This window comes from Nocardiopsis alba DSM 43377 (assembly GCF_000341225.1).
In the GTDB taxonomy this organism is placed as follows: Bacteria; Actinomycetota; Actinomycetes; order Streptosporangiales; family Streptosporangiaceae; genus Nocardiopsis; species Nocardiopsis alba.
In genome coordinates, this window is the sequence record NZ_ANAC01000019.1 from 1 (window position 1) to 57671 (window position 57671).

Consider the following 57671-nt stretch of genomic DNA (forward strand, 5'->3'; position numbering starts at 1 on the left):
ACGCCGACCCCGAGGCGGAGCAGCCCTGGATCGCCACCGAGTTCATCGACGGTCCCACCCTTCAACAGGCGGTCACCGAGGACGGACCCCGCACCGGAGCGGACCTTCAGCGTCTGGCGGTGTCGTCGGCGACGGCGTTGGCGGCGATCCACGCGGCGGGCGTGGTGCACCGTGATCTGAAGCCGGACAACATCATGTTGGCGCCGGACGGGCCCCGGGTGATCGATTTCGGGATCGCCCGAGCGGTGGAGTCCACCTCCGTCACCGCGAGCGGGATCGTCGGAACGGTCGGCTACATGGCTCCGGAACAGTTGGAGGGTATGCGGATCGGAGCCCCGGTCGACGTGTTCTCCTGGGCCGCCGTGATGGTCTTCGCGGCGACCGGGCGGGAGGCCTTCCCCGGCCCCACCCAGGCCTCCCGGATCACCCGGATCCTGTCCGGGGAACCGGACACCGGCGACCTGTCCGGGTCACTCCTGGAGACGATCCTGGCCTGCCTGAGCAAGAATCCCAAGGCACGACCGCAGGCCCGGGACCTGCTCGGACACCTGGTCGCGGGCTCGGTGCCGAGCGGTGTCGCGCCCACGAAGACGGAGGGGGCGCCCCGGCCGGACCCGACCCTGTCCTATACCCGGATGGAGCGGCCCGACCCGGTGGCCGGGCCGGAGGCGGCGCATATGTCCCCGCCTCCCCCGTCCGGAGGACACCGGACCCCGCCGCCCAGGGAGGAACGGTCGACCCCGCGGCCCCCGCATGGGGAGGGAAGGGCCGATTCGGGGGCGTGGGGAGCCTCGAGCGGCCCTCGGGGCGGGGTGCCGCCCTACCATTTCGGCGGGACCCGCTTTGTCGGTATCGAGGAGCTGGCGGCGGCCTTCCAGGGGAACTGGGGCGAGGCCCTGCGGGTCTTCGCCGACCCCGAGGAGTTCGCGGCCCTGGGCTCCTGGGTGATGCACGACCTGGGCGACACCAGGGTCGACCGGGCCCTGTTCCGCCGTGAGGTACGCGACGTCAACCTCGCCCTGGCCACCTTCATCGCCGAGGCGGCCCCGGAGCTGCCGCCGAGGTTCCGCGGTCACGACGCCTCGATCAAGGGGCTGGCGGCGCTCTTCCACGATCCGACACCCCTGGTCAGCGGGGCCCCTCGGGCCAACGAACTGATCATGACGGCCCGGCCACAGGTCCTGTTCCAAATGTCCCGGCACGGGGGAGGGGACTCCGCCCACCTCGCCTCGTTGGCACGTGACGTCGAACGCGCGGAACGCGCGGGACTGGACTTTCAACGGGAACTCATCGAGAACCTGGACGGTTGGCGGGATGTTCCGGCCCGGGTCGATCCGGCGTTGGCCCTGGTGTTCCTCCTACGTCCCGAGACCGTGCTCGCCCCCGATCCCGGGGCCGGGGCCGGCCCCGAGACCGGAGCGTGGATCCGGGCTCTGTGGTCACGTGTGGAGGCGACCTCCGGCGCGGACCGCGCCGGAAGCGCCGCCGCCGTCTACGGTGTGCTGGGGGTCATCGTCTCCATGACCGGACAACGCCGTGAACTGCTCAGGGAACTCGAGGCGCGCAAGGGGGAGCAGCGACACCTGGTGGAGCGTGACACCTGGCGATCCAGGCACGACACGGCTCTGCTGTGCCTGCCCCTCCTGGCGATCGCCTCGTGTGGTGTCGGCGCTGGTGCGGCGGCCGGGCCGAGCCCGGGGCTCGGAGGGTTCCTCTTGACGGTCGCGGCCCTCGCGGGCTTCGCGTTCATGGTCCTGCTGGTCGTCCGCATGGCCGAGGACGGCCGTGTCCGGAGCGCTGAACGGCGCAGGTCGAACGTGTTGCCCACGGTGTTGCGCCACACCGGGCAGGCTTTGCGAAGGATGGATCAGGACCTGGAGAGGGCGCGCCGGATCTGCTCCCGGCCGCACACCGGGGCCTGATCCGAACGCGAGGAGCCCCCCCCGGACCTCTTCCGGAAGGGGGCTCGTTCGTGCGGCGGCCGGTCCCTAGTAGGTGTAGGGGGTGCCCGGGCCGAGGGGGATGCCCAGCCCCCACCAGAGGAAGAAGAACAGCGACCAGCTCACGAACACCGTGATGCTGATCGGCAGGGTCAGCGAGATCATCGTGCCGACCCCGGCGTCCTTGCGGTACTTCTGAAGCAGCCCGAGGACCAGGATGAAGTAGGCGCTCATCGGGCTGATGATGTTGGTCGCCGAGTCGGCGATCCGGTAGAGCGCCTGGGTGGTCTCGGGGCTGACGCCCATGAGCATGAACATCGGGATGAACACCGGGGCGATGAGGGCCCACTGGGCCGAGCCGCTGGTGATGAAGATGTTCAGGGTGGTGGCCAGCAGCAGGAAGCCGATGAAGAACAGCACCGGGTGCACGCCGAGGGAGTCGAGCATGTCGGCTCCGGAGACGGCGATCACGTCGGCCATCCCCGACCAGGAGAAGTAGGCGATGAACTGGGCCGCGGCGAAGAACAGCACCAGGACGGGGGCCAGCTCCCGGACCCCGACGGCCATGGCGGGCGGCACCGAGGCCATGGTGGGGATCGTGCCGACGGTACGTCCGTAGACCATGCCGACGATGAGGAAACCGACCGCCAGGACCACGGCCACGCCGGTCAGCATCGGGGAGCTGAGGAGGCCGCCGTCCTCACCGCGCAGCGGCGACGACGGGGGGAGCACGATCGCGGCCAGGGCGCCGAGGTAGAGCACGAGCGCGAGGCCGGCGCGGCGCATGCCCTTGCGCTCCTCGTCGGTGAGGAGCATGGAGCCGAGGTCGCCGGTCTCGCCGTCGCCGTCCTCCTGGACCTTGTCGGTGAGCTTCACCAGGACCAGCTCGGTGAGCAGGGTGATGACGACCGCGAGGAAGAGGGCCGAGACGAACGTGAAGAAGAAGTTCGACAGCGGGTTGACCACGTAGCCGGGGTCGATGATCTGGGCCGCGCTCGTACTGATGCCCGACATCAGGGCGTCGGTGAGCGTGATGGTCAGCGCGGCGTTGTATCCGGCGCTGACCGAGCCGAAGCCGACGACGAGGCCGAGGACGGGGCTGCGTCCCACCGCCTTGAAGACCATGGCGGCCAAGGGGATGAACACCACGTAGGCGGCGTCGGAGGCGACGCTGGCGCTGATGCCGGTGAGCACGACGGCGAAGGTCAGCAGCTTCTTGGGTACCCGGGTGACGCTGCCGCGCAGCGCCGCGGTGACCAGGCCGCTCTGTTCGGCGACCGAGACGCCGATCATGACCGAGACGATCAGCGGCAGTGGTGGGAAGGCCGCGAAGTTGGCGACGGCGTCGCCGACGATGAAGTGCAGGCCCTCGGGGCTCAGCAGGCTGCGGACCGCGATGGTCGAGCCGTCGGCCGGTGAGACGACCGAGACGTTCAGGGCGGCGAGCAGGGCGCTGGCCAGGACGACCAGGCCCGCCATGATGACGAAGAGCCAGAACGGATGGGGCAGCCTGTTGCCGACGCGTTCGATGGCGGAGAGGACGCCGAGGGTCAGTCGCATCCTGCGGGTGGGGGTCTTGGGAGACCCGTTCTGTGTTGTGGTCAACGGTCTTCCTAAGAAGGCCAGAGGCCTTGTGGTTCACGGGAACGGGCTCGGGCGGGACACGCGCGAGGGAACCCGACAAGTGGCCTGTGTGTGGTCAAATGTCTCGAAACGCATTTGTGGTGCAGGTGACAGTGAACCATGACCGGGTCAATGGTGTGACCATAGCGGGGGAGGCTCTTCGGGGTATCCCTTCCCACGTCAGCGGTTGAGAACCACCAGATCCGCCCGGTCGCGCGGCGGATCGACCGCGTAGACGTCCTCCTCCTGCCTCGCCCACATTCCTCGGTAGGGCGCGTAGAGATCGGAGTCCTCACGGGCGGCCAGCCGGCGCTCGCGTTCGGACGTGGGGGCCTCCACCCACAGCAGGACGTCCACCAGGTCGCCCACGACACCGGTTCCCGACCCGCAGCCCTCCACCACGAGGGTGCCGCCCCCGGCCACCTCCTCGGGAGGCCCCGGGATCGGGGGACCGAACCCGCCCCGTTCCCAGTCGTAACGCCGCCACACCACCGGGCGTCCCTCCGCCAAGGGCAGCAGGATCCACTCCCGGAGCAGCTCCGAGGCCCGGGACAGCCCCGCCCACCCCGGATAGAGGTCCTCCATGGTCAGCACTGCGGCGGGCTCTCCCCGGGCGACCAGAGCGGCGCGCAACCGCTCGGCGACCGTGCTCTTGCCCGAGCCGGAACGGCCCTCCACGGCCACGATCCGGACCGAGCCCTCCCGGCGGGGCGCTCCGGTCACGAGGTCGGCCGTCCATACGGCCCAGCCGTCCCGATCGGTGCTCACCTTCTCCATGCCCGAAGCCTAGGGAACATCATGGGCCCGGGGTGCCGGTGTGAACCGTGTCGCTTTTCGCGGACGACGTCCGTGTGCGCGTCGAGGACACCCTCCGGTCGGGACCGTGTTCCCTCGGGTTCGTTCCCCGTTCTCCGCCCGGCGGGGTTCGGGAAGCGCCTGCGGCGCCTTCCACCTGCGAGAACACCGCGTAGGGCCGCCCTCGACCTCCGTAACCGGGAGACGGGCGGAGCGCCACGAGGTCCCGGGTCCTTGGTCCCGGCCACCGTAGAGGCGAGAGTCCCGAGGTCAGGGGCGGAATCCGCGCCTCAGAGGGCGCTGCTAGCTTCGCCCCGTAAAGCCACCGGCCGACACGGGGACGTCGTACACGATCACGACGACCTCCGGTCGGTCATGCCCGGAACCCGCGGGCCGGGCACATGAGGCCGCGGCTCGACGGGGTGGGGGTACTAAGGAGAGAGATGCGCAGGATCCTCGTCGTCGGAGCCGGACAGTCCGGACTCCAGCTGGCCATCGGCCTGCTCGCGGAGGACTACGACGTCACCCTGGTCGACCCGAGGGGGCCGGAGGAGACCGAGACGGGACGGGTGATGTCCACCCAGTGCCTCTTCGGCCCGGCCCTACGCCGTGAACGCCGCCACGGTCTGTCCTTCTGGGACGACCGGGCCCCCGCCATCACCGGTGTGGGGGTCCGGGTGGCCCGCCCCGACGGCGACCCCGAACCCGAGGTCGACTGGGTGGGCCGCCTGGAGGAGCCGGCGCAGTCGGTGGACCAGCGACTGAAGCTGGCCGCCTGGCTGAGGGTGTTCGTCCAGGGCGGAGGCCGCTTCCTCCGCCACCGGGTGTCCGTGGAGGACCTCGCGACGGTGGGGTGGGACTACGAGCTGGTCGTGGTCGCGGCGGGACGGGGCGAGCTCGCGCGGATCTTCCCCCGGGACGAGCGACGTTCCCCCTTCCGGGCGCCGCAGCGCTCCCTGTCCCTGGCCTACGTCACCGGCGCCGAGGCCCATCCGGTCGGCGGGGTCCTGTCCCGGACCGCCGTGCCGGGCGCGGGGGAGGTGTTCTCCCTGCCCACCCTCTCCCTGGTCGGCCCCTGTCAGGCGGTGATGGTGGAGGCGGTGCCGGGCGGCCCGCTCGACCGGATCCCGGGCGCGGGGGCGAGCGGAGAGGAGATCCTGGCGGGGATCCTGGACGTCCTGCGCCACCACGCCCCTTGGGAGTACGAGCGCTTCGCCGAGGCCCGCCCGGCCGATTCCGGGGCGACCCTGTCCGGTGGCTACGCGCCGACGGTGCGCGAACCCGTCGCCCACCTGCGAGGAGGGAACGTCGTCCTGGGCATGGCCGACTCCGTGGTCGCCAACGACCCCATCACCGCGCAGGGGGCGAACATGGCGTCGCTGTGCGCCGAGGTCTACCGGCGCGCCATCGTCGACCACGGTCGGCGCCCCTTCGATGAGACGTTCATGCGCTCGGCCTTCGCCGCCTACTGGCACCACGCCCGTCAGGTCACGGCGTGGAGCCGGGTGATGCTGTCCGGTCCGCCCCATGTGTGGGAGCTGTACCGACTGGCCGAGCGGCACCGGCCCACGGCCGACCGGTTCGCCGACTCCTTCAGCGATCCGGGCGGGCTCATCGACTGGTTCCTGCACCCCGAGCGGGCGATGGAGTACGTGGATTCGGTGCGGTGCGCGACCGGTTCGTCCCACCTTCCTATCTCCTGATCCCGATCGGGTAGGGCGGGATATAGCCTCGCCTCCTCATGTTCGCTGATCTCCTCACACCCACCGACCATGCCCTGTTCGGTCAGATCGACCCTTGGGTCTTCCTGCTCGTCGCGGCGGTCGCGGTCCTGGCCGGGGCCGCCGTCCAGAGCATGGTCGGTCTCGGCCTCGGCCTCGTGGCCGCGCCGGTCATCTCCTTCCTCGATCCCACGCTCATGCCGGGGTCCCTGCTCATCACCGTCATCGTCCTGCCGGTGCTCACCCTCGTACAGGACCGGAGTCACATCGACTGGCGCGGTCTGGTCTGGGGGCTGCCGGCCCGGGTCCCGGGCACCGTCCTGGCCGTCTGGGTCGTGGCCGTGCTCGAACCCCGCATGCTGGCCGGGTTCGTCGGGGTCATGGTGCTGCTCGCCGTGATCCTGACCGTGTGGGCCTTCAAGGTGCGCGTCACCCCGGTCTCCCTGGTCACGGCCGGGCTCGTCTCGGGGTTCGCGGGCACGGCGACCTCGGTGGGCGGCCCGCCGATGGCGCTGGTCTACCAGAACGAGCCGCCCGAAAGGGTACGCGCCACCCTGGCGGCCTTCTTCCTGTGCGGCGGGCTGATCTCGCTCGTCGCGTTGGGGGCGGGCGGTCAGATCGACACCCGCACCGTCGCCGCGGGGATCGTCGCGATCCCCTTCGTGGGCCTGGGCTTCTTCCTCGGTAACCGGGTCCGGCGTTGGGTGGATCCGGCCCGCCTGCGGATCGGTCTGTTGACGGTGGTGACCCTCTCCGCGCTCGGTCTCCTCGCGCAGGCCGTGTTCGGCTAGGAGACGGCCCGGTGCCGGCCGCTCGTGTGGTGCGAAGCCTCACAGCGCGATATCGGGGCCGGTAGGGGAGGGTTCGTCCCGCTCTGGTCCATCCCATCGGTAACGGTGACGGCAAAAGAGAGTAATCTACGCCGAAACCGGTGGGTGGACGGGAACGTTCGTGGTACTTCGACCGGGGGACACGGGCGCCTTCCTTCGGATACCGTCGGGGCCTCGGCCTCGGGGGTTCCATGTGGGACCCGTGGACGAAGGCCCATAAACTCGGGTATGTATACCTGCCGGTGGCCAAGTGCGGCCCATGTCAGAGGCCGTTCACGGCAAACGTAAGCGGACACGCGGGACGAGGGGACTGACGAGACAGTGACACTGTTCGAGTCGATACACAATCCGGAAGCTCTCAAAAGGCTTTCGGCCGACCGGCTCCCTGTGCTGGCCCGGGAGATCAGGGAGTTCCTGATCGAGTCCTGCGCGCAGACCGGCGGACACCTGGGCCCCAGTCTCGGCGTGGTCGAACTGACCATCGCCCTGCACCGGGTCTTCGACTCCCCCAAGGACCCGATCCTCTTCGACACCGGTCACCAGGCCTACGCGCACAAGGTCCTCACCGGCCGTCACGACTTCACCGACCTGAAGTCCGAGGGCGGTCTGTCCGGATACCCCTCCCGTGCCGAGTCCGAGCACGACTTCATCGAGAACTCCCACGCCTCGACCGCCCTGTCCTACGCCGACGGCATGGCCAAGGCCAACGAGGTCCAGGGCCGCACCGACCGGACCGTGGTGGCCGTCATCGGCGACGGCGCCCTCACCGGCGGCATGGCCTGGGAGGCCCTCAACAACATCGCCGAGAAGAAGAACCGGCGTCTGGTCATCGTCGTCAACGACAACGGCCGCTCCTACTCGCCCACCAAGGGCGGTCTCGCCGACCACCTGGCCTCGCTCCGGATGAACCCCGGCTACGAGCAGGCCCTGGACCTGGCCAAGACCACCCTCAACCGCACCCCCGTGGTCGGCCAGCCCCTCTATGAGGCCCTGCACGGCCTCAAGAAGGGCATCAAGGACACCATCCAGCCGCAGATCATGTTCGAGGACCTGGGGCTGAAGTACCTGGGCCCGATCGACGGCCACGACGAGCAGGCGCTGGAGAAGGCGCTGCGCCGGGCCCGCGACTTCGGCGGCCCCGCGATCGTCCACGTCATCACCCAGAAGGGCAAGGGCTACGCCCCGGCCGAGAACCACGACGAGGACCAGTTCCACGCCCCCGGTCCCTTCGACGTCGACACGGGTAAGGCCAAGCCCGGCCCCAAGGTCGAGAAGTGGACCTCCGTCTTCGCCGACACGATGGTCGAGCTGGGCGGCGAGCGCGAGGACATCGTCGGCATCACCGCCGCGATGCTCCATCCCACGGGTCTGAACAAGTTCGCCGAGGTCTACCCGGAACGGACCTTCGACGTCGGTATCGCCGAGCAGCACGCCGCCACCGCCGCCACCGGTATGGCGATGAACGGCCTGCACCCGGTGGTCGCCGTCTACGCGACCTTCCTCAACCGCTGCTTCGACCAGGTGCTCATGGACGCGGCCCTGCACAAGCAGGGCGTCACCTTCTGTCTGGACCGCGCCGGTGTCACCGGTAACGACGGCGCCAGCCACAACGGCATGTGGGACCTGTCCATCCTCCAGGTCGTTCCCGGTCTGCGTCTGGCCGCCCCGCGCGACGCCGCCCGACTGCGCTCCCTGCTGCGGGAGGCCGTGGCGGTCGAGGACGCCCCCACCGTCGTGCGCTACCCCAAGGGCGCCGTCGCCGAGGAACTGCCCGAGATCGGTCGGGTCGGCACCATGGACCTGCTGCGTCGGCCCGCCGACGGCGGCCTGTCCAAGGACCTGCTGATCGTGGGCGTGGGCACCATGGCCCAGGTCGCCTGTGAGGTGGCCGACCGGATGGCCGACCAGGGCATCGGCGTCACCGTCATCGACCCGCGCTGGGTCAAGCCCCTGGACGAGGCCCTCGTGGCCGAGGCCGCCGAGCACTCGGTGGTCGCCGTGGTGGAGGACAACGGCCGGACCGGCGCGGTCGGCGACGCGGTCTCCCGTCTGCTGCGCGACCACGAGGTCGACGTGCCCGTGCGCACCTTCGGCATCGAGCAGGAGTTCCTGGACCACGCCAAGCGCGACCGGATCCTCCAGCGGCAGGGTCTGACCCCGCAGGAGTTGTCGCGCCGGCTCACCGAGACGGTCTCCCGTCGCGGCGAGGGCACCCGGACCACGCGGGAACTGGCCGACGAGACGGCCTGACCACGCTTTTCACGGCGGCACCGGAGTGTTCCTCCGGTGCTGCCAGAATGGTCGTATGACCTCTCCCGAACCCGAGCAGCAGCGACCGGACCGGACCGACACGGAGGAGGCCTCCCCGCTCCGGGTGGCCGTCATCGGCTCCGGTCCGGCCGGGGTCTACACCGCCGACGCCCTGACCCGGCAGCGTCGGGTACCGGTCCGGATCGACGTCCTGGACCGGCTCTACACCCCCTATGGACTGGTGCGCCACGGCGTGGCCCCCGATCACACCAAGATCAAGGGCGTCGCCCGGGCGTTGCGCCGGATCCTCGAACATCCCGACGTGGACTTCGTCGGCGGGGTCGAGTTCGGCACCGACCTGACCCGTGCCGACCTGGCCCGTTCCCACCACGCCGTGGTCTACGCGACCGGGGCCTCCGTCGACCGTCGTATGGGCGTGCCCGGCGAGGACCTGGCCGGCAGCGTGGCCGCGACCGACTTCGTCAACTGGTACTGCGGACACCCCGACAGCGCGGTGGAGCGGTTCGTGCTGGACGCGGAGGAGGTCGCCGTGGTCGGCGCGGGCAACGTCGCCCTCGACGTCGCCCGCATCCTGGTCAAGACCGCAGACGAGCTCCGCCACACCGACATCCCCCAGCCCGTCCTGGACGTGCTGGCCCGGAGTCGGGTGCGCACCGTCCACGTTCTGGCCCGTCGCGGCCCTCTCCAGGCCAAGTTCACCGCGCCGGAGCTGCGCGATCTGCTGGAGCTCCCCGGCGTGGACGTGGTGGTCCGTCCCGAACAGGTCGACATCGACCCGGCGCGGGTCGGCACCGGCGACCCGGCCACGCGCTCGGTCTCGCGCGCCGCGCGGACCAACCTCAAACTGCTGCGCGAGTGCGCCGAACGTACGCCGGAGGGCAGGCCCCGCCGGGTCGAGTTCCATTTCTGGTCCCGCCCGGAGGAGGTCCTCGGCGAGGACCGGGTGAGCGGCCTGCGGGTGGAGCGCACCCGTCTGGACGACCAGGGCCGGCTGGAGGGCACCGGGGAGCACACCGTGCTGGACGTCGGAATGGTGCTGCGCTCGGTCGGCTACGCCGGCGTCCCCCTGAGCGGGGTCCCCTTCGACGAGAACGGTCGTACGGTCCCGCAGCGGGACGGTCGGGTCCTGGACGAGCATGGAGACGCCGTCCCGGGGGACTACGTCGCGGGATGGATCAAGCGTGGTGCGACGGGGGTGATCGGCACCAACAAGTCCGACGCCGCGGGGACGGTGCGCTCGCTGCTCTCCGACGCCGACGCGTTGCGTTCGGCCCTGCCCGAGCCGGTCGAGTTGACCGAGGTCCTGGCCGACCGGGGCCTGACCGTGGGGGACTACGAGGGCTGGTTGCGCATCGACGAGGCCGAGGGACGCCTGGCCGCCGAACTGGAGCGCGGCGAACGCGTCAAGCTGGGCGGTTGGGAGGCCCACCGCAGGGCGCTCGGCGAGGACTGAGCCCCGCTCAGGCGACCCGTTCCACGGGGGCGTCGTAGGTGTTGCACCCGGCCACGGTCGTGCCCTCCCAACCGGCCCGCAACCAGTGGTCGCGGTTGGCGGCGCTCCCGTGGGTGTCCAGGTCGCCTCCCTCGTTGAAGTGGCGGTTGACCACGTCCAGCGCGTCACCGTCGGGGTCGGTCAGGCCGCGCAGTCCGACCCCGGCCATGCACTCGGCCTGGAGTTCGGTGCGGCGCAGGGTCTCCAACTCGTCGGCCTGGCTCCCGGCGGTCCGACGCAGCTCGTGGGAGACGTTCAGGATGCCGGTGGCGTGCTGGACGTGGTGGGCGTACTCGTGGCCCATCAGGGCGAGCCACACGATCTCCTGTTCGTCCTCGGGAACGAACTCCGACACCTCGCGCACGTTGGGCAGGACGACGGTGATCAGCCCCCGGTCGCTCTCGTAGTAGGCCAGGGTGAAGGCGTCCTCGGTGTCGGTGTCCAAGGCCTCCTCGGTCACCGTGATCTCGGGCAGGTCGGGGAACAGTCGCAGTTCGTCCATCACCGGGATCCACAGCTCGTTCAGGCAGGTCCCCGCCTCGGAGGCGAAGGCCTCCCAGGACGCGTCGGAGTCGACGTCCAGAGGAGGGAGAGCGCAGTCGACGGGCGGGGGCATGGCGACGCCGTAGAGAGGATGGTCGACCAGGTCGACGTCGACCCGGTTCGGGCGCGCGCGCAGGTCGTCGTTCCTGACCGTGGCCACGTCCACCCCGTTCGGCGTGTCGGGCTGTCGAGGGGCCACGACCACGATCGACACCCCGGCGACGAGTGAGACGACCGCGACCACGGCGGCCACGCACGACAGGAACAGGATCGTTCCGCTCTGGTCCCGTTGGGCGGGAAGGCCGTACCAGGCCCGCGGAGGGGGGCCTCCGCCCGGCGGCCCCGTCCAGGGCGCGGGGGCGTGATGGGGGTGGGGGTACGTGGCGTACGGTCCGGTCGGGTATCCGGACCCGGGGGCAGGGGTGGCGCCCGCTCCGTGGAACGGGGGAGGGAAGGCCGGAGGAGGACCCGCCGGCGGGGGGCCCGCGGGGGCGACCGCGCGTGGGTCGACCGGAGTCCCTCGATGGGGCCCGTACGTCCCTGGAACGGCCGTGGCGGGGTCGGTGGGCGCCCATGTGGCCTCGGGGGTGGGTGTGTCTCCCTGGGCGCGAGAGATCGCCGGAGAGGGCGGGGCGGGGTGGTCGCCGTGCCGGTCCGGGCCGGGAAGGGGGCCCTGGGCGGCCGTGTCACCGGTTCGGTCGTCCACAGTGCCGTCCTCGTCGTCGCTCCAACAGGGATAGGGCATGTCGGTTTCGTACCCACGAATCCGGCGAGTGCCGCTTATCCCCAGTATGGGGTCAACCGGCCGTGCGAGTGCTCGTCCCCTCGCCCTCCTCCACCGGCCGGTAGCGCACACCCAGGCCCGTCATCATGTTCTGAAGCTCGGACTCGAAGAGCGGTTCCATGTCGCGCATCACGAAGTCGAGGTGTTGGAAGACCTCCATGCACACCACGCCGTAGACGCGGACCCAGCAGGTGGTCAACACCAGGGCGGCCCCCACGGGGACGTCGTGGACGGCCAGACCCACGGTGTCGGCGAAACTGTTCAACTCCACGCGCAGATCGGGGTCGATCTCCTCCTCCGCGGGGAAGGGGATGTCCTTCTCCTGGAGGAGGCGCTCGAACAGGGCGAAGAAGGTGGAGCCGAACCGGCTGCCCGCCTCCAACGCCGGGGTGATGTCGGCGTCGGGGTCCAGACGCGAGCGCGGGCCGAACATGACGGAGAACTCCGCCGGGTGGGCGATCGCCCACGCGCGCAGGGCCCGCAACGCCCGGTGCAGCCGCAGTTCGGTGTCCTGGGGCGGGGCTGAGGCGTCGGCGGAGGCGACGGCCTCGGCGAGCTCGTCGAACATGTCGGCGGTGATGGCCACCAGGAGGGCGTCGATCCCCGAGACGTAGCGGTACAGGCCCGGGGCGGTCATGCCCATCTCGCGCGCGACCGCGCGCAGGGAGACGCCGGCGACCCCGTGCTCCACGAGGTGTCGGCGGGCGATCCCCTTGATCTCGCCGAGTGTGGCCTCCCTCACTCGCTCGCGACGGCTGGGCGCGCCCGCTGTCTTCGGGTCGCTGGTGACCGGCGGTTTCGTCATCTTCAGAGGTACATCCCGTCTCGACTCCGTGGCGTCGGCACTGTTCGGTGCCCGCCGACGACATTGACAGCGTAATGGGCGCACGCTTTAGTGAACACCGTTAACCAACATGATGGATGTTCGCTCGAAGGGGCGTGTATGTCGACGAACACGGGGTTCTTCGGCCGGCTGGGACTCGGCGCGCACCGGGGGAGACGGTGGATCCTGGCCCTGACGGTCCTGTTCACGGTCTTCTCCCTGGTGTGGGGGCTCGGCGTCTTCAAGGACGTGGGACAGAGCGGTTTCGAGGATCCGGGCTCGGAGTCCTCACGGGCCATGGACGTCCTCCAAGAGGAGCTCGGCCACACCGACATCGACGTCATCGCCGTCTTCCGCAGCGACGAGATGAAGGTGGACAACCCCACCTTCGCCCAGGCGGTCCGACGCGTCGTCGACGCCCTCCCCGAGGACTCCGTGGCCGACCGCGACCTCTACCTCGACGAGGACCTGGAGGAGATCGAGCGCGGCATCCTCGTCTCCGAGGACATGCACGCCACCTACGTCCCGATCACCCTTAGTGGACGGACCCACGACGAGCGCCTCGAGCAGTTCGACGAGGTCGCCGAGGTCCTGGAGTCCGGCCCCCTCGAAACCCACCTGGGCGGCTCCATCGCGGTCGAACACGAGCTGTCCGAGACGGCGGAGAGCGACATCGTCCGCGCCGAACTCGTCACCCTGCCCCTCCTGCTCTTCCTCCTCGTCCTGATCTTCGGCGGCCTGGTCGCCGGCCTGATCCCCCTCGCCGTCGGCGGGCTGGCCATCCTGGGCTCCCTCACGGTCCTGCGCCTGCTCACCCAGGTCACCGAGGTCTCCGTCTTCGCCATCAACGTGGCCACCCTCCTGGGGCTGGGACTGGCCATCGACTACGGCCTGTTCATGGTCAGCCGTTTCCGCGAGGAGCTGAACAAGGGGCGCGCGATCGCCGACGCGGTGCGGCGCACCGTGGACACCGCCGGGCGGACCGTCGCCTTCTCCGGGATCACCGTCGGCATCGCCTTCGCCGGCCTGCTCTTCTTCCCTCAGCCCATCCTGAAGTCCATCGGCTGGGGCGGGATCGCCGTCGTCGTCTTCGACCTCATCGCCGCCCTGGTCTTCCTGCCCGCGCTGATGTCGGTGGTCGGCCATCGGATCGACCGGTTCAGGCTGCCACTGCCGCGCCGCACCGTCACCGGGATCGTCGACGAGAACGCCGGGGCCTGGGCCCGCCTGGCCCGCGCCGTCATGCGAGGACCGGCCGTCTCCCTGGTGGCGGTCGCCTGCGTGCTGGTGGCCTTCGGGGCCGGACTCACCGCGACCAACCTGGGCTCCACCGATCAGCGCTACCTCCCCGTCGACGCTCCGGCCCGGATCGGCACCGAGGCTCTGGGGGAGGACTTCCCCGCCGGAGAGGTCGGCCGGCTGCACGTGGCCGTCGTCGGCGACCCCGACGAGGCGGCGCTGGAGGAGTACGTCGAACGCCTGGACGCGCTGCCCGGCACCGTGCGCTCCGGCCTGGAGCGCACGGGCGAGGACATCGCCCACGTGGAGGTGGTCTACCAGGGAGCCACCGACGATCCCGAGGTCCAGGAACTCGTGCGCGACGTGCGCGCCGAACCGGGGCCGGAGGGGGCGGAGGAGACCCTCGTGGGCGGTGTGGCCGCGATGCAGTGGGACAACCTGGACGCCATCGTCGACAACGCCCCCAAGACCGTCGCGTTCATCGTCGGCTCCACGCTGGCGCTGCTCTTCCTCGCCTTCGGCTCTCTCGTCCTGCCGATCAAGGCGGTGCTCATGGGCGCGCTGTCCCTGAGCGCCTCCCTGGGCGTGGTGGTGTGGGGCTTCCAGGAGGGGCACTTCTCCGCCCTGCTGGGCTTCGAGGCGGTCGGCACCATCGACCCCACCTACCTGGTCCTCATCACGATCGTCTCCTTCGGGCTGGCCATGGACTACGAACTGTTCCTGCTCAGCCGGGTGCGCGAGGAGTACCTGCGCAGCGGGGACAACACGAGGTCGGTGGCCCTGGGATTGCAGCGCACCGGGCGGATCATCACCAGCGCCGCGCTCCTGCTGGGCGTGGTGCTCCTGGCGATGGGGACCTCGGGTCTGCTCTTCCTGAAGATCATCGGCGTGGGTCTGGCGATCGCGGTCCTGGTGGACGCCACCCTGGTCCGGGCGGTGATGGTCCCCGCCACGATGAGGCTCCTGGGTGACTGGAACTGGTGGCTGCCCCGTCCACTGCGATGGCTGCACGACCGGATCGGTATCTCCGAGGGCGGGGACGACGAGCCCTCCGACGCGCTTCCGGAACGGGAACGTGAGCGCGAGCGGATGACCTCGGGGGTGTGACCTCCCGCCCTCGCCGAACGACGACGGGCCCGCTCTCCCGGAGAGAGCGGGCCCGTCGCGTGTGTCCCTCGGAAGGCTAGAAGGCCTTCGGGTCGCCTTCGTGGAACGGCTTGCCGTTCACGGCGGTGGAGACGCCGACCTTGTCCAGGTACGGGGTGATGCCACCGGTGTGGAAGGGCCAGCCCGCGCCGGTGATCAGGCACAGGTCGATGTCGGCGGCCTCGGCCACGACACCCTCCTCCAGCATCAAGTGGATCTCCTTGGCCAGCGCGCGCAGGGCGCGGTCCAGGATGGCGCTCTCCTCGGAGGGGGAGTCCCCGCCCGCGAGCAGCGCCTTCACCTCGGGGTCGATCGACAGGTCCGGCGCGAAGATCGCCGTCTTGCCGGCGTCGACCACGGCCTTCAGCTGCGGCGAGACCGCGAAACGCTCGGGGAACGCCTCGTTCAGGGTCTCGGCGACGTGCAGACCGACGGCCGGACCGACCAGCTGGAGCAGCATGAGCGGCGACATCGGCAGACCCAGCGGAGCGACCGCGCGGTCGGCCACCTCGGGCTCGGTGCCCTCGGCCACGGCGCCCAGGACCTCGCCCATGAACAGGGTGAGCAGGCGGTTGACCACGAACGCCGGGGCGTCCTTGCACAGGACCGACGTCTTCTTCAGCTTCTTGGAGACGGCGAAGGCCGTGGCCAGGGAGGCGTCGTCGGTCTTGTCCCCGCGGATGATCTCCAGCAGGGGCAGGACGGCGACCGGGTTGAAGAAGTGGAAGCCCACGACCCGCTCGGGGTGGCGAAGCCCCGAGGCCATCTCGGTGATGGACAGCGAGGAGGTGTTGGTGGCCAGGATCGCCTCGGGGGAGACCACGGCCTCCACCTCGGCGAAGACCTGCTTCTTGATGTCCATCCGCTCGAAGACGGCCTCGATGACGAAGTCGGCGTCCGAGAAGGCGTCCTTGGTCAGCGAGCCGGTGACCAGGGCCTTGAGGTGGTTGGCCTTGTCCTGGTTGACGCGCCCCTTCTTCAGGAGCTTGTCGACCTCTCCGTGGACGTAGGCCACGCCCTTGTCCAGCCGCTCCTGGTCCAGGTCGGTCATGACGACCGGGACGTCGAGGCGACGGGCGAACAGCAGGGCGAGCTGGCCGGCCATCAGACCGGCGCCGACGACGCCGACCTTGGTGACCTTGCGGGCCAGGGACTTGTCCGGGGCGCCGGCGGGACGCTTGGCGCGCTTCTGGACCAGGTCGAAGGCGTAGAGACCGGCCTTGAGCTCGGGGCTCATGATCAGGTCGGCCAGCGCCTCGTCCTCGGCGGCGAAGCCCTCGTCACGGCTGCGGTTCTTGGCCTCGGCGACCAGTTCGACGGCGCGGGCCGGGGCCGGGGCGGCGCCGTGCAGCTTGCCCTCGACGACGAACCGGGCCATGTTGACCGCGTTGTCCCAGGCCTCGCCCTTGTCGACCTCGGGGCGCTCGACCGTGACGTCGCCCTTGAGGACCTTGGCGGCCCAGCGCAGCGACTCCTCGACGAAGTCGGCGGGGTCGAAGATCGCGTCGGCGATCCCCATCTCGAAGACCTGCGGACCCTTGATCATCTTGTTCTGGGCCAGCGGGTTGTCGACGATGAGCTTGAGCGCCTTCTCCGCGCCGATCAGGTTCGGCAGGAGGTAGGTGCCGCCCCAGCCGGGGACCAGACCCAGGAACGCCTCGGGCAGGGCGAAGGCCGGGACGCCGGAGGAGATGGTGCGGTAGGTGCAGTGCAGCGCCACCTCGACGCCGCCGCCCATGGCGGCACCGTTGACCAGGGCGAAGGTCGGCACGTCCAGCTCGCCGAGCTTGCGGAACGTGTCGTGGCCCAGCTTGCCGATGGCCTCGGCCTGCTCGTGGGTCCGAATCGCGGGGACACCGGTGAGGTCGGCGCCGACGGCGAAGATGAACGGCTTGCCGGTGACGGCCACGGCCACGATGTCGGTGCGCGCCTTGGCCGCCTCGATCGCGGCGTCCAGGCTCAGTAGGCCGCCGGGGCCGAAGGTGTTCGGCTTGGTGTGGTCGTGCCCGTTGTCCAGGGTGATCAGGACGGCGGTGCCCGCACCGTAGGGGAGCTCGACGTCACGGGAGATCGCGTTGGTGACGACCTCGTCCTTGAAGAGCTCTCGGGCCTGCTCGATGGCGGTGCTCACTTGCCCCCCTCGTAGTTCGTGTTCTCCCACAGGATGGTCCCGCCCATGCCCAGGCCCACGCACATGGTGGTGATGCCGTAACGGACGTCGGGGCGCTCGGCGAACTGACGCGCGAGCTGCATCATCAGGCGGCCGCCGGAGGAGGCCAGCGGGTGGCCGATCGCGATGGCGCCGCCCCACGGGTTGACCCGGGCGTCGTCGTCGGCGATGCCGAAGTGCTCCAGGAAGGCCAGCACCTGGACGGCGAAGGCCTCGTTGATCTCGATGAGACCGATGTCGTCCATGCCGATGCCCTGGCGGGCGAGGAGCTTCTCGGTGGCCGGGACCGGGCCCACACCCATGACCTCGGGCTCGACACCGGTGAAGGAGAAGTCGACCAGGCGCATCTTGGCGTCCAGGCCCAGCTCCTCGGCGACCTCCTCGGCCATGAGCAGGGTGCCGGTGGCGCCGTCGTTGAGGCCCGCGGCGTTACCGGGCGTCACGTTGCCGTGCGCGCGGAACGGGGTCTTGAGGCCGGCGAGCGACTCCATGGTGGTGCCGGGGCGCGGCGGCTCGTCCTGGGTGGCCAGGCCGAAGCCCTTCTCCGCGGAGCGGACCAGGGTCTCCACCAGGTCGGGCTGGATCTTGCCGTCGGCGTAGGCCTTGGCGACCTTCTCCTGGCTGCGCACCGCGTAGGCGTCGGCGCGCTCCTTGGTGATGGTCGGGTACCGGTCGTGCAGGTTCTCGGCGGTGTTGCCCATGACCAGCGCGGACGGGTCGACCAGCTTCTCGGAGATGATCCGGGGGTTGGGGTCGACGCCCTCGCCCATGGGGTGGCGGCCCATGTGCTCGACGCCACCGGCGATCACGACGTCGTAGGCACCGAAGGAGATGCCCGCGCCCGCGGTGGTCGCGGCGGTGAGCGCGCCGGCGCACATGCGGTCGATGGAGTAACCGGGGACGCTGCGCGGCAGCCCGGCGAGGATCGCGGCGGTGCGCCCGAGGGTCAGGCCCTGGTCGCCGATCTGGGTGGTGGCGGCGATGGCGACCTCGTCGACACGCTCCGGGGGCAGGCCCGGGTTGCGGCGCATCAGTTCGCGGATGACGCGGACGATCAGGTCGTCGGCGCGGGTCTCGGCGTAGAGGCCCTTGCCTGACTTGCCGAACGGGGTGCGGACCCCATCGACAAACACGACATCGCGGGCAGTTCGCGACACGATGGCCCCTCCTTCTCCAAGCGTTGGGTGGACTGTATGCGTCCATGCTACTCGCCAGTAACAAATAGTGCGAGCGGCGGGGCCGAACACATCGAAAGAAGCCGGAAGGGCTCCGCGGTGGCGGTCGCGGACACGATCCCCGCAGAGGGGATTCCCCTCAGGAGACGAGGAAACCCGTCACGAAACGGGCGAGATTGTCGCGCAGCCGCTCCACCCGTTCTTCGCGGGTGATGGTCTCCGCCGGCTGGATCAGGGGAGAGGTCCGCAGACCTCGGACGTAGAGAGGGCAGGCCAGGTCCTCGCAGACGTACAGACCGACCGAGTCCCCCTTGCGGCCCGCCGCCCCGCGCTTGGGCGCGTTGAACAGGCGGACGCCGCCGGAGGGGTGGACGGTCAGGCAGAGCGAGCAGGCCATGGTCCTGAAGAAGCCGCCCCCGCGCCCTCCGGAGGACAGGCGCAGGGCGATACCGACCAGACCCTCCTCGGAGTCGGTCACGAGGTAGGCGTGCTCCTGGGCCCGCGGGTCCCGCCACCCGAGGAACTCCATCTCCTCCCAGGGCAGCGGGGGAGCCTCTTGGGGGAGGTTCATCCTCCGGGTCTCACCCTTGGAACAGTTGACGAAGGAGGAGCGCATCTCTTCCGCGGTCGCCTCGCGCACGGTGTGTCCGTCCCTTTCGACGATGTGGTGTGGAGACGACGGTGGGCCGGGACCCGAACGGGTCCCGGCCCACCGTCGTGTGTTCCGTTCTACAGCAGGGCGTCGGCCTCGCGGTGCCGCCCGGCCGCGTTGTAGGCGCCGGCCAGGTCGCGGCGCAGTCGCAGGGTCAGCCGTCGCACCTCGGGGTCGCCGGAGGAGTTCAGCGCGACCCGGTAGGCCTCGCGCAGCACCTCCACGGCCTCGTCGGCCCGTCCGGCCTGCGTGTGGGCCCGGCCCAGACGGTGGTGCACCGTCAGGGTGTCCAGGTGTCCCTTGCCCAGTCGGCGACGACGGGCCGCGAGCACCATGCGGAGCTGGGACCCGGCCTCCTCGTAGCGCCCGGTCATGCTCAGCGCGGCGCTCAGCCCCAGGCGCAGGTCCTCTCGGCGCTCGGTCGAGGCCACGTCCTCGATCGCCCGCTCGTAGTGGGCGATGGCCGCGTCCACACGACCACTGCGCCGGTAGCAGACGGCCAGACGCGTCCGGGCCTCGACGGTGTCCTCGTCGGCCGGGCCGAACTGGCTCTCCCGCTGGCCGAGCAGGGTCTCCCACTGGCCGGCGGCGTCCGCGGGACGACCGGCGTCCTCGAAGGCCCAGGCCAGGTTCTCCCGGATGATCTCGGTCCTGGGGTGGTCGTCACCGTAGACCGCCACCGCCTCGCCCAGGGCCAGCTCGAACTGCTGCACGGCCGACTGGCGACGCCCCATCTGCGCGTACTTGGTCGCGAGGTTGTTGCGCGCGGTGATGGTGTCCGGGTGCTCGGTGCCCAGACGCTCGACCAGGGATTGGAGAGTGCGCTCCAGGGCGGCCGCGCGCATGCCCGCCGTGGGCACACGCGAGCCGGAGGACCCGGTGCCGGGCCGTGCGCCCTCGGACAGGGCGGCGGGGACCGTGGCGGGGACGCTCGCCACGGGTGCCGACACCTGCTCGGGGATGGGCGCGGACGGTTCCTCGACATGGTCCATGTGAGTGGGCAAGGCGGTCTTGGGCGACTCGACCTCGGCGGAACGCGTCAACCCGGTCCCGCGTAGCAGCGCACGCCAGAACGACAAGCAGACTCACCACATTTCCCTGATCACGTACCGGGGCCTTGTGAGCCCACGGTTCGGTACACACCCGTCGTAGAGATAACGAGCCCCTGACGATCCGGGGCACGTTTCTATAACTTAATCGGACAGCGGGCTATGGAACAGGCGTGAACCGCCCCTGAATGCCGGTGACTTCGATCACGTTTGGATTCAAAGTGTGAGAAAGGGGTAAAGGTCACCCCTCTTCGGGCACCCGCAAGGCCTTCGTCAGCGGTTCCGCCGTCAACCCGACCTGCCAGTTCCGGGCCCCTCGGGACCGCAGGAAGGCGCCCACCGAGTCCGGATCGACGGTCTCGGGAGGCGTCCAGGCCAACCTTCTGACGGTGTCGGGGAGCAGAAGGTTCTCGGTCGGCATCGTGATCTCCTCCGCGATCCGCGCCACCGTCGACTTGGCCGCGTCCAGCCGCCGTGCGGCCTCCGGCGCGCGGTCGGCCCAACGGTTCACCGGCGGAGGACCGTCGCCCGGAGCGTTGGGGCGCGGCAGCTCCGACTGGGCCATGTCCCGGGCCCGATCGATCGCCTTCAGCCACGTGGCCGGATAGCGTCGCGCCAGCTTGATGCCGAACTGGCGGATCCGGTTCAGCTCATTGGCGTCGCGCGGCATGGTCGTCGCCGCCTCCACGATCGCCGCGTCGGGCAGGACCCTGCCGGGAGAGGTGTCCCGCTCCCGCGCGATGCGATCGCGTTCGTACCAGAGCTCGCGCACGGCGGCCAGGGAACGCTGCTTACGCACCTTGTGGATCCCCGAGGTGCGTCGCCACGGATCGGCGCGCGGCTCTTTGGGCGGGGCCGCCAGGATCGCGGCGAACTCCTCACGGGCCCACTCCAGCTTGCCCGCCTCCTCCAGCTCCGCCTCCAGACGGTCCCGGAGTTCGATGAGGATCTCCACGTCCAACGCCGCGTAGCGCAGCCAGTCCTCCGGCAACGGCCGCTGGGACCAGTCCACGGCCGAGTGCTCCTTGGCCAGACGGATGTCCAACAACCGCTCCACCATGAAGCCCAGTCCGACCCGCTGATAGCCCAGCAGGCGTCCGGCCAGCTCGGTATCGAAGAGCCGACCGGGACGCAGGTTGACCTCGGCCAGACAGGGCAGGTCCTGGTGCGCGGCGTGCAGCACCACCTCGGCCTCGCCGATGGCGGCGTCGACCCCGCTCAGATCGGGACAGGCGATCGGATCGATCAGGGCCGAACCGGAACCCTCCCGACGCAGTTGCACCAGGTAGGCGCGCTGGCCGTACCGGTACCCCGACGCGCGCTCGGCGTCCACGGCGACGGGGCCGGTGCCCGCGCCCAGGGCCGCGATCACACCCGCCAGAGTGCCGGGGTCGGAGGTGACCTCGGGAAGACCCTCGCGTGGTTCCCGCAGTAGAGGTGCCCTCTCCGAGTCGTCATGGTCGGGTTCGCGGGAGTCTGTCTTGGAGTTCAACGCGTTCGCCACACCACTACGGTATGCGCTGTGGCCACCCGACGCGGTGGGCGGCCCGTCCTCGACGCTCATGGAAGCGCGCGCCCACCGCCTTCCGACCCCGGTCCGGGGTCAGGGACGTGAGCGCTGCCGGGCTATGTCGGTGACGTCCCGGGGCGGCAGCCCCGACGCCGACGCCAACAGGGCCAGCCAGGCGTTCACGTGACCGGACAGGTCCTCGGACTCCGGCGTCCACGAGGCGCGCATCTCGACCTCGGTGGTGGCGCCCTCGTGGGCCTTGGTGCCGAACCCCTCGGTGGTGGCCCGGGTGACCGTGCCGCTCAGGGTGTGGTGGGCGGCCCCGTTGGCCTCCAGGGCGTCGGTGAGCCAGCTCCAGGCGACCGGCCCCAGCAGCGGGTCGGTCGCTATCTCCGATTCCAGCTCGGAGTTGGCCTGACAGACGACCCGGAAGGGGCCGGGCCAGTCACGGGTGCCCTCGGGGTCGTACAGGACGATCAGTCGCCCCCAGGCGACCTCCTCGCCCTGGACGACGACCTCGGCCGACACGGCGGCGGTGTGGGGGGCCAGCCGTTGGGGCGCGGGGATCTCCCCGACGGTGATCTCGGGGCGCAGCAGGGGGGAGCGGAGGGCCTCGACCGCTCGCCGGAACGTCTCTTGTGCGTTCTCGGCGCTACCGACATCGGGCATGGTGGAAACGTCAGCCTTCATTTTGTGGTGATCACGTCCTGGCGGGGGTCGTTCGAACGTGGTCCGCCGATGATGTGATGGTGGGCACGGGTTCGACCGTGGCACGAGTCACCGGTGCCGGGGCGCAGATCCCCCGGCGTGTCGGGGTTTTGTGATGTTCTTGGAACCGCCGGAGCGTCAACCACCCCGGTTCGCACCCGAACGTCCCCCGGGCCGGGAGGCCTTCCTCGGTGATCCGAGTGAGAGCACCGCGACGGGCATGGCACGATCAAGGTGTGACGCTTCAAGACTCTCCATTCCTTCGCGCCTGCCGGCGTCTTCCCGTGTCCCACACCCCGGTGTGGTTCATGCGCCAGGCCGGGCGTTCCCTGCCCGAGTACCGACGGGTCCGCGCCGACGTGCCGATGCTCGAAGCGTGCGCGCGCCCCGACATGATCACCGAGATCACGATGCAGCCGGTCCGCCGGTACGACGTCGACGCCGCGATCTTCTTCAGCGACATCGTCGTTCCGCTGAAGGCCATCGGTATCGACCTCGACATCAAGCCGGGGGTCGGCCCGGTGGTCGAGGAGCCGATCCGCGACGCCTCCGACATCAAGCGTCTGCGCGATCTCGAACCCGACGACGTTCCCTACGTCACCGAGGCGGTCGGTCGGCTGGTGGAGGAACTCGGCGACAAGCCGCTGATCGGCTTCGCCGGCGCCCCCTTCACCCTGGCCTCCTACCTCATCGAGGGCGGTCCGTCGAAGAACCACGAGCACACCAAGGCGCTCATGTACGGCGAGCCCGAGCTCTGGGACGAGCTCATGCGCCGTCTGGCCTCCATCACCCTCGGGTTCCTGAAGACCCAGATCGCGGCCGGTGCCAGTGCGATCCAGCTCTTCGACTCCTGGGTCGGCGCGCTGAGCGCCGAGGACTACCGCGCCTCGGTGCTGCCCTACACCTCGTGGATCTTCGGCCAGCTGGCCGACCACGAGGTCCCGCGCATCCACTTCGGCGTGGGGACCGGTGAACTGCTGGGTCTGCTCGGCGAGGCCGGCGCCGACGTGGTCGGCGTGGACTGGCGGGTGCCGCTGGACAAGGCCGCGCAGCGGGTGCAGCCGGGCATCGCCCTCCAGGGCAACCTGGACCCGGCGACCCTGTTCGCCCCCTGGGAGGTCGTCGCCGACCGCACCCGCGACATCCTGTCCCGGGGCCGCGCCGCCGAGGGCCACATCTTCAACCTGGGCCACGGGGTGCTGCCCACCACCGACCCGACCATGCTGGAGCGCCTCACCGCGTTCGTGCACGAGGAGACCGCCGTCTGACCGACGGCCCTCCTCCGCCTCCTCGGCGCCCGCCCCTCGAAGGGGCCGGGCGCCGAGGCGCGTCTCACCCGCGTTCGGCGGTCTCTCCGGTCGTGTCCTCGGGGCCCTCGGTGTCGCGGTCCTCTCGGCCCGGGGTGGTCTCGGCCGAGACCGGTTCCGAGGAGGCGCCCTTCCTCGCCCGTCGGCGGAAGGGGGACCCGGAGCGTCCACGTGCGGCCGGGCGAGCGCCCGCCTCCTCACCGGAAGGGGTGGCCGCGCGACGGCGACGCCACCACCACAGCGGGCCGGCCCCGATCAGGGCTCCCGCCAGTGCGAACGGCAGCAGCCAGCCGGCGGCCACGGCCAGGCCTCCGGCGACCCCGACCAAGGCGCGCCAACCGCGCTCCAGACCGCCCAGGAAGCCGATCGACTCGCCCGAGGGCCGCTCCTCCAGGTAGGTGGCGGGCGGGCGCAGCGACAGGTGCACCGTCGAGTAGGCGGTCTGGTTCCGCAACGCCTCCAGGCGGGCCTGGAAGGCCTCCAACGACTCCTGACGATCCTGGATCTCGCGCTCGACCCGGAGTAGGTCGTCGACGTCCTCGGCCTTCTCCAGATGTCCTCTCAGGGTCTCCAGGGCGGCCTCGGAGGAGGCGACGCGGCTCTCGACGTCGGCCACCTCCTCGGTGACGTCCTCCACCGATCGTTCGAGGTCGGAGCGGTCGCCCAAGGCGGCCAGCCCTTCGAGGGCCTCCTCGTAGCCGTCGACGGGGACGCGCAGGGTCAGTTCACCTTCGGGGGGTTCTCCGTTCGGGGTGGAGACGCGCTCCGAGGCGACGTGACCGTCGGCCTCCACCGTCAGCTCCTTGGCCAGCTCGGCGGCCTCGGAGACGTCCTCCACACGGACGGTCATGTACGCGGTGTGGACGAGGGCGCGCTCGTCGACCTCGATGTCGGTGCCGATCGGGTCGGCGGCCTCGTCCGCCTCGGCGCCCTCCCCGTCGTAGGAGTCGAGGGCGGCCCGTTCGGGGGAACCGGCGGAGCCGTCGGCGGGCGCGGAGGCGTCCATCTCCAGGGTGGAGGCCCCGCACGAGGTCAGGAGGAGGGCGGTCAGCCCTCCGGCGATCAGGGATCCGACGGCACGGGCCGTCCGAGAGGGTGGTGAAGTGTCCATGCGCCTTGGACGCGGCCGCTCTCGAACGGGTTCGGCCCCTTCGATAACACCGGCGCAACGGGTCGAAGGCACACATGGGGGCCGGCCCTTCGCCCCTCGTCACGGGCCGGAGGTCCTCTCAGTGGACGCCGGAGCACTGTGACCGCCGACATCTGGGAAGCTGGTGACATGCCTGAAGCACCGCATGTCGTCGTGGTCGGGGGCGGGGTCTCCGGACTCACCGCCGCACACCGTCTCAACGCCCGGGGGATCACCACCACCGTGCTGGAGGCCGCCGACGTTCCGGGGGGCAAGCTGCGCGCCTCGCCGGTGGCCGGGGTGCCGGTCGACGCCGGGGCCGAGGCGGTGCTCGCCCGCAGGCCCGAGGCCGTGGACCTGTTCTCCGAACTCGGTCTGGACGACAGGGTCGTGCACCCCGGACCCGGCTCGGCCGCCATCTACAGCCGTGGCCGGATCCGCTCCCTGCCCAAGGGGCAGCTCATGGGCGTGCCCGGCGATCTGAGGGCCCTGGCCCGGAGCGGGGTGCTCTCGCCCGCGGGCACCCTGCGCGCCGCCCTGGACCTGGTCTGGCCCGGTACCCCGGTGCGCTCGGACGTGCCGGTGGCCTCCTACGTGGGGATCCGGATGGGCCGGCAGGTCGTGGACCGACTCGTCGAGCCCCTGTTGGGCGGTGTCTACGCCGGCCGAGCCGACGAACTCTCCCTCGACTCGGCCCTGCCCCAGATCGCCCCCATGGCGCGGAGCGATCGCTCCCTCATGCGGGCCGTGCACACCAGTCTCAAGGGGCGGGGCGCCGCCCCCACCAAGGCCGGTCCGGTGTTCGCCTCCCTGCGCGGCGGCGTCGCCACACTCGTGGACGCCCTGGTCGAGCGCCAGAAGGACCTGCGGATCGGGACTCGGGCGCGGGCCCTGGAACGGACCTCCCGGGGCTGGAGCGTTCGACTGGAGGGCGCCGAGAGGCGGATCGAGTGCGACGGCGTCCTGTTGGCCTGCCCGGCCCCGGAGGCCGCGCGCCTGCTCGCCGACACCGAGCCCGCCGCCGCCCGAGACCTCCGCGGGGTCGAGTACGCGAGCATGGCCCTGGTGACCTTCGCCCTGCCCGCCTCGGCCTTCCCCGCGCCCCTCACCGGAACCGGCTTCCTGGTGCCGGCGGGGGAGGGGCTCACCATCAAGGCCGCGACCTTCTCCAGCAACAAGTGGCCCTGGCTCGCCCGAGAGCTGGATAGGGTCGACCCCGGTGCCGACCTGGTCGTCCTGCGCTGCTCCATCGGACGTTTCGGGGACACGACCGTCCTGCGCCGTTCCGACGAGGAACTGGCCGCGGCGGCCTTGGCCGACCTGGCCGTGGTCACCGGCCTGAACGGCGCTCCCGTGCAGACCCGCGTCACCCGTTGGACCGACGGACTGCCCCAGTACGGGGTCGGACACGCGGGACGGGTGGAACGCGTGCGGACGGCCGTGGAGCGCCACGACGGGCTCGGCGTCTGCGGCGCCGCCTACGGAGGGGTGGGCATCCCCGCCTGTGTCGCCGACGCGGGCCGCGAGGCCGCGCGGTTGGCCGACACGCTCATCGACCACAGCAACACCGGTCTCGACGCCTCGGGCGCCGAGGGAACGAACCAGCAAGGAGACAACCCGTGACGGGCCAGCAGAACGAGGCGGTCGCCCAGGACGGCACCGACCTCAACGAACTCATCCGCTACACCATGTGGTCGGTCTTCAAGATCGACTCCCTGGAGGGCGTGGACCGCGCCGCCGCGGCCGAGGAGCTCCAGGCCCTCCTGGACAAGGCCGCCGAGCAGGGCGTCGTCACGCGCGGCGCCTACGACGTCCAGGGCTTCCGCGCCGACGCCGACATCATGTTCTGGTGGGTGGGTCGGACCCCGGAGCAGGTGCAGTCCATCTACTCCGACTTCCGTCGCACCCTCATCGGTCGCGCCGCCACCCCCGTGTGGTCGGTCGTGGGTCTGCACCGGCCCGCCGAGTTCAACCGCGGCCACGTGCCGGCCTTCCTGGCCGGCGAGGAGCCCCGCGAGAACATCTGCGTGTACCCCTTCGTGCGCTCCTACGAGTGGTACCTGCTGCCCGACGACGAGCGTCGCGCCATGCTCGCCGAGCACGGCCGTATGGCGATCCCGTATCCGGACGTGCGGGCCAACACGGTCTCCTCGTTCGGGCTCAACGACTACGAGTGGCTGCTCGCCTTCGAGGCGGACGAGCTGCACCGCATCGTGGACCTGATGCGTCATCTGCGCGGTGCCAAGGCGCGTCTGCACACGCGCGAGGAGGTGCCGTTCTACACCGGTCGGCGTAAGAGCGTGGCCGAGCTGGTCGACTCCCTGCCGTAGGCCACCACCGGGTACGACGACGGCCCCCGCGCTCATCGAGCGCGGGGGCCGTTCGGGTCCGTGGGGCGGTCACTCGACCCGGGACGCCTCCCGACGGGTGGCGATCACGTAGAACGGGATCGTGACGATGAACAGCAGCACCAGGGCGCTCATGAGGTAGATGAGCGCGTCTCCGGCCGGCAGCCCCAGACCCCAGGCGACCATGAGGACCACACCGGTGCCGAGCATGCCCAGCACCACGTAGGCCTTGCGCCCCTTGGGCTTGGGGTACTCCATCCGGCTGACCATCAGCCAGGCCACGAGCAGCACCGCGGCCACGCCGACCAGGAGCGGCGGGTCGAGCAGCACGATCGTCACCACGGCCATCGCCCCGAAGGGGCACGGCAGTCCGGTGAAGTAGTCGGCGCCCGGAGCCTGACAGGAGAACCGGGCCAGTCGCACGATCACCGCGAGCAGGATCGCGCCGGCCGCCGCCACCGGCAGCGTCCAGGTACCGCCGGAGATGGTGCCCCACACGACGAAGAAGAACGCCGGGGCGACACCGAAGCTGATCACGTCGGCGAGGTTGTCCAACTCCGCGCCCATGCCGCTGCCGCCCAACTTGCGGGCGACCCGTCCGTCGAGCACGTCGAGCGAGGCGGCGATCATCATCAGACCCACGGCCGTGGCCATGGCGGTCTTGGGCAGAGGGCCGGACGCCCCGGCCGCCAGGTGCGCGCTCTGCGCGGCGGCCAGCGCGCACACGGCCAGGAAGCCGCACAGGGCGTTGCCCAGGGTGAGGTAGTCGGCGATCCCCAGGCGGAGCCGGGGGGCCTCCTCGGACACCTCGGCGGGTTCGGGCGCGCGAGCGGTGTCAGTCGGCGTCAAGGCGGGTTTCCCCGGCGCGGACCTTCTGGCCGATCTCCACCGCCGGGGCGACACCGGACGGAAGGTAGACGTCGACGCGTGACCCGAACCGGATGAGCCCGATCCTCTCGCCTTGCTCGACCTTCTGCCCCGCAGCGAGATACGGGACGATACGCCTGACCATCGCGCCGGCGATTTGAACGACCGTGATCTCACCGATCTCGGTTTCAAGGGTCCAGATGACGCGCTCATTACGCTCGCTGTCCTTGTCGAAGGCGGGCCGGAAACCCCCGGGGCGGTGCTCGACGCCGGTCACGACTCCGGCGAGGGGGGCACGGTTGACGTGCACGTTGAGTGGGTTCATGAAGACCGCGATCCGCGTGCGCCCGTCGGACCGGTGGTCGACGCTCTGGACGACACCGTCGGCCGCGGACAGGACCCGGCCGGTCGCCGGGCCGCGGTTCGGGTCGCGGAAGAACCAGGTCATCCCCGCGGCGAGGCCGATCACCGGGGCGGCGATCAGCGCGCGGGTACGGGAGCCCCGGGCGGCGATGGCGGCCGCTCCCGCGGCGCCGAGAGCCGGGATCAACCAGGGGGCCGACCCCTGGGCCATGCCCAGACGCGGACGCGCCGCCGGGCGGGGGGATGCGGAGGAGGAAGGTGAGTCGTCGGTCATCGGGCACTTTCGTCGCGGGTCGGTCTGGTCGCCCGCACATCGGTCTTCGCTGTGAGGGGTGGGCCCTGCCGGGGCGGGTCCGCCGGCGCGTGGGTCTCTCTCCGGTGGGGCGCTCTCTCCGCGCGCCCTCCGGTCGACGAGGGCCGAACGTCGGTGCGCTGGTGAGATTATCCCCGATCACTCGGGGCGGGGGAGCCGGGGAGGTCCCGGGTATCCCGCGTATCGCGGCCGTGGCCACGGGGATACCCGCCGAACCAGGATGGTAAGCCTACTCCGTGGGTTCGAGGGTGAGCGCTACGGAGTTGATGCAGTAGCGCTCGTCCGTGGGGGTGTCGTACCCCTCACCGCGAAAGACGTGTCCCAGATGGGAGTCGCAGGTGGCGCATCGCACTTCGGTGCGGATCATGCCGAGGGAGATGTCCTCGTGCAGGGTCACGGCGTCGGTGTCGGCCGGGTCGAAGAAGCTGGGCCACCCGCAGTGGGAGTCGAACTTCTCGTTCGAGCGGAACAGTTCGGCCCCGCACCCTCGGCAGCGATAGACACCGGTGGTCTTGGTGTCGACGTACTCACCGGTCCAGGGACGTTCGGTGGCGGCCTGACGGAGTACCGCGTACTCCATCGGGTCGAGGCGCTCCCGCCACTGCTCGTCGGTCCTGGGCAGGTCCTCGGGTCCCCCGCCGTTCTCGTGCGGGGCCCGGTCCGATGCGTCAGCCATGGAGAAGACGCTACCCGGAATCGGGTCCGGATGCCGACCCGCTGTCAATTGGTGTGAAAAGGGTCAACCAGTTCAGACCAAGGTAAATCATCCTTAGCGGCTACATACGCCTAACTTCACCTTTGGTGACGTTCGCTGGTGATTCATGCGGGTACGGGCTTCGCACAGGGGACAGTGGCCGAAGCACACGGGGCAGGTGACATGGCTGTTACGGCTCAACAGGCACTCGGAGTGAACAGGCGACCACTGCGTGTGGGAAGGGTCCGCTACGGGCTGTGGTGGTTGGACCAGGCGACGGTGGGCGTCCGGAATCGGGCGCGCGCGGTCACCGGGGGGACCGCCGCCGTGGGGCGGGAGTTGCGCTGGGCCGCCGAGCTCAGCGCCCGCAGCACACTGGCCGGGGTCGACCACGTCAGACCCGAACCCTGGAGCGACCGAGGTCTCCTCTGGTTGTTCGGTGGCATCTCCATCGCCGCGGTGGCGGTGGCGGTCCTCCTGGGGTTCGGAATGGCGCACTGGGCGATGACCTCGTCCGGTGCCACGCTGTTCGCCGCGGCGGGGGCCGTGGCGGTGGGAGTCGTCCTCCTGCCGCTGGCCTACCTGGTCTTCGCCTCCAAGCGGCGGGGCCGCCGATAGGGCAGGACGTACGAACGACGGCACCGAGGAACGGAAAGACGATACGAGCGCGGTGGAGGGGCCTCCCGAGAGGGGAGCCCCTCCTTCGCGCGAGGGGGAGCGGGATCAGGCGTCGAAGTCGTACTGGAGCACGTACGCCGAACCGTCCATGACGATCTCGTTGAACTCCACCGGCCGGTGGTCGTCGGTCAGGGCGGTCCGGGCCATCTCCAACACGGGCGTCCCCGGGAACAGGGTCAGATCGCGGGCCTCCTCGGGGGTGGGCATACGGACCCGGATCTCCTCGGTGAAGCGGGCCGGCGCGTGCCCCGCCTCGGCCAGCCGGGCGTAGATCCCGCCGGGGCCGCTGTCGTGGGCGCGTACCCGTCGCGCGGACTCGGAGTCCTCGTCGCCCTCCCACAGGGCCCGCGGAAGGTGGGACACGGCGCTCTGTACGGGACGGCCGTCGACGAGATAGCGCCGAGAGCGTCGGATCACCCTGCTGGCCCCGGGCAGGTCCAGGGCGCGCAGCACGTGATCCTCGGGTACCACCTCGTCGACGATCAACCCCTCCACCTCGTAGCCGCGGGTGTCGCTGTCGGTCCTCCAGATCGCCCGTCCCGACCCCCAGTTCTCCTTGGACAGGCGACGGGCGCCGTGCCTTCTCAGAGGACGGAACAGGCGCACGTAGATGCCGGAACCGCGCACGGCCACGGCCAGCCCCTCGTTGGTGAGCACCGAGAGCGCCTGTCGAGCGGTCGCCCGCGCGATCCCGTACCGCTCCATGAGGGCGTTCTCCCCCGGAAGACGGTCGCCGTCGGCGTATTGTCCGGAGCGGATCCGTCCTCGAATTTCCTCGGCTATCTCCCTGTAGACCGGGGCTGATCCGTTTTCGGACGTCGACACCACGTTCATCCTCTCGCCCAGGGGGACCACACCGGTGAGCCCCGTCGATGCGGCGCGCCCAGTAACAGCTCTCGGGTGGACGGCACACCACGGGTATGTCCGATTGCGGGAGGGTTCATGCGTCATTGTGGGACGACCGGAACGGAGTGGTGATGGAGGTGTTCTCAGGGGAATACATCATTCCCTGACGTAACGGGCGAACAGATTCCCCTCGTTCTCCAGAAGGTGCGCCAAACGCAGAGGGACGTTCTCCTGCGAAAGGTGTCCGGCCTCCCCGGCCGCCGGCGGAGGGGCCGCCACGATCCGGGGCGAACCCACGCCCAGAAGACGCGGGCTCGTCGTCAGACACAGTTCGTCCAACAAACCCGCCGCGACGAACTCCCCGAGCAGGTGCGGGCCCCCTTCCGTCAGCACCCGGTACAGACCCCGCTCGGCCAACGCCCGAACGATGTGGGCGGGGCGTACGGACACGTCGTCGACGATCACGACGTCGGCGTGCGCAGAGACGCGTTCCAACCGTTCGATCGGGGCGTCGGCGACGGTGAACACGATGGTGCGCGCGTCCTCGGGGGCGGTCTCCAACAGGGCGTCGTCCAGTTCGAGCGAACGGGTGACCACCGCGATCCTCGGGGTCGCCGGACGCCCGGCCCGGAGTCGCTCCCACACCTCGCGGGGGCGGACCGGACGGTAGCCCTCCTGCCGGGCGGTCGCGGCGCCCACCACCACGACGTCGCACAGACCGCGCAGGACGCCCATGATCCGACGGTCGGGGGCCGAGGACAGGTCGCGGCTGCGCCCCGACGGTCCGATGGCACCACCGTCGGCGCTGGCGACCATGTTGGCGCGGACCCAGGGCCGGTCCGAGACCGGCGGATAGGCGTAGGCCTCGGCCGGATCGACGTCGACCCGGCCGGGGACGGGCAGGAGTTCGCGAAGGCTCGCGGGGCTCGAGGCGCCCCCCGCGTCGTGTGTGCTCGACATGGTCACCCAGGCTAACGGGGAGGCCCTCCCCTCCGGGGCGCACGGGGCGCACCGGAGGGGCGAGGACGGGTCAGGCCCTGCGGTGCGCGGCCCGACGCAGCAGGATCAGGGCCCGGTCGATCACCCGGACCGGGCCACCGGCGGGGATCGGCGGACGTCCCACCACGTCCGGATCGGCGGTGTCCAGGATCGTCTCCCAGCTCATGCCGTACGCGGTCCCCGGCAGTTTGAACTCCACCGGCTCGGGACCGTTGTTGAGCAGCAGTACGAACGAGTCGTCCCGGATGGGGCGGCCGCGTGTGTCGGGTTCGGTGATGGCGTCCCCGTTGAGGAACACGCCCAGGGCCCGTTCCGGATCGTTCCAGTCGGGCCCCTCCATGGTCGACCCGTCCGGGCGCAGCCACGAGATGTCGGGGAGCCCGTCCGAGCCGGCCCTCCCGCTCTCGATCGGGCTGCCCCGGAAGAAGCGGCGGCGTCGGAACACCGGATGTTCGCTGCGCAGTCGGGCCAGCCCGCGCACGTAGTCCAGGAGGTCGTTCTCCGGGTACTCCCCGGCCAGGCCCGCGCCCTCCCAGTCGATCCAGGCGATCTCGTTGTCCTGGCAGTAGGCGTTGTTGTTGCCCTTCTGCGTACGTCCGATCTCGTCGCCGTGCGAGAGCATCACCACGCCCTGGGACAGGTACAGGGTGGCCAGGTGGTTGCGCACCTGTCTACGGCGCAGGGTGAGGATGGCCGGGTCGTCGGTGGGTCCCTCCACCCCGTGGTTCCAGGACCGGTTGTCGTCGGTCCCGTCCCGGTTCTCCTCGCCGTTGGCCTCGTTGTGCTTGTGGTCGTAGGAGACCAGGTCGGCCAGGGTGAAGCCGTCGTGGCAGGTGATGAAGTTGATCGAGGCCACGGGGCGACGCCCGTCGTCCTGATACAGGTCGCTGGAGCCGGCCAACCGGGAGGCCAGCTCGCCCTTGACCGGCTCGCCGCGCCAGAAGTCGCGCACGGTGTCGCGGTACTTGCCGTTCCACTCCGTCCACAATGGCGGGAAGTTGCCGACCTGGTAGCCGCCCGGCCCCACGTCCCAGGGTTCGGCGATCAGCTTGACCTGGGAGATCACCGGATCCTGCTGGACGATGTCGAAGAACGTGCTCAGCCGGTCCACGTCGTGGAACTCTCGGGCCAGCGCCGAGGCCAGGTCGAAACGGAACCCGTCCACGTGCATCTCCAGGACCCAGTACCTCAGGGAGTCCATGATGAGCTGGAGCGAGTGCGGGTGCCGCACGTTCAGACTGTTGCCGCAGCCGGTGTAGTCGAGGTAGTAGCGCTGGTCCTCGTCGGAGACCCGGTAGTAGCCCAGGTTGTCGATACCGCGCCAGGACAGGGTCGGCCCCATGTGGTCGCCCTCGGCGGTGTGGTTGTAGACCACGTCGAGCAGCACCTCGATGCCCGCCTCGTGCAGCGACTTCACCATCGCCTTGAACTCCTGGACCTGTTGCCCTCGGGAACCGAGCGCCGCGTAGCCGCTGTGCGGGGCCAGGAAGGCCAGGGTGTTGTACCCCCAGTAGTTGGTCAGCCCGCGCGCCACCATGGCGTGCTCGGGAACGAAGTGGTGGACGGGCATGAGCTCGACCGCGGTCACCCCCAGCGAGGTGAGGTAGTCGATCATCACCGGGTGGGCCAGCCCGGAGTAGGTCCCCCTCTGGTGTTCGGGGATGCCCGGGTGGCGCATGGTCAGGCCGCGCACATGGGTCTCGTAGATCACCGTCCGGTGGTAGGGGGTGCTCGGGCGAGACTCGTTCCCCCAGTCGAAGAACGGGCTCACCACCACACATTTGGGCACGTAGGGGGCGCTGTCGGCGGTGTTCTTACGGGTCGGATCCGTGAAGTGATAGCTGAACAGAGATTCGTGCCAGGTGAGCTCGCCGTTGAGCGCCTTGGCGTAGGGGTCGGTGAGCAGCTTGTTCGGGTTGCAGCGCAGTCCGTGCTCGGGCGCGTAGGGCCCGTGTACGCGGTATCCGTATTGTTGGCCCGGCCCCACGCCGGGCAGGTAACCGTGCCATACGAAACCGTCGTATTCGGTCAGGGATATTCGGGTCTCCGTCCCCTCGTCGTCGAACAGGCAGAGGTCCACCTGTTCGGCCGCTTCGGAGAAGAGGGAGAAATTGGTCCCGGAACCGTCGTAGGTAGCACCGAGCGGATAGGGGCTACCAGGCCAGACTTCCACCATAGGCGTCGTCAGTCTCTTGAGTGTCGGGGCCCTGGATGGGCGTTTTCAGTTGCGACATCTTCCTTCCGCCTTGAGCACGGAAGTATGCCGAACTGGGCCGATGATCTTCTTCGACGACCGTTCCGGGTTTTGTGTCCTATATGTGAATGATGGACGATTTCCTAAGAGAAAAAGGAAATCGCCTTTTCCGTTCGATGCGATTCGATCAGGAACGCGGCCTGGCCCGCTCCAGGATCGCCTCGGTGTCCACACCCCGGGGCAGGGTGCCGAACACGTGCCCCCACTCCCCGTCCAACCGGCTGCGGGTGAACGCCTCGGCCACCGGGGACGGCGCGTGGCGCAGCAGGACCGACGCCTGTAGGGCCAGCGCCATCAGCTCCACCACCGAACGCGCCCGGAAGGCCATCTCCTCCGTGTCGCCCAGGGTCCGCCTCAGCCGCTTCAACGTGTCGTCGTAGCGCCGGTCGACCCCCTCGGCCTCGCCCAGCTCGGAGAGGAAGGCCTCCACCGCCTCGGGGGAGCGGGACATCGCGCGCAGCACGTCCAGCGCGGCCACGTTCCCCGATCCCTCCCAGATGGAGTTGAGCGGCGAGTCGCGGAACAGTCGCGGCATCCCGGACTCCTCCACGTAGCCGTTGCCGCCCAGACACTCCAGGGCCTCGGCCGCGTGGGCGGGCTGGCGCTTGGTCACCCAGAACTTGCCCACGGCCACCCCCAGGCGACGGAAGGCGGTCTCGCGCTCGTCACCGCGCACGGAGCGGTCCACCGCGCCCGCCAGACGCGTCATCAAGGCGGTGGCGGCCTCCGACTCCAGTGCCAGGTCGGCGAGCACGTTGCGCATCAACGGCTGCTCCACCAGAGGCGCCCCGAAGGCGCCGCGCGTGCGGGCGTGGTTCAGCGCGTGCACCACGGCGGCGCGCATCCCCGAGGCCGAACCGATCACGCAGTCCAGCCGGGTGCTGTTGACCATCTCGATGATGGTGGGCACCCCGCGTCCCGGCTCGCCCACCATGTACGCGACCGCGTTCTCGTACTCCAGCTCGGCGGAGGCGTTGGACCGGTTGCCGAGCTTGTCCTTGAGCCGCTGCACGAACAGCGCGTTGCGGGTACCGTCCTCCAGGACCCGGGGCACGAGGAAGCACGTGGGCCCCTCGGGGGTCCGCGCCAGGGTGAGGAACAGGTCGCTCATGGGCGCGGAGGTGAACCACTTGTGCCCGGTGAGCAGGTGGTGCCCCTCGGAGGTGGGCACCGCGCGCGTGGTGTTGGCGCGTACGTCCGAGCCGCCCTGCTTCTCCGTCATGGACATGCCGGCGATGAGACCGCTCTTGCCCGCCGGGGGACGCAGCCCGAAGTCGTAGGTGCGGGAGGTGAGCAGCGGCTCGTACCGTTCGGCCAGCTCCGGGGCGTGACGCAGCGCCGGGACCGCGGCGTAGGTCATCGAGATGGGGCACCCGTGCCCGCTCTCGGGCTGCGACCACAGGAAGAACTTCGCCGCCCGGGCCACGTGCGCGCCCTCCCGTTCCTCGGCCCAGGGCGCGGCGTGCAGACCGTTCTCCACGGCCTGGTCCATGAGCACGTGGTAGGCGGGCTGGTAGTCGACCTCGTCCACACGGTTGCCGTAGCGGTCGTGCGTGCGCAGCACCGGCGTGTAGGTGTTGGCGGCCTCGCCCCAGGCACGGACCCGCTCGGATCCGGCGGCGACGCCGACGCGGCGCACGTCCGGTTCGGCCCAACCGGCGCCCTCGCGCCGCAGCCCCTCCAGCAGGGCCGGATCCTCGGCCGCGTCGTAGTCGCCGAGCGGGGCGGCCTGGTTGAAGACCTCGTGAGTGGCGGGCATACCGGCTCCGTTCCTGGGTCGGGCGGCGGACGGGTGACGGGCATCCTATCCGTCCGCCGCCCGTGAACCCGAATCAGGTTCGGTCATGTGGGGGAGACGCCTCGCCGGCTCACGGCCAGAGCAGCCCGCGCCGCCAACCCGACCCCGCCCGCTCGTACCGCAGGCGGGTGTGCCGACGGTCCGGATCGGCCTGCCAGAACTCCACCCGCGTCGGACGCACCAGGTACAGCCCCCAGTCGTCGGGCGCCAGGTCGGGGTCGGCCCTCAACCTCTCACGGCTGCGTTCGGCCGTGCGGTGGATCTCCGACAGTTCGTCGAGGGGTTCGCTCTGCCGTCCGTGCAGACCGGCCACCCTGCCCTCCAACGGCCGGTTCCGGAAGTCGGCCGCCCGGGCCTCGGCGTCGGCGAGTTCGGCCCGACCCGTTACCCGCACCTGGCGTCCTCGCGGACCCCAGAAGAACAACAGGGCCACGTTCGGGTCGTCCGCGAGGTCGCGCCCCTTGGCCGAGGTCGTGGTGGTGGCGAACCACCAGCCCTCGTCGGTGAGGTCCTTCAGGATGAGGACCCGCGCCGAGGGGACCCCGTCCGCGTCGACGGTGGCCACCGTCATCGCGTGGGGCTCGTCCACCTCGGTCGCCACCGCGTCGGCGAACCATTCCCGGAACAGCTCCAGCGGATCCTCCGGCGCCGAGCCGGGATCGAAGGAGCCCAACGGCCCCGCGAACACCTTCAGCCCCCGCAGCAGGTCCCGCATCCCCTCGCCCATCGTGCCCCTTCCGTCCGGTCGATGTCCGTCCGTCGAACCTATCGAGGCCTCGGTGACGGAAGTGTCGTAGGCGTCCCGAAGAATCCCCTCGCACCCTTCGCACCACGAGGAGACACATATGAACAGCGACACCACCGCCCCCACGGGACCGGACCCGGACTCCCTGCTCGTCGGGATGTACCGGGACCCCTACTTCCCGGACCACCTCGTGGACCGCGGCAAGGCGATCCTGCTGCGCCTGAGCGCGCGGATCGAGGCCGAACGCCCCGCCGACCTCGACGCGCTGTACGTCCTCACCCACGCGGCCACCGAGGAGTTCAACGACCTGGAGGAGGAGTTCGGAGCGGCCGGCAGCGAGATCGAGACCGTGGCCAGGGACGAGATCGGCGAGTCCTTCCGGCGGGTGGCCACCGCACACGGGTTCCACGACGCCGATCCCGAGGAGCTCATCGCGCCCCGCGAGTGGTGAATCACCGGAAGGGCGGTGCCCGCCTCGCTCGAACGTCGACGACATGGCGTTCGACCGTCCTTCCACGCGGCCGCCGGGGGCGCCGACCCCGCCCGGTTTCGCACCTCGTGTCCTCGATACGATGCCCTGGCCGTGGCGTCTCGGTCCATGACATCCGGTGACGGGACGACCGGCGTGGGGATCGGAGCGGGAAGAGGAGACCATGACGGACGCGGAACCTCCCGAACGCTCCTGGTGGCTGTGGTCCCTCCTGGGCAGCGTCGTGCTCACCCACACCGCACTCAACCTCGCCCGACCCCTCATCTCCTATCGGACCATCGCGGTGGGCGGCGACGCCGTCGAGGTCGGCCTGGTCACGGCGGCCTACGCGCTCCTGCCCCTGCTCATCGCGGTCCCCTTGGGGCGTTCCATCGACCGCTCGGCGCGCATCGCCTGGATCGTCGGCCTGGGCGCGGCCGTCCTCGCGTTGGGCGGGCTGTCCCTGGCGCTCTCCGGCGGACTGTTCGGGATCGCCCTGGCGAGCACGATCGTCGGCGTCGGCCACCTGCTGTGCATGGTGGCCGGACAGGGCCTCATCGCCCGATACTCGCGCCCCGGCCACCTGGACCGCGACTTCGGCTGGTTCACCGCGGCCGCCTCCCTGGGCCAACTCGTCGGTCCCCTCATCTCGGGCGCCGTCCTCGGAGACACCTCCGGCGCGGCCCTGCTCTCGGCCACCTCCGTCGCACTGGTCGTGGCCGGGGTCACCGCCGCGCTGGGCGTCCTCCCGTTGCTGCCGCTCGCGCGGCTGAGACCGTCACGGCGCGCCGCGGACCGGCGAGACACCCCGCCGGTGCCCACCCGCGACCTGCTGCGACAGCGCGGCATGCCCTCCGCGCTGCTCACCAGCCTGGCCCTGCTGTCGGCGGTCGACATCCTCACCGCCTTCCTGCCGCTCATCGCGGAGAGTCGGGGCATCTCCCCGATGCTGGTCGGCGTCCTGCTGAGCCTGCGCGCGGGCTCCTCCCTGCTCTCCCGCCTGATCCTGCAAGCGCTGTTGCGCCGCTGGTCGCGCGGGACGCTCATCGTGACCAGCACCTTCGTCGCCGCCGTCGCCCTGGCCCTGGTCGCCCTGCCCACGGGAGGCTTCGCGGTCCTGGCGGTGGTGCTGGTCCTGGGCGGGTTCCTTCTGGGCCTGGGACAGCCCCTGACGATGGCCGAGGTCGCCACCCTGGCCCCGGAGGGCTCTCGCGGGGCCGTCCTGGCGCTGCGGGTCTGGGGCAACCGGTTGGGCCAGGTGGCCATCCCCGCCGCGGCGGCGGGGGTCGCCGGAGCGGTGGGGGCTCCCGGAGCCCTGCTCTTCTCCGCCGGGGTCCTGCTGATCGCCTCGGTCACCGCCCTGCGCTCGGGCTCCGGAGACGCCGAACGGGCGGCCGGGGAAGAGCCGCCCGTCCGACGTCCCGCCGAGGGACGTCCCCGAAGAGGGTTCAGGTCACGCCGTACGGAGAGGTGACCATGGCGTCGTACCTCTCCCACACCACCTCGGCGAGCTCCGGAGCGTCGCCCAGGGCCTCGGAGACCACGGAGGCCCCCGCCGCCACCGAACGTTCGCGCACTCGGTCGGCGAAGTACCCCGGGGCCAAAAGGTAGGTGGAGACCACCACCCGTTCGGCGCCGTCCGCCAGCAGTGCCGCGACCGCCTCGTCCGGAGTGGGGGAGGAAGCGGAGGCGTAGGCCGCCCGCACCTCGCGCCACGGCCCCCGTTCGGCGAGCAGGCGGCCCAGTTTCGCCACCACGGCGTCGGCCTCCGGATCGCTCGAACCCGCCGAGGCCAGGACCAGCGCCGTCCCAGGATCGGCGGACGCCCCGGCCTCGGCCAACCGGCGCTCCACCGCCTCCGGCAACAGCGGATGAGGTCCCAGCGTGTCGGCGTAGTGGACGCGCAGCCACGGACTCCGTTCCCGGACCCCTGCCATGGCCCGGGGCAGGTCCACCTTGCTGTGGAAGGCCGCCGTCAGCAGGGCCGGCAGGACCACGACCTCGCCCGCGCCCTCCGAGGCGAGCCCCTCCAGGGCCTCCTCGACACCGGGCTCGACATGGTCCAGGTAGGCCAGACGCACCTCCGTCCCGGGACGCAGGGCGCGCACCCGGGAGAAGAGCGCCTCGACCGCCGCTGCCGACCTCGGATCGCGGCTGCCGTGCGCCACCGCCAACAGCGGCACCGAGGAGACCGTGCTCTCGCCCCGGGCGCTCATACGTGGATCCCGCATTCGGTCTTGCCGGTCCCGGCCCAGCGGCCGCTGCGCGGATCCTCGCCGGGCGCGACCCGCCGAGTGCACGGCTCACAGCCGATGGAGGGGTAGCCGTCGTACTGGAGCGGGTTCACCAGCACACCGTGTTCGCTCATGTAGGCGTCCACCTCCTCCTGGGTCCACCGGGCGATCGGATTGACCTTGGTCATCCGGCGCCGCCGGTCCCACTGCACGACCGGGGTATCGCGTCGTGTCGCCGCGTCCTGCCTGCGCAGCCCGGTCAACCAGGCCGAGTAGGGTTCCAGCGCCTTGCGCAGCGGCTCCACCTTGCGCAGGTGGCAGCAGATGCCGGGGTCGCGGTTGTGCAGCCTCGGGCCCAGGGCCAGGTCCTGCTCGGCCACGGTTCGCACCGGCTCCACGTTGACGAGGTTGATGTCGTAGATGGACGCGACGGCGTCACGGGTACCGATGGTCTCGGGAAAGTGGTATCCGGTGTCCAGGAAGATCACGTCGATCCCCGGGACCGCCTTGGAGACGATGTCGACCATGAGGGCGTCGGCCATCGAGGAGGTCATGCACAGCCGGTCGCCGAAGGTCTCCGCGGCCCAGAGGACGATCTCCCGGGCCGTGGCCTCCTCCAGCTCCCGGGCCGCGCGCTCGGCCGACTCGGGACCTCCGGGGCGGGTGATGGTGGTGCTCATACGTTCCCTTCCATCGGTCTGGACGCGGCGCCGTCCGAGGAGAACGACGCCGATCGCAGGCCCACGTACTTGACCCGGAACACCCGGGCGCAGGACAGGCAGGCCCAGGGGTAGCCCTCGCCCTTGACGGCGGCCCCCTCCTCGGGCACGAGGTCCTCGTCGCCGCAGTAGGGGCAGTAGTAAGGTGCGGCCCTTTCGGACACGACGCACCTCTCCTTCCGATCGGGCCCGGCCCCGACGATCCGGGGCCGGGAGGGTCCCCGGGCGCGGGCCCGGGGACCCGAGGTCACTTGAGGTCGGAGTCGTCGGCGCGGGCGGCCCACGCGGCGAAGTTCTCGTCGTCCTTACGCTGCTCCTGGAAGCGTCGGAGGACCCGTTCGACGTAGTCCGGCAGATCATCGGCGGTGGTCTTCAGACCGCGGATCTTCCGTCCGAAGGACTGCGTGAGCCCCATTCCGCCACCCAGATGGATCTGGAAGCCCTCCACCTGTTCGCCCCGCTCGTTCAGGACGAGCTGCCCCTTGAGGCCGATGTCGGCGACCTGGATCCGGGCGCAGGAGTTCGGGCAGCCGTTGACGTTGATGGTGACCGGCTCCTCGAAGTCGGGCAGCCGCCGCTCCAACTCCTCGATCAGGGTCGCGGCCCGATCCTTGGTCTCCACGATCGCCAGCTTGCAGAATTCGATGCCGGTGCAGGCCATCGTCTGACGACGGAACACGCTCGGTCGCACCTCGAAGCCCTCGGACTCCAGCGCCGCGGCGATCGAGTCGACCCGGTCCTCCTCGATGTCGAGGATGACGAGCTTCTGATCGGGGGTGGTACGGATCCGGTCCGATCCGTGCTCCTCGGCGATCGCGGCCACCCGGAGCAGCGAGCCGCCCGAGACCCGGCCGACCTTGGGCGCGAAGCCCACGTAGTACCTTCCGTCGCGCTGACGGTGCACGCCCACGTGGTCGCGGCGCACCCCCGGGTCGAGCACGGGGGCGGGACCGTCGGGCAGTTCGTAGCCGAGGTACTCCTTCTCCAGGACCTCGCGGAAGCGCTCCGTGCCCCACTCCTTGATCAGGAACTTGATCCGGGCGCGGGTCCGCAACCGGCGGAAGCCGTAGTCACGGAAGATGGAGCACACTCCGGCCCAGACCTCGGAGACCTGTTCGGGCCGCACGAACGTCCCCAACCGCCGGGCGAACATCGGGTTGGTGGACAGGCCGCCGCCGACGAAGAGGTCGTAGCCGACCTCGCCCGCCTCGTTCCGGACCCCCACGAAGGCCACGTCGTTGATCTCGTGGTTGACGCAGTGCGAGGTGCACCCCGACAGGGAGGTCTTGAACTTGCGCGGCAGATTGGAGAAACGGGGGTCGCCGATGTGCTCGTCGTAGATCTCCTGGATCTGCGCGGTGGGGTCGATGACCTCGTCCTCGGCCACGCCGGCCAGCGGACAGCCCATGATCACCCGAGGGGTGTCGCCACAGGCCTCGGTGGTGGAGAGTCCCACCGACTCCAGCTTCTCCCAGATCGCGGGCACGTCCTCGACCCGGATCCAGTGGTACTGGACGTTCTGTCGGTCGGTGATGTCGGCGGTGTCGCGCCCGTGGTCGCGGGAGATCTCGGCGATCGCGCGCAGTTGGGCGACGCTCAGCCGGCCGCCGTCGATGCGCACGCGCAGCATGAAGTAGCGGTCGTCGAGTTCCTCGGGCTCCAGCACGGCGGTCTTGCCGCCGTCGATGCCGGGGGCGCGCTGGGTGTAGAGCCCGTACCAGCGGAACCGGCCTCGGAGGTCGGCCGGGTCGATGGAGTCGAACCCGCCCTTGGAGTAGATGTCGATGATCCGATCGCGGACGTTGAGCCCGTCGTCGTTCTTCTTGTTCTCCTCGTTCTTGTTCAGCGGCTCGCGGTAACCGAGGGCCCATTGGCCCTCACCACGGGTGCGCCGGGGCTTGGCGGCCACGGGGGCCTTGCCGGGCTGCGCGGAAGAGGGAGGCATCGCGGGTGTCTCCGATGGGGTCGCGGGGTGCCGGGGTCCCGGCGCCCGCACCGCAGACCCGTAGACACCGCACGTCGTCGTGGTCGGTGCTACGGGTACGAGATCCGCGTGTACAGGAGTTTCGAGGGGGGAGCGCCGGGGCCGCCGGCACCCACTGGCTCACAGGGGTGCGTAAAGGCGGCGAGGAACTAACCGACGCTGCGACAGATGGCGCTGCTGACCCGCTGGAAGTCCACGTGGCGGCGCACGCGGAGCATGGGGTCCAGAGCAGCGATCATGAAGCGAGAATGTCACGCCCCCGTGTCCTTGTCCAGATGTGCCCGCCCGAGGGAGACGTGGGTCACGTCCGGAGGCGGACGCGTCCGCTCCTGTCGGGGCCGCCGCGGCTCCCGATAACGTTCTCCTTGTGGTGGGTTTCTGGGAGGGTCTCTGGCGTACGACCGACGCGTGGTTCCGGCGGCATTCGGTGTTCCACAGTGGTCTACTGCTGATCCTGCGCACCCTTCGAGCCCTGTCGCGTTCACGCGTGATCGGGCTGGCCGCCGAATCGGCCTTCTTCGCGCTGATCTCCCTGCCCGCGCTCCTGCTGTGCCTGTTGGGCGCCCTGGGGCCGTTGGCGGCGGTGTTCGGCGAGGGTCTCGTGGTGGAGATCCGCGAGTGGATGCTGGACCTGGCCGCGCGGGTCCTGACCCCGAACACCGTCGAATCCGTGGTGGAACCGCTGGTCGACGACTTCCTCGGCGGGGTCCAGGGCGGTCTGCTGTCGGTGACCTTCCTGGTGTCCCTGTGGTCGGGGTCGCGGGCGATGAACGTGTTCATCCGCTCCATCACGATCTCCTACGGGCTGGACGAGCTGCGCGGCTGGATGGGGCAGCGGGTGCTCGCCTTCTTCGCCTACCTGGGCGGGCTGTTCTTCGCGGTCCTGGTGCTGCCGATCATGGTGTCGGGTCCCGACCTCGTCCATGAGCTGTTGCCGGTCACCGTGGGCTGGCTCAACCTCCTCTATTGGCCGATCGTGGGTCTGTTGGTCACGACCGCCGTCACCCTCCTGTACGCGCTCAGCGTGCCGGTGCGCACCCCGCTGTGGCGTCACCTGCCGGGCGCGGTCCTGGCCACCGTGGTGCTCTTGGGCGGGTCGGCGCTTCTGCGCTCCTACCTGGACGCCTCCTTCGGTCAAGTGAGCATCTACGGTTCCCTGGCCGCGCCGATCGCGATCCTCGCCTGGCTGTACGTCATGGCCATCGCGGTGTTGGTGGGTTCCTCGCTCAACTCCGAGATCGACGCGATGTGGCCGACCATGCGGACGGCGGCGGCCCGGGCCGAACTCGCCAACCGCCACTTCGAACGCGCGGACCGTATGGCCCAGCGCAGGGAGCAGGCGGTCATCGACACGATCAACGACCACAACGGGCGCTGACCGCGCGGGCTCGGGGCCGTGCCGTGGAGGCGTCGCAGACGTGCCCGTAGGTCCTCGGAAACTCCGGGTGGCCGGATCCGGCCAATTTCGGCGTGAACCGAGGTGTCTTTTGGGGTGTCCACACCAGAGTCGATGGATGTGGGAGAACGGGACCATCCGCAGGTGGGAGATGGTTTTCGCAGGTCAGTGGAGAGGTGGCCGAAAAACCGATGGGAGAGGTGCGAACCATGACCGATTCTCGGGCATCCGATCAAGTCGGCCGGTTCCGGTGAGGATCAGTATGATCGCGTGCAGCACCGACGACGTATGCGCCGCACCCTCTTGTTCGGTCTTCTCGCCGAGCCGCCGCCGAACGTCATCGCCGACCACGATTCCCCTGCTCCCGTATACGAACAGGTCCATGTTCCACATGCCTTCGGAGGCACCATGAGCCGGGCGTCCCGTCCGGGACATCCCGGACCCACCGCCGTCATCGTCATCGCTCCGGACGAGCGCACCGCCGAGATCGTCATCGAGGGCCGCCGCCAGGTCGTGTCCGGCCAGGCACCCAAGGACACCAGACGGGCCGCGCTCGACGTCGCCACCGGTCACGCCGCGCGGATCGGCGGGCCGGTGCTCATCGACGCGCGCGACGCCAACGGCTACTGGCGTCTGGTCGCGACCCCGGACGGGGTCGTCCGGGCCGCCGATCCGCCGCCCCCGGGGCCCGCGCCGAACACGACACCGCCGGTCCCGGAGAAGGCCGGTGGCGGGCGCAAGCGCGTGTTCGTCATCGTGGGCGCCGTGGTACTGGCCCTGGCCCTCATCGGTGGTGTGGGCGCGGTCGTCCTGCGCTTCCTTCCGGACTCCACGACCACGGCCTCCGAAGCCGGGGAGGACGAGCCCACCTCAGACGGGCCGATACTGGATCACCCGGCCCCGCCCGGTTACGCCACGACGGTCGAGATCACCGAGGAACTCGCCCCCGACACCCTCCCCGGTGTCAGCGGCGACGGCGAGAACCTCGTCTACATCGACCCGGCCGAACGCCTCAACCTGCTCAACGCCGATGGCTCGCGCGAATGGTCGGTGAACCTGCCCTTCGAAGCGGCGGAGGTCCTCGGCAGTCCCCGTTTCGTGGAGTACGACGGAGCCCCCCACGTCGCGATCGAGACCGCCGGGGCCCTGTGGTTCTGGCCCGCGACGGGCGGCAACGCGGGCAATATCGAGCTCAGGGAGGCGGCCTCCGCCCAGTACGCCGGTTCCGGGGTGCTGGTGCGCGGCGATGACAGCGCCTACGTCCCGATCGACGGCGAGCTCGAGGAGATCGACACCCCGGGCGGTTCCGGGGCGATGCTCGCCGAGGACGGCCGTGCGCTGGCGGGCGTGCTCCGAGGCCCCTGGCACTGGGTCGCCCCCGACGAGGACCCCCGGAAGGTGGAGCCGGAGGAGCCCGAGGGCGCCGGCGACCTGGACTCCATCATGACCTTCATCCGCGGCTACGCCATCGTCCTCTGGGAGATGGAGGAGGGCGACGACCTCCTCCTGGCCTTCCACGACAACATCGACGGTTCGGTGCTCGGCACCGCCGAGGTCGACCCGGACGACCTGGAGGACGTGCGCCACCGCACCGGACCTCTGGGGTCGGAGCTGGCCGCCTACGGCCCGGTGCTCTTCGAGCCCGGCAGCGGCGAGACCACCGTGCTCCCGGGTTTCGAACCCGAGATCGCCATCGGTGAGCGGATCTTCGGCGAACTCGACGGGACCCGAGTGGCGGTCGACGCCTCGGGCGAGACCGTCGAGGTCCCCGAGGACGCGGAGATGCCGCGCGGGCTGCTCGGCGACCGCGCCGTCGTGGTCCGTGAGGACCACCTCTATGCCATCCCCCCCGAATAGTTCAGTACACCAGTGAAAGAAAGGAGCGGGATGTCCCCTAAGAAGCGGGTATTCACCGTTACCGCGGCCGGTCTGTTCATGGCCGGTTTCTCCGCCGGTCCGGCGTTCGCCGACACGGTGGACGAGATCGCCCCCGAGGTCGCCGAGGCCCCCGCGGTCGAGACCCCCGAGGTGGAACCCCTCTCGTTCGAGGCCCCCGCCGTCGAGACCCCCGTGCTCGACCTGGCCCCCGCGGTCGAGGAGGCGGTCACCACGCTTCCCGAGATCGCTCCGGTCGACCTGCCGCTGCCGCCCGTCTTCGACCCCCCGGGTGACGACGACGGCGAGACCCCTCCGCCCGGCGAGACCCCTCCGCCCGGTGAGACCCCTCCGCCCGGTGAGGACGAGGACGAGGACGAGGGCGACGGCGGCGAGGGCGAGACCCCTCCGCCCGGCGAGACCCCTCCGCCCGGTGAGGGCGAGGAAGAGGAGGAAGAGGAAGAGGAAGAGGACAACGGTCAGACTCCTCCGCCCGGTGAGGGCGGGGAAGAGGAGGAAGAGGAAGAGGACAACAATCAGACTCCTCCGCCCGGTGGGGAAGAGGGGCAGACTCCTCCGCCCAGTGACCGGACCGGTGGTGATGAGACCGGCGGTGACAAGACCGGCGGTCAGTCCTCGAACACGACCACCTCCGCCTCCTCCTCGTCCTCCACGACGACGGAGAGCGCCTCCGACCCGGACCTCGCCGCGACCGGCGTCGACCTGTCGGGCTTCGTGCTCGGCGGCGCCATCGTGGCCGGTGTCGGCGCTCTGGCCCTGTGGGCCGGAAGCCGCCGTCCGGGCATGGTCATCGAGTAACACCACGCTCCGCCCCGTGGCGACACGGGACGAAGCGCGGGCCCCGATCTCCTCCTCGGAGGTCGGGGCCCTTTCGTATGCGCGACGGGACGCCTCAGGAACGGGGGCGCAGGGCGGGTGCCAAGAGGAAGGCGGCCGCGCCTCCGGCGGCGATCACCCACAGGGCCGAGCCCAGCCCCGCCGAGTCGGCGAGGAACCCCACGGCCGGTGGGAAGGCCAGGAAGCCCGCCCGACCCAGCCAGCCCACCACGGTCACCCCGTCCCCGGTACGGACTCCGGGCACGTTCCCGGCGGCGGTCAGGGTCAGGGGGAACAGGGTGGAGACCCCCAACCCTAGGACCCCGAAGCCGACGATCGCTGCGGCCGGATGCGGCAGGGCCAGGGCCAGGGCCATGCCACCGGCGGCGAGGAGACCACCGCCATGGCCGACCGCCACGGCTCCGAAGCGGTCGGTCAGTCGGTCCCCGAACAGCCGACCGACCGTCATCATCGTCTGGCAGGCCACGAACGGCATGGCCGCGAGGAACAGAGGGGCTCCCAGCTCGGTGCTCATGTACACCGCGCCCCAGGAGGCCGCCGAGTCCTCGATGCCGCCGGCCATCATGAGCAGGATCCCGAGGGCGGCGAGCAAGAGGATCGCGCGGGGCGGCACGCGGGTGCGGCCGCCGTTCCGGCCGCCGGTCCCGTCCTCGCGCTCGCTGTTCTCCGGCCCGGGCAGGAGCATGCGTCCGATCGACAGGTTGACCGCCACCAGGATCGCGGTCACCCCGCCCAGGTGCCACAGGATCGGTACCCCGCTCCCGGCCATGGTCGCGCCGAGCAGGCCCCCGGCGACCGCGGCCATGCTCCAGACCGCGTGGAAGGTGTTGATGATGCTGCGTCGGTAGCGCCGCTGGACCCGGAGCCCGTGCGAGTTCTGGGCCGAATCGGTCCACGCGTCCGCGCTTCCCATGACGAACAGGGTCGCGGCGAGCATCCACCAGTTCTGGGCCAGCGCGATGAATGGAAGCGCTCCCAGTGAGAGTAGACTCGTCGCCACGGCGGTGGGACCGCTGCCGAACCGATGGATGAGAGGACCGGCGAGCATACCCGTCAGGATCGCTCCGAACGGCATCGCCGCGATCGCGAGCCCCAACTCGGCGTTGCCCAGCCCCAGGTCGTCCTTGATCACGGGGAGCCAGGGCACCGCGTTGGTGTAGGTGAACCCGTTCACGAAGAACAGGGTCGACACCGCGATCCGCGCGCGCCTGGCGTCGGGCGGCGGGGCGGTCGGTGTCTCGGTCCGGGCGTTCACAAGCGGCTCCCACGGTGGTCTCGGTGCGGGCAGATGCTATCCAGTCCCGCGTTCGGGTGAACAGGGGGCGGGCACGAACCTCGCGCCATGGGCTTGCCAAGCGGGACGGAGGTGTCTTACATAGGGAGACCCCGTCGTCCAGTGTCCAGGAGGCCGATCCCGGCACCGCCCCCGAACCCCTCGCGCCCCGCGGCCCGCTCCCGCGTGCGGCCCCCGTCCGCCGAACCTCTCCCGGACCGTGCCCGCACCCGGCCCCGGTCGAACCGGAAGATCCGCATGATCAATACGAGCGCACTGCGAGAAAAACCCACCCTCATCGGCGAGAACGTGCGTTTGGTGCCCCTGGGGCCCGAACACACGGATTCCTATTTCTCGGCGGGCCTGGACACGGAGGTCCGCAGACTCATGGGCGCCCACGGTCATCCGACCTACGAGCAGGCCCGGAAATGGTGTGAGAGCAGAGCGGACAGGGAGGACCGGCTGGACCTGGCGATCACCGCCCCCGAGGACGGACGCTACCTCGGCGAACTCTCCCTCTACGACGTCTCCCCGGAGAACGCCTCGGCCGGCTACCGCATCGCCCTCTCGGCGATCGAGTTCACCGGCCGAGGGCTGGGGCGGGAGGCCACACGGCTGGTCCTGCGCCACGCCTTCGAGGAGGTGGGTCTGCACCGGATCTGGTTGCACGTGTACGCCTTCAACATGCGCGCCATCGCCGTCTACCGCTCCTGCGGTTTCTCGGTCGAGGGTCGCCTGCGCGACTCCCTCCTCTGGGAGGGTCGCAGGTACGACTCCCTGCTGATGGCGGTGCTCCGCGACGGTTTCGACCCCTCCTGACGGGGGCGGACCGAAGGGGCACGTGGGGACCTCGGGTTCCAACCCGCGTGCGGCGGGGTATGCCGCTAGCACTGTTTCCAGCAGCTCACTCCGGACAGGCGGAAGGAGCGGTGCCGGGCCTCACGGTCCGGTGCCGGTGAGGACATGAACCCGGTACCCGTTTCCCTGCCCTTCGCCGACCGCGCCGAAGCGGGACGGCGCCTCGCGGAGCGTGTGCGCGCCCACGCGGTCGACGATCCGCTCGTGCTGGCCCTGCCCAGGGGCGGTGTCCCCGTGGGCGCGGAGCTCGCCCGCGCCCTGGGGGCGGACTTCGACGTGCTCGTGGTGCGCAAGATCGGTCTTCCCGGCCATCCGGAGACCGGTGTGGGCGCCGTCTCCGAGGACGGTCGCGTCCTCTACGACGATCTCGCCCTGGCCCGTATGCACATTCCGCGTCAGGCCCTGTCCGACACCGTGGCCTCCGAACGCGACGAACTCGATCGCCGACGTCGGACCTACCGGGGCGAACGCCCTCTGCCGCGGATCGCCGGACGCGACTGTGTGGTCGTCGACGATGGCGCGGCCACCGGCGGCACCGCGCGCGCGGCGCTGAGGACGGTACGCCAGGCCGGGCCCGCCCGACTGATCCTGGCGGTGCCGGTGGCCTCTCCGGAGGCGGTGGAGCTCCTCCGCGGCGAGGTCGACGCCCTGGTGGTGCTCGGCGCCCCGGACAACTTCCGCTCCGTGGGGGAGTGGTACCGGGAGTTCGGCCAGCTCTCCGACGAGAACGTCACGTCGACGCTCTTCGAGGTCGAACGCTCGCGGCCCAGGTCCGAGGTGGCCAGGGCGGTGCGCGTCCCCGCCGGTCGGGCCTACGTCGACGGAGACCTGACCATGCCGGAGGAACTGCGGGGCGTGGTGGTGATGGCCTTCGACCACGGTCGGGTGGATCCGCGCGGGCGGGCGATCGCCTCGGCTCTGCGGCGGGCGGGTTACGCGACCCTGCTGGTGGATCCGCCGGACGAGGAGGAGGCCTCGGCGGAGTGGCCCGCGGCGGTGGTGACCTGGCTGAGACGGGCCACCGACGCGGCCGGCGAACCTCTGGGGATCCTGTGTTCGGGGGCCACGGCGGCGTCCCTGCCCCTCGCGGCGGCGGCGCTGCCCGAGGACGTGGCGGGGATCGTGGTCCATGGGGGCCGGATCGATCGGGCGGGGGAGGCCCTGTCCGGGGTACGGGCGCCCACCCTCCTTCTCGCGGAGAGCGGGGACGTCTCCGCTCGGGAGGCGGGGGAACGGGCCCGCGCCCTTCTGGGCGGACCGGTCGAGTCGGCCGTGGTCTCGGCGCCCGAAGGGGACGGGGAGGCGTGGCGCGAGGTCGCGGTGCGGACCCTGGACTGGTTCGACCGTCATCTCACGCGGGGCTCCGGGTGAACGGATGATCGTGTCCGGGAATATGTCTTCCTGGTCGGACATTCGATGGGGCCCGAAGGGCTTTCGAAGACAGAAGACCCGCGGCGCCCTCGACGTTCGTCGTCGGGGCGCCGCGGGTCATCGGGCCGGGGCCGTGTGGGAAGGGATCCGCGCGGGGGACTCGTGGGTCCTAGGCGGCGTTGGCGCGTCGCATGCGGCGACGACGCTCGGAGGCGCGCTCGTCCTCGTTCAGGCCACCCCAGGTCCCGTACTTCTCCGGACGCGAGATCGCATAGTCCAGGCAGTCGGTTCGAACCGGGCAGGCCGCACAGATCTCCTTGGCCTTGCGCTCGCGGATCTCCCGCTCCGGCTGGCGTTCGCCATCGGGGCCGAAGAAGAGCACAAGGTCCTCGCCCCGGCACGCGGCGGCATCCTGCCACCCCCAGCTCGGGCGGGGGCGCAGCGCGGCCTGCCGACGTACCTGAGACATGCTTGAACCACCTCTACTGAAATCACTAGTAAGCTGTCGTAAAAAGCTTCAGTCACCGAAAGTCGGTCATGCGGCGCGAGACACCCCGCACGACGCAAACGTCGAGCGGTGCTGGCGTTGTTCCCCGGTGTGGTTGAGACCACGAGAAGCGCCACCACAGAGGCGAAGCCTGCCGATGATGGGGTGCTCTCACACGAACGGCCGCGGAGGCGGTGACGGCCTCCGTCCGAGCCGGTACGTAATCATGCCATCCCCACTCCCGATCGTGCACGGGGGGTGGGGAAATTACTCGTCCAACCGTTACCGAAACCTGATGGCTGACATCTGGTTTGCTGGTTTTTGTCCGAGTTTGTCGCAGATCACGCGAACGACCGTTCCCTGTAGGACACCGCACATCGTATGGGGCTATGTCCCTCCTGCCTAGGGGGTCCCCCTGATGCGCCGATCACATTGTGGACGGGACATCGCTCCGAGATTGGGTTCGACCGTATGTCCTCACCCTCCGCCACCGGCGAGGAGAGGGAGAGGCGGCGTCTCCGGTGACACGGAGCGGCGGTGGCGGCGAGGCCGAGACCCCCGCATGGCGGTCGGACGCACCCGGCGCCGAGACCCCGACCCGCACCCCTCCGCCTCGCCCCCTAGGGGAGGTTCCAGGGAAGAAGAACGGAACAGGTCGTGGTGTCCGAGCGTCCCAGACGATAGAAAACAGGGTGCGTCCGACTCCCGTCCGGGGGTGGACCCATTCCGGGACAGACACAAGGAGACGAATCACCGTGGCCCTCCTGCGGCTCATCCTCAACATCATCTGGCTCTTCGTCGCCGGATTCTGGCTGGCGGTCGGCTATGTCATCGCCGGCATCATCTGCTGTCTCCTCATCGTCACGATCCCCTTCGGCATCGCCTCCTTCCGTATGGCCCGCTACGCCTTCTGGCCCTTCGGTCGCGAACTCGTGCGCAAGCCGGGTTCGGGGGGCGGCTCCACCTTCCTGAACGTGATCTGGGTGATCGTGGCCGGCTGGTGGCTGACCATCGGACACATCACCACCGCCGTCGGCCTCGCCGTCACGATCATCGGTATCCCCATGGCGTGGGCCTCGATCAAGATGATCCCCGTGGCCCTGGCGCCCTTCGGGAACGAGATCGTTCGCAGTGGTCACCCCCGGGAACCCTGGCAGTTCTGACAGAGTTGACCACTCACGGGGTCCGGGCGCATCGAACGGACCCCCTTCCCCGACATCCCCCGCGTACCCATGTGTCCGCTCCGGCCGGAGCGGACGGACCCACCAGTAGAGAATGGAGTCCATGTGCAAGCCCAGCGGCCGGGAGTATGGGCGCTCCTGAACAAGTGGCTCGACGCCCGCAGAGCCCGGGCCGAGCGTCTCGCCCTGCTCGAAGCGCAGGACAAGGCCCGCATCGAGGCCGAGACCCGGGCGGAGGAGAAGACCGCCGCGGAGCAGGACGACGTCGGGGCGGGGGATCTCTTGCGCGTGGTCAGTGACGTCGCCTGGCGGATACTGCTGGTCGGCGTGGTCGCGGGGCTCCTCGTCTACGCGGTCATCCACCTCTCGGTGATCACCCTGCCCGCGATCCTGGCGGTCTTCATCACGGCCCTGTTGATGCCCTTGGCCAACTGGCTGAGGGGCAAGGGGCTGGGGCGCGGTTCCTCCACCGCGATCTCCATCCTGGTGGCCCTGATCGTGCTCAGCGGCGTGATCACCATGATCGTCTCGCCGGCGATCCAGGGGTTCGAAGGGCTGGTCGCCAGCGTCTCCAGCGCCATCACCGAACTCCAGGGTCTCCAGATCCCCTTCCTCGACCCGGCGCTCATCACCGAGATGATCGACAACGCCTGGCTCCAGATCCAGGGGATGATCACCGACAACACCGACCGTCTGCTCAGCGGAGCCTGGACCGCCGGTGCCGCGGTGGTGCAGATCCTGCTCGGGCTGGTCCTGATCATCGCGCTGACCGTGTACTTCGTCCACTCCGGCGACAAGCTCATGGAGTGGATCGCCACCCTCCTGCCGCCCAAGTCCCGTCCTGGGCTGCACCACGCCGGTGGTATCGCCTACGGGGTGATGGGGCGTTACGTCCGGGGCGTGGCGATGGTCGGGTTCATCGACGCCGTCGGCATCGGCATCTTCCTGCTCATCTTCCTGGACATCAACCTGGCGATCCCGCTGATCGTGCTGACCTTCGTCGGGGCCTTCCTACCGATCATCGGTGCCTTCCTCACCGGCCTGCTCGCCGCGTTGGTGGCGTTCGTGACCGAGGGCTGGGTGATCGCCCTGGTGATCGTCGGCGCGGTCGTCCTGGTCCAGCAGCTGGAGAGCAACATCTTCGCGCCCCGTATCTATGGTCAGGCGCTGGAACTGCCCTCTCCCGTCGTCCTGATCGCCATCACGGCGGGCGGCATCCTCGGCGGCATCCCGGGCATGTTCCTGGCCACCCCGGTCGCGGCCGTCCTGGCCGCTCTGTTGCGCAACCGTCCGCCGGCCCACAACGAGTACACGGACGAGAGCGAAGGGGAGGTCGACGAGAAGCGTCGTCGAGCCCTGACGACGGCGGAGTCCGCCGTGGTCGTGGTGGCCCGACCGGAGGAGACCGGAGAGGCCGCGACGGCCAAGGAGCCCCCCAAGAAGGGGGACAAGGACGCCCCCGGAGAGTGACCCCGGAAGGACCGTTCCTTCCTCATGGAGGAATGCGCGGCGCCCCCGGCCCCGTTGTGGGGTCGGGGGCGCGCCCGTGCCCGGGACGTCCGCCCGGAAAACCCTGGCCCTCTCCCACGACCTTGCCGTTAGGCTGGATCGGTCCGCCCGAAGGCGGATCCGCCCGATCCGTCCGCGTCCCCGCGACCCGGACCACACGGCCCGCGCCCCGTATCCGGGCCGCGACGACGAACCGCCACACCATCTTTGAGGAAGCCCCACCCATGTTGATCGCCACCGACCTCGAACTGCGCGTCGGAGCCCGACTCCTGCTGGAACCGACGACCTTCCAGGTCGCGGCGGGGGACCGGATCGGTCTGGTCGGCCGCAACGGTGCGGGCAAGACCACCATGACCAAGGTGCTGGCGGGGGAGGGACTTCCCACCGGTGGGACGGTCACCACCTCGGGCACCATCGGCTACCTGCCCCAGGACCCGCGCACCGGCGACCTGAACGTGATCGCCAAGGACCGCGTCCTGTCGGCCCGGGGTATCGACGAGGCGCTCCGAGGTCTGCGCGAGGCCGAGAAGAAGATGGCCAGCGACCACGAGAAGACCAGGAACAAGGGGGTGCGCGCCTACGCCCGTTGGGAGGAGCGCCTCCACGTCCTGGGCGGGTACGCCGCCGAATCCGAGGCCGCCGCCATCGCCTCCAGTCTCGGTCTTCCGGATAAGGCGCTCTCCCAGCCCCTGCACACGCTCTCCGGTGGTCAGCGTCGTCGGGTCGAGTTGGCGCGCATCCTGTTCAGCGGGGCCGACACCCTGCTGCTGGACGAGCCCACCAACCACCTGGACGCCGACTCCATCGTGTGGCTGCGCGACTTCCTCAAGACCCATCAGGGCGGGCTCATCGTGATCAGTCACGACGTGGAGCTGGTCGACCAGGTGGTCAACAAGGTGTTCTACCTGGACGCCAACCGCAGCGTCATGGACATCTACAACATGGGCTGGAAGCAGTACCAGGTCCAGCGCGAGGACGACGAGCGTCGCCGCCGCCGTGAGCTGGCCAACGCCTCCAAGCAGGCGGACAACCTGCGTAAGCAGGCCGAGCGCTTCCGGTACAAGGCGACCAAGGCCCGCGCGGCCCAGCAGATGCTGAACCGGGCCGACAAACTGCTCGACGGGGTGCAGGGGACGCGCAAGGCCGACAAGGTGGCCAAGCTCCGGTTCCCGGACCCGGCGCCCAGCGGTCGCACCCCGCTGATGGCCGAGGGGCTGTCCAAGTCCTACGGATCGCTGGAGATCTTCACCGGCGTCGACCTGGCCATCGACCGGGGCAGCCGGGTGGTCGTCCTCGGGCTGAACGGCGCGGGCAAGACGACCCTGCTCCGTCTGCTGGGCGGTGTGGAGGAACCCGACACGGGCCGTGTCGTGCCCGGACACGGACTCAAGATGGGCTACTACGCCCAGGAGCACGAGACCCTGGACGTGGGCCGCAGCGTTCTGGAGAACATGATGAGCGCGGCCCCGGATCTGCCGGAGGTCGAGGCGCGCAAGACGCTGGGTTCGTTCCTGTTCACCGGTGACGACGTGGACAAGCCCGCCGGTGTGCTCTCGGGTGGTGAGAAGACCCGGTTGGCGCTGGCCACCCTGGTGGTCTCCAGCGCCAACGTGCTGCTGCTGGACGAGCCCACCAACAACCTGGACCCGGCCAGCCGCGAGGAGATCCTGGCCGCGCTGCGCAACTACAAGGGCGCCATCGTACTGGTGACCCACGACGAGGGCGCGGTCGAGGCGTTGAGTCCCGAACGCGTCATCATGCTGCCGGACGGGGTTGAGGACATGTGGAACCCCGATTTCGAGGACCTCATCGCCCTGGCCTGAGTCGACGGCGGGATCATGGGGAGGGTGGACGCTCGGCGTATCGCGAGGTTCACCCTCCCCCTTTTTCGGTCGGGGTTAGGGGTCTTCCGAAACGTGGGCCGACCGGCGCGGCGTTCGGTGAATGTGGCGGTGGGCGGGCGGCATGTCGGATCATGGCGATGGTCCGGCCCGTACCCGAGGCCGGTGTCCCGAAAGAGGAGAAAGCCGTGAGTGACGAGTTGAGGAAGGGCGCCCGGGTCTCCGGGGAGAGTCGGGCGGAGCTGGCCGCCGAACTCAGGCGCCGCTATGACGAGGGCGAGAGCATCCGCTCCCTCGCCGCCGCCACCGGGCGCTCGTACGGGTTCGTGCATCGCCTGCTCGGTGAGACCGGTGTGGAGTTGAGGGGTCGGGGCGGAGCGACGCGCAAAGCCTGAGCCCGATCGCGAGTTCGAGGTTACTCGCGAGTAGGGTCGGGGGTGTCGACGACCCGATGGAGGAACCCATGACACAGGCCCCGCAGGAGACCGGAGTGACGGAACCGCCCGGCGAGGAGGAGCTGACCCGGGCGGGGCTGCGCCTCACGGTGGAGGGCGCCGTCGCCCGCATCACCATCAGCCGTCCCGAGCGCCGCAACGCGATGACCGGGCGGACCTGGACGACCCTGGCCCACATCGGCCAGACCCTCCCCGAGGATGTCCGAATCGTCGTCATCGCCGGAGAGGGCGACATCTTCTCCGCCGGGATCGACCTCGGCATGTTCACCCCCGAAGGGGTCGAGGGCGAGCGTTCCATCATCGGGGGGCTCACCGACGGGTCCGCCGACGAGGCCGACCTGGACGCCTACATCGCCGAACTCCAGCAGGGCTTCCTGTGGCTGCGCCGCCCCGACCTGGTGACCATCGCCGCCGTGCGCGGGTACGCCATCGGCGCCGGTTTCCAGCTCGCGCTCTCCTGCGACCTGCGCGTCCTCGCCGACGACGCCGTCTTCTGCATGAAGGAGCCCGCCCTGGGGCTGGTCCCGGACCTCACCGGGACCAAGCCCCTGGTGGACATCGTCGGCGTCCACCGGGCCACCGAGATCTGCCTGACCGCGCGCAAGGTCGGTGCGGAGGAGTCCCGCGAGCTCGGCCTGGCCGCCCTGGTCGTGGGCGTCGACGAACTGGAGGGGGCCGTCGACGACGCCGTCGCGGCGCTGCTCACGGTCGACCGCGGGGCGGCCACCGCCACCAAGGACCTCCTGCTCCAGGCCGAGGGCAACACGCTCGAAGAGCAGTGCGCGGCGGAACGGGCGGCCCAGGTGAAGCGGCTCACCACGCTGGCCAAGGCCATGGCGGCTCAGGCCTGACCCTCCTGACCTCGGGGAACGGGGTGGGGAGACCCGTATCACCGATGAAAAACACCCACCCCGTCCCCGATTCGCGGCGATCTCTAGTACGCTGCTGCAAGCGGTCGTTCAATATCGCGCGCATCCGAGCGCGCCGGACCGCCAAGACGCGGAGAGCGTGTCGACCCTGTCGACGTCACTCTTGACCCGAAGAGCACACGAACCCCACCTACGTCGGGGTCGCTTCCGCGTGTGATCAGGCGCGTTTGTGTGATTTCTTCGCTGGGTCCGTCGTGACCGTGTGGAGCCTTCCTCGAAACGCCGCCAAACGATGAGGAAGGTACACGTCACTTGACGACGGACACTGCCGTAACGCCTGCCTTCGACAGCCTGGGGCTTCCCAAGGACATCGTCGACGAGCTGGCCAAGAACGGTGTGACCACCCCGTTCCCGATCCAGGCCGCCACCATTCCCGACGCCATCGAGGGCCGCGACGTCCTCGGCTGCGGCCGGACCGGATCGGGCAAGACCCTGGCCTTCGGCCTGCCGGTCCTGATGCGCTGCGCCGAGCGCCGCGCCGCCTCCCACCGCCCGCGGGCCCTGATCCTGGTGCCCACCCGCGAACTCGCCCACCAGGTGCGCGACGCCCTGCGCGGCTACGCCCGCGTCGTGGGCGTGCGCGTCGGCGACGTCGTCGGAGGCAGCTCCTACACCCGCCAGATCAACGAACTGCGCCGCGGTGTCGACGTCCTCGTCGCCACCCCGGGCCGTCTGACCGACCTCATCGACCAGGGCGCCTGCGACCTGGGCGACGTGGAGATCTCGGTGCTGGACGAGGCCGACCAGATGTGCGACATGGGCTTCATGCCGCAGGTCAGCGAGCTCCTCGACCAGGTGCACCCGGACGGGCAGACCCTGCTGTTCTCGGCCACGCTCGACGGTGACGTCGACAAGCTGGTCCGCAAGTACATGAACGAGCCGCGCACCCACTCCGTGGACCCGCCGGTCTCGCAGGTCACCACCATGGAGCACCACCTGCTCAAGGTGCTGCCCCGCGACAAGAACAAGATCGTCACCCAGATCGCCGCGCGCGAGGGTCGCACCATCCTGTTCGTGCGCAGCAAGTACCGCGCCGACACCATCAGCGAGCAGCTGATCGAGGCCGGCGTTCCCTGCGCCTCCCTGCACGGCGGCAAGACCCAGAGCGTGCGTACCCGCACCCTCGCCAAGTTCCGTGAGGGTCGCATCCAGGCCCTGGTCGCCACCGACGTCGCCGCCCGCGGCATCCACGTCGACGGCATCGACCTGGTCGTCAACGTCGACCTGCCCACCGGTCACAAGGACTACCTGCACCGCGGCGGTCGTACCGCCCGCGCCGGTTCCTCCGGCTCCGTGGTCTCCCTGGTCGCGCCCAACCAGCGCCGTATGGCCCGCCGTCTGCTCAGCGACGCCGGTGTCGACGCCAAGCAGCACCTGGTCAACCCCGGTGACGAGCTGCTCACCCAGGTGACCGGGGCCA

At 70.3% G+C, this 57671-nt stretch carries 49 protein-coding genes (1 of these 49 running past the window's edge); 23 read left to right on the forward strand and 26 right to left on the reverse strand.

The features are described 5' to 3' along the window. A partial coding sequence (locus D451_RS26695) for a serine/threonine protein kinase (RefSeq protein WP_017535667.1) occupies positions 1 to 1922 on the forward strand: 1922 nt, incomplete at its 5' end. A 66-nt stretch (positions 1923 to 1988) separates the two neighbouring features. Here D451_RS26695 and D451_RS0119560 read toward each other — a convergent pair. Both D451_RS0119560 and D451_RS0119565 read right to left on the reverse strand, forming a co-directional pair. Beyond that, a complete protein-coding gene (locus tag D451_RS0119560) occupies positions 1989 to 3500 on the reverse strand; it encodes an AbgT family transporter (RefSeq protein WP_017535668.1) in 1512 nt (503 codons plus the stop codon). Between the two features lie 243 nt (positions 3501 to 3743). Next, positions 3744 to 4340, reverse strand: a complete 597-nt coding sequence (locus D451_RS0119565) for a uridine kinase family protein (RefSeq protein WP_017535669.1) — start codon at positions 4338 to 4340, stop codon at positions 3744 to 3746. A 461-nt stretch (positions 4341 to 4801) separates the two neighbouring features. On the opposite strand from D451_RS0119565, the gene D451_RS0119570 reads away from it, so the two are divergent. The 4 genes from D451_RS0119570 to D451_RS0119585 all read left to right on the forward strand — a co-directional run bounded on the left by D451_RS0119570 (position 4802) and on the right by D451_RS0119585 (position 10633). Next, positions 4802 to 6061 carry a styrene monooxygenase/indole monooxygenase family protein gene (locus D451_RS0119570; RefSeq protein ID WP_017535670.1) on the forward strand — a complete coding sequence of 420 codons (1260 nt, stop codon included), beginning with the start codon at positions 4802 to 4804 and terminating at the stop codon, positions 6059 to 6061. Between the two features lie 38 nt (positions 6062 to 6099). Continuing rightward, positions 6100 to 6870 carry a sulfite exporter TauE/SafE family protein gene (locus tag D451_RS0119575; protein WP_017535671.1) on the forward strand — a complete coding sequence of 257 codons (771 nt, stop codon included), beginning with the start codon at positions 6100 to 6102 and terminating at the stop codon, positions 6868 to 6870. Positions 6871 to 7230: 360 nt separating this feature from the next. Further along, positions 7231 to 9159, forward strand: coding sequence for a 1-deoxy-D-xylulose-5-phosphate synthase (dxs, locus tag D451_RS0119580; protein ID WP_026125198.1), 1929 nt, complete (start codon positions 7231 to 7233; stop codon positions 9157 to 9159). A 55-nt stretch (positions 9160 to 9214) separates the two neighbouring features. Then, complete coding sequence (locus D451_RS0119585; protein ID WP_017535672.1) at positions 9215 to 10633, forward strand: FAD-dependent oxidoreductase; 1419 nt, start codon at positions 9215 to 9217, stop codon at positions 10631 to 10633. Positions 10634 to 10640: 7 nt separating this feature from the next. Here the strand turns inward: D451_RS0119585 and D451_RS28675 are convergent, their stop codons facing one another. Together D451_RS28675 and D451_RS0119595 are read right to left on the reverse strand one after the other, a co-directional pair. After that, the gene (locus tag D451_RS28675) at positions 10641 to 11468 is read right to left on the reverse strand and encodes a neutral zinc metallopeptidase (protein WP_017535673.1); all 828 of its coding nucleotides are present in this window, start codon (positions 11466 to 11468) and stop codon (positions 10641 to 10643) included. Between the two features lie 544 nt (positions 11469 to 12012). Then, positions 12013 to 12804: a TetR/AcrR family transcriptional regulator gene (locus D451_RS0119595; RefSeq protein WP_017535674.1), complete on the reverse strand. Its 792-nt coding sequence runs from the start codon at positions 12802 to 12804 to the stop codon at positions 12013 to 12015. Between the two features lie 138 nt (positions 12805 to 12942). Between D451_RS0119595 and D451_RS0119600 the strand changes: the two genes are divergently transcribed. Beyond that, positions 12943 to 15168, forward strand: a complete 2226-nt coding sequence (locus D451_RS0119600; protein WP_014911184.1) for an MMPL family transporter — start codon at positions 12943 to 12945, stop codon at positions 15166 to 15168. Positions 15169 to 15244: 76 nt separating this feature from the next. On the opposite strand, the gene D451_RS0119605 is transcribed toward D451_RS0119600, so the two are convergent. The 6 genes from D451_RS0119605 to D451_RS0119630 all read right to left on the reverse strand — a co-directional run bounded on the left by D451_RS0119605 (position 15245) and on the right by D451_RS0119630 (position 22432). Beyond that, on the reverse strand, positions 15245 to 17338 hold the full coding sequence (locus D451_RS0119605; RefSeq protein WP_017535675.1) for a 3-hydroxyacyl-CoA dehydrogenase NAD-binding domain-containing protein: 2094 nt from the start codon (positions 17336 to 17338) through the stop codon (positions 15245 to 15247). Beyond that, a complete protein-coding gene (locus tag D451_RS0119610; RefSeq protein ID WP_026125200.1) occupies positions 17335 to 18510 on the reverse strand; it encodes a thiolase family protein in 1176 nt (391 codons plus the stop codon). Before D451_RS0119610 ends, D451_RS0119605 begins: the two co-directional genes overlap by 4 nt. 181 nt (positions 18511 to 18691) lie before the next feature. Next, positions 18692 to 19192 carry an FBP domain-containing protein gene (locus D451_RS0119615; protein ID WP_017535676.1) on the reverse strand — a complete coding sequence of 167 codons (501 nt, stop codon included), beginning with the start codon at positions 19190 to 19192 and terminating at the stop codon, positions 18692 to 18694. Between the two features lie 89 nt (positions 19193 to 19281). Then, positions 19282 to 20283 (reverse strand): tetratricopeptide repeat protein, encoded by a 1002-nt coding sequence (locus D451_RS0119620; RefSeq protein WP_014911108.1) that lies wholly within the window; start codon positions 20281 to 20283, stop codon positions 19282 to 19284. A gap of 211 nt (positions 20284 to 20494) precedes the next feature. Then, positions 20495 to 21745: an HRDC domain-containing protein gene (locus tag D451_RS0119625; protein ID WP_026125201.1), complete on the reverse strand. Its 1251-nt coding sequence runs from the start codon at positions 21743 to 21745 to the stop codon at positions 20495 to 20497. A gap of 111 nt (positions 21746 to 21856) precedes the next feature. Next, on the reverse strand, positions 21857 to 22432 hold the full coding sequence (locus D451_RS0119630) for a DUF3000 domain-containing protein (RefSeq protein ID WP_014909935.1): 576 nt from the start codon (positions 22430 to 22432) through the stop codon (positions 21857 to 21859). Positions 22433 to 22770: 338 nt separating this feature from the next. On the opposite strand from D451_RS0119630, the gene hemE reads away from it, so the two are divergent. Then, positions 22771 to 23739 (forward strand): uroporphyrinogen decarboxylase, encoded by a 969-nt coding sequence (hemE, locus tag D451_RS0119635; protein ID WP_014908338.1) that lies wholly within the window; start codon positions 22771 to 22773, stop codon positions 23737 to 23739. A gap of 64 nt (positions 23740 to 23803) precedes the next feature. Here the strand turns inward: hemE and D451_RS0119640 are convergent, their stop codons facing one another. After that, positions 23804 to 24889 carry a DUF4349 domain-containing protein gene (locus tag D451_RS0119640; protein ID WP_017535679.1) on the reverse strand — a complete coding sequence of 362 codons (1086 nt, stop codon included), beginning with the start codon at positions 24887 to 24889 and terminating at the stop codon, positions 23804 to 23806. Between the two features lie 168 nt (positions 24890 to 25057). Here D451_RS0119640 and hemG point away from each other — a divergent pair, with 168 nt between their 5' ends. Beyond that, positions 25058 to 26530, forward strand: a complete 1473-nt coding sequence (gene hemG, locus D451_RS0119645; protein ID WP_026125202.1) for a protoporphyrinogen oxidase — start codon at positions 25058 to 25060, stop codon at positions 26528 to 26530. Beyond that, a complete protein-coding gene (hemQ, locus tag D451_RS0119650) occupies positions 26527 to 27237 on the forward strand; it encodes a hydrogen peroxide-dependent heme synthase (RefSeq protein ID WP_014911538.1) in 711 nt (236 codons plus the stop codon). Before hemG ends, hemQ begins: the two co-directional genes overlap by 4 nt. Positions 27238 to 27306: 69 nt before the next feature. On the opposite strand, the gene pssA is transcribed toward hemQ, so the two are convergent. The 3 genes from pssA to msrB all read right to left on the reverse strand — a co-directional run bounded on the left by pssA (position 27307) and on the right by msrB (position 29474). Then, positions 27307 to 28104, reverse strand: a complete 798-nt coding sequence (gene pssA / locus D451_RS0119655) for a CDP-diacylglycerol--serine O-phosphatidyltransferase (protein WP_014910258.1) — start codon at positions 28102 to 28104, stop codon at positions 27307 to 27309. Further along, the gene (locus tag D451_RS0119660) at positions 28091 to 28759 is read right to left on the reverse strand and encodes a phosphatidylserine decarboxylase (protein WP_017535681.1); all 669 of its coding nucleotides are present in this window, start codon (positions 28757 to 28759) and stop codon (positions 28091 to 28093) included. Before D451_RS0119660 ends, pssA begins: the two co-directional genes overlap by 14 nt. A gap of 268 nt (positions 28760 to 29027) precedes the next feature. Then, the gene (msrB, locus tag D451_RS0119665; protein ID WP_014910176.1) at positions 29028 to 29474 is read right to left on the reverse strand and encodes a peptide-methionine (R)-S-oxide reductase MsrB; all 447 of its coding nucleotides are present in this window, start codon (positions 29472 to 29474) and stop codon (positions 29028 to 29030) included. A gap of 252 nt (positions 29475 to 29726) precedes the next feature. Between msrB and D451_RS0119670 the strand changes: the two genes are divergently transcribed. Further along, positions 29727 to 30110: a hypothetical protein gene (locus D451_RS0119670; RefSeq protein WP_017535682.1), complete on the forward strand. Its 384-nt coding sequence runs from the start codon at positions 29727 to 29729 to the stop codon at positions 30108 to 30110. Between the two features lie 105 nt (positions 30111 to 30215). On the opposite strand, the gene D451_RS0119675 is transcribed toward D451_RS0119670, so the two are convergent. The 5 genes from D451_RS0119675 to D451_RS0119695 all read right to left on the reverse strand — a co-directional run bounded on the left by D451_RS0119675 (position 30216) and on the right by D451_RS0119695 (position 36794). Then, positions 30216 to 31004 carry a GntR family transcriptional regulator gene (locus tag D451_RS0119675; RefSeq protein WP_036568407.1) on the reverse strand — a complete coding sequence of 263 codons (789 nt, stop codon included), beginning with the start codon at positions 31002 to 31004 and terminating at the stop codon, positions 30216 to 30218. Between the two features lie 168 nt (positions 31005 to 31172). Beyond that, complete coding sequence (locus tag D451_RS0119680) at positions 31173 to 31976, reverse strand: dihydrofolate reductase family protein (RefSeq protein WP_017535684.1); 804 nt, start codon at positions 31974 to 31976, stop codon at positions 31173 to 31175. A 70-nt stretch (positions 31977 to 32046) separates the two neighbouring features. Continuing rightward, the gene (glgX, locus tag D451_RS0119685) at positions 32047 to 34191 is read right to left on the reverse strand and encodes a glycogen debranching protein GlgX (protein WP_017535685.1); all 2145 of its coding nucleotides are present in this window, start codon (positions 34189 to 34191) and stop codon (positions 32047 to 32049) included. 205 nt (positions 34192 to 34396) lie between these two features. Continuing rightward, positions 34397 to 36028: an acyl-CoA dehydrogenase family protein gene (locus D451_RS0119690; protein WP_017535686.1), complete on the reverse strand. Its 1632-nt coding sequence runs from the start codon at positions 36026 to 36028 to the stop codon at positions 34397 to 34399. Between the two features lie 109 nt (positions 36029 to 36137). After that, positions 36138 to 36794: a pyridoxine/pyridoxamine 5'-phosphate oxidase gene (locus D451_RS0119695; protein ID WP_017535687.1), complete on the reverse strand. Its 657-nt coding sequence runs from the start codon at positions 36792 to 36794 to the stop codon at positions 36138 to 36140. 118 nt (positions 36795 to 36912) lie between these two features. On the opposite strand from D451_RS0119695, the gene D451_RS0119700 reads away from it, so the two are divergent. Further along, entirely contained in the window at positions 36913 to 37263 is a 351-nt protein-coding gene (locus D451_RS0119700; RefSeq protein ID WP_017535688.1) for a DUF5713 family protein, read from the forward strand. A gap of 202 nt (positions 37264 to 37465) precedes the next feature. Further along, positions 37466 to 38755, forward strand: a complete 1290-nt coding sequence (locus D451_RS0119705) for an MFS transporter (protein WP_108914137.1) — start codon at positions 37466 to 37468, stop codon at positions 38753 to 38755. Here D451_RS0119705 and D451_RS0119710 read toward each other — a convergent pair. From D451_RS0119710 to D451_RS28895, 5 genes are all read right to left on the reverse strand, one after another. Further along, the gene (locus D451_RS0119710; RefSeq protein WP_017535690.1) at positions 38730 to 39512 is read right to left on the reverse strand and encodes a sirohydrochlorin chelatase; all 783 of its coding nucleotides are present in this window, start codon (positions 39510 to 39512) and stop codon (positions 38730 to 38732) included. The genes D451_RS0119705 and D451_RS0119710 overlap by 26 nt on opposite strands. Then, positions 39494 to 40195: a phosphoadenylyl-sulfate reductase gene (locus D451_RS0119715; protein WP_017535691.1), complete on the reverse strand. Its 702-nt coding sequence runs from the start codon at positions 40193 to 40195 to the stop codon at positions 39494 to 39496. The genes D451_RS0119710 and D451_RS0119715 overlap by 19 nt, the downstream gene beginning before the upstream one ends. Beyond that, positions 40192 to 40398, reverse strand: coding sequence for a hypothetical protein (locus D451_RS0119720; protein ID WP_026125204.1), 207 nt, complete (start codon positions 40396 to 40398; stop codon positions 40192 to 40194). Before D451_RS0119720 ends, D451_RS0119715 begins: the two co-directional genes overlap by 4 nt. Before the next feature lie 83 nt (positions 40399 to 40481). Beyond that, a complete protein-coding gene (locus D451_RS0119725; RefSeq protein ID WP_017535693.1) occupies positions 40482 to 42179 on the reverse strand; it encodes a nitrite/sulfite reductase in 1698 nt (565 codons plus the stop codon). 188 nt (positions 42180 to 42367) lie between these two features. Further along, positions 42368 to 42457: a putative leader peptide gene (locus tag D451_RS28895; protein WP_017535694.1), complete on the reverse strand. Its 90-nt coding sequence runs from the start codon at positions 42455 to 42457 to the stop codon at positions 42368 to 42370. A gap of 128 nt (positions 42458 to 42585) precedes the next feature. Here D451_RS28895 and D451_RS0119735 point away from each other — a divergent pair, with 128 nt between their 5' ends. The 3 genes from D451_RS0119735 to D451_RS0119745 all read left to right on the forward strand — a co-directional run bounded on the left by D451_RS0119735 (position 42586) and on the right by D451_RS0119745 (position 46308). Next, positions 42586 to 43596 carry a YihY/virulence factor BrkB family protein gene (locus D451_RS0119735; RefSeq protein ID WP_026125205.1) on the forward strand — a complete coding sequence of 337 codons (1011 nt, stop codon included), beginning with the start codon at positions 42586 to 42588 and terminating at the stop codon, positions 43594 to 43596. 306 nt (positions 43597 to 43902) lie between these two features. Then, positions 43903 to 45471, forward strand: a complete 1569-nt coding sequence (locus D451_RS0119740; protein WP_017535696.1) for a hypothetical protein — start codon at positions 43903 to 43905, stop codon at positions 45469 to 45471. A gap of 30 nt (positions 45472 to 45501) precedes the next feature. Continuing rightward, entirely contained in the window at positions 45502 to 46308 is an 807-nt protein-coding gene (locus D451_RS0119745; RefSeq protein WP_026125207.1) for a hypothetical protein, read from the forward strand. A gap of 94 nt (positions 46309 to 46402) precedes the next feature. Here D451_RS0119745 and D451_RS0119750 read toward each other — a convergent pair whose 3' ends face one another. Then, on the reverse strand, positions 46403 to 47602 hold the full coding sequence (locus tag D451_RS0119750) for an MFS transporter (protein WP_014913499.1): 1200 nt from the start codon (positions 47600 to 47602) through the stop codon (positions 46403 to 46405). Between the two features lie 276 nt (positions 47603 to 47878). Between D451_RS0119750 and D451_RS0119755 the strand changes: the two genes are divergently transcribed. Together D451_RS0119755 and D451_RS0119760 are read left to right on the forward strand one after the other, a co-directional pair. Further along, positions 47879 to 48439 (forward strand): GNAT family N-acetyltransferase, encoded by a 561-nt coding sequence (locus D451_RS0119755; RefSeq protein ID WP_014911833.1) that lies wholly within the window; start codon positions 47879 to 47881, stop codon positions 48437 to 48439. Positions 48440 to 48583: 144 nt separating this feature from the next. Continuing rightward, a complete protein-coding gene (locus D451_RS0119760) occupies positions 48584 to 49849 on the forward strand; it encodes a phosphoribosyltransferase family protein (RefSeq protein WP_017535697.1) in 1266 nt (421 codons plus the stop codon). A gap of 169 nt (positions 49850 to 50018) precedes the next feature. Here D451_RS0119760 and D451_RS0119765 read toward each other — a convergent pair whose 3' ends face one another. Next, positions 50019 to 50318, reverse strand: coding sequence for a WhiB family transcriptional regulator (locus D451_RS0119765; protein WP_017588640.1), 300 nt, complete (start codon positions 50316 to 50318; stop codon positions 50019 to 50021). Between the two features lie 773 nt (positions 50319 to 51091). Between D451_RS0119765 and D451_RS0119770 the strand changes: the two genes are divergently transcribed. From D451_RS0119770 to D451_RS0119795, 6 genes are all read left to right on the forward strand, one after another. Further along, the gene (locus D451_RS0119770; protein ID WP_014913110.1) at positions 51092 to 51499 is read left to right on the forward strand and encodes a YccF domain-containing protein; all 408 of its coding nucleotides are present in this window, start codon (positions 51092 to 51094) and stop codon (positions 51497 to 51499) included. 123 nt (positions 51500 to 51622) lie between these two features. Then, a complete protein-coding gene (locus D451_RS0119775) occupies positions 51623 to 52987 on the forward strand; it encodes an AI-2E family transporter (protein WP_017535698.1) in 1365 nt (454 codons plus the stop codon). Between the two features lie 263 nt (positions 52988 to 53250). Next, a complete protein-coding gene (locus tag D451_RS0119780) occupies positions 53251 to 54849 on the forward strand; it encodes an ABC-F family ATP-binding cassette domain-containing protein (protein WP_014912012.1) in 1599 nt (532 codons plus the stop codon). A 206-nt stretch (positions 54850 to 55055) separates the two neighbouring features. Beyond that, a complete protein-coding gene (locus D451_RS0119785; protein ID WP_014912345.1) occupies positions 55056 to 55262 on the forward strand; it encodes a helix-turn-helix domain-containing protein in 207 nt (68 codons plus the stop codon). Positions 55263 to 55330: 68 nt separating this feature from the next. Next, positions 55331 to 56173, forward strand: a complete 843-nt coding sequence (locus D451_RS0119790) for an enoyl-CoA hydratase/isomerase family protein (protein ID WP_026125208.1) — start codon at positions 55331 to 55333, stop codon at positions 56171 to 56173. A 330-nt stretch (positions 56174 to 56503) separates the two neighbouring features. Continuing rightward, positions 56504 to 57671 carry the 5' portion of a DEAD/DEAH box helicase gene (locus tag D451_RS0119795; RefSeq protein WP_014908592.1) on the forward strand. The gene runs 422 nt beyond the window's last position, so only the first 1168 of its 1590 coding nucleotides appear in the window; its start codon is at positions 56504 to 56506; its stop codon lies off the right edge, out of view.

Coding starts and splice junctions, on each gene's coding strand:
- D451_RS0119740 (WP_017535696.1), top strand. CDS start 43,903: ATGCGCCGCACCCTCTTGTTCGGTCTTCTCGCCGAGCCGCCGCCGAAC.
- D451_RS0119600 (WP_014911184.1), top strand. CDS start 12,943: ATGTCGACGAACACGGGGTTCTTCGGCCGGCTGGGACTCGGCGCGCAC.
- glgX (WP_017535685.1), bottom strand. CDS start 34,191: ATGGTGGAAGTCTGGCCTGGTAGCCCCTATCCGCTCGGTGCTACCTAC.
- D451_RS0119745 (WP_026125207.1), top strand. CDS start 45,502: ATGTCCCCTAAGAAGCGGGTATTCACCGTTACCGCGGCCGGTCTGTTC.
- msrB (WP_014910176.1), bottom strand. CDS start 29,474: ATGGCTGACGCATCGGACCGGGCCCCGCACGAGAACGGCGGGGGACCC.
- D451_RS0119715 (WP_017535691.1), bottom strand. CDS start 40,195: ATGAGCACCACCATCACCCGCCCCGGAGGTCCCGAGTCGGCCGAGCGC.
- D451_RS0119690 (WP_017535686.1), bottom strand. CDS start 36,028: ATGCCCGCCACTCACGAGGTCTTCAACCAGGCCGCCCCGCTCGGCGAC.
- D451_RS0119710 (WP_017535690.1), bottom strand. CDS start 39,512: ATGCGGGATCCACGTATGAGCGCCCGGGGCGAGAGCACGGTCTCCTCG.
- D451_RS0119575 (WP_017535671.1), top strand. CDS start 6,100: ATGTTCGCTGATCTCCTCACACCCACCGACCATGCCCTGTTCGGTCAG.
- D451_RS0119560 (WP_017535668.1), bottom strand. CDS start 3,500: ATGCGACTGACCCTCGGCGTCCTCTCCGCCATCGAACGCGTCGGCAAC.
- D451_RS0119705 (WP_108914137.1), top strand. CDS start 37,466: ATGACGGACGCGGAACCTCCCGAACGCTCCTGGTGGCTGTGGTCCCTC.
- D451_RS0119765 (WP_017588640.1), bottom strand. CDS start 50,318: ATGTCTCAGGTACGTCGGCAGGCCGCGCTGCGCCCCCGCCCGAGCTGG.
- D451_RS0119755 (WP_014911833.1), top strand. CDS start 47,879: ATGATCAATACGAGCGCACTGCGAGAAAAACCCACCCTCATCGGCGAG.
- D451_RS0119630 (WP_014909935.1), bottom strand. CDS start 22,432: ATGCCCGATGTCGGTAGCGCCGAGAACGCACAAGAGACGTTCCGGCGA.
- D451_RS0119680 (WP_017535684.1), bottom strand. CDS start 31,976: ATGTCGAGCACACACGACGCGGGGGGCGCCTCGAGCCCCGCGAGCCTT.
- D451_RS0119570 (WP_017535670.1), top strand. CDS start 4,802: ATGCGCAGGATCCTCGTCGTCGGAGCCGGACAGTCCGGACTCCAGCTG.
- D451_RS0119790 (WP_026125208.1), top strand. CDS start 55,331: ATGACACAGGCCCCGCAGGAGACCGGAGTGACGGAACCGCCCGGCGAG.
- D451_RS0119565 (WP_017535669.1), bottom strand. CDS start 4,340: ATGGAGAAGGTGAGCACCGATCGGGACGGCTGGGCCGTATGGACGGCC.
- D451_RS0119760 (WP_017535697.1), top strand. CDS start 48,584: ATGAACCCGGTACCCGTTTCCCTGCCCTTCGCCGACCGCGCCGAAGCG.
- D451_RS0119695 (WP_017535687.1), bottom strand. CDS start 36,794: ATGGGCGAGGGGATGCGGGACCTGCTGCGGGGGCTGAAGGTGTTCGCG.
- D451_RS0119585 (WP_017535672.1), top strand. CDS start 9,215: ATGACCTCTCCCGAACCCGAGCAGCAGCGACCGGACCGGACCGACACG.
- D451_RS0119780 (WP_014912012.1), top strand. CDS start 53,251: ATGTTGATCGCCACCGACCTCGAACTGCGCGTCGGAGCCCGACTCCTG.
- D451_RS0119725 (WP_017535693.1), bottom strand. CDS start 42,179: ATGCCTCCCTCTTCCGCGCAGCCCGGCAAGGCCCCCGTGGCCGCCAAG.
- D451_RS0119595 (WP_017535674.1), bottom strand. CDS start 12,804: ATGACGAAACCGCCGGTCACCAGCGACCCGAAGACAGCGGGCGCGCCC.
- D451_RS0119700 (WP_017535688.1), top strand. CDS start 36,913: ATGAACAGCGACACCACCGCCCCCACGGGACCGGACCCGGACTCCCTG.
- D451_RS0119640 (WP_017535679.1), bottom strand. CDS start 24,889: ATGGACACTTCACCACCCTCTCGGACGGCCCGTGCCGTCGGATCCCTG.
- D451_RS0119675 (WP_036568407.1), bottom strand. CDS start 31,004: ATGAACGTGGTGTCGACGTCCGAAAACGGATCAGCCCCGGTCTACAGG.
- D451_RS0119660 (WP_017535681.1), bottom strand. CDS start 28,759: ATGACCGACGACTCACCTTCCTCCTCCGCATCCCCCCGCCCGGCGGCG.
- D451_RS28895 (WP_017535694.1), bottom strand. CDS start 42,457: ATGATCGCTGCTCTGGACCCCATGCTCCGCGTGCGCCGCCACGTGGAC.
- hemG (WP_026125202.1), top strand. CDS start 25,058: ATGCCTGAAGCACCGCATGTCGTCGTGGTCGGGGGCGGGGTCTCCGGA.